Source organism: Amycolatopsis sp. GM8 (genome assembly GCF_021653975.1).
GTDB lineage: Bacteria > Actinomycetota > Actinomycetes > Mycobacteriales > Pseudonocardiaceae > Amycolatopsis_E.
Map to the genome: position 1 here is coordinate 1 of NZ_JAJKFK010000005.1, position 55,938 is coordinate 55,938.

Annotated in this window: 54 protein-coding genes, 1 pseudogene and 1 riboswitch (1 of these 56 only partly in view); of the genes and pseudogenes, 23 read left to right on the forward strand and 32 right to left on the reverse strand. The window is 70.5% G+C overall.

The window, feature by feature from the left end:
* Window positions 1-228: 228 nt before the first annotated feature.
* The 10 genes from LOZ83_RS23410 to LOZ83_RS23455 form a co-directional block, all read right to left on the reverse strand.
* On the reverse strand, window positions 229-1,458 hold the full coding sequence (locus LOZ83_RS23410; protein WP_236793570.1) for a serine hydrolase: 1,230 nt from the start codon (window positions 1,456-1,458) through the stop codon (window positions 229-231).
* An 8-nt stretch (window positions 1,459-1,466) separates the two neighbouring features.
* Window positions 1,467-2,291: a siderophore-interacting protein gene (locus LOZ83_RS23415; RefSeq protein WP_236793572.1), complete on the reverse strand. Its 825-nt coding sequence runs from the start codon at window positions 2,289-2,291 to the stop codon at window positions 1,467-1,469.
* 48 nt (window positions 2,292-2,339) lie between these two features.
* Complete coding sequence (locus tag LOZ83_RS23420) at window positions 2,340-4,145, reverse strand: FtsX-like permease family protein (RefSeq protein WP_236793574.1); 1,806 nt, start codon at window positions 4,143-4,145, stop codon at window positions 2,340-2,342.
* Window positions 4,145-4,894 (reverse strand): ABC transporter ATP-binding protein, encoded by a 750-nt coding sequence (locus LOZ83_RS23425; protein ID WP_236793576.1) that lies wholly within the window; start codon window positions 4,892-4,894, stop codon window positions 4,145-4,147. Before LOZ83_RS23425 ends, LOZ83_RS23420 begins: the two co-directional genes overlap by 1 nt.
* Before the next feature lie 88 nt (window positions 4,895-4,982).
* A complete protein-coding gene (locus tag LOZ83_RS23430) occupies window positions 4,983-6,068 on the reverse strand; it encodes a VWA domain-containing protein (RefSeq protein WP_236793578.1) in 1,086 nt (361 codons plus the stop codon).
* Window positions 6,065-6,922 carry a MoxR family ATPase gene (locus LOZ83_RS23435; protein WP_236793580.1) on the reverse strand — a complete coding sequence of 286 codons (858 nt, stop codon included), beginning with the start codon at window positions 6,920-6,922 and terminating at the stop codon, window positions 6,065-6,067. The genes LOZ83_RS23430 and LOZ83_RS23435 overlap by 4 nt, the downstream gene beginning before the upstream one ends.
* Window positions 6,915-7,778 carry an XdhC family protein gene (locus tag LOZ83_RS23440; protein WP_236793582.1) on the reverse strand — a complete coding sequence of 288 codons (864 nt, stop codon included), beginning with the start codon at window positions 7,776-7,778 and terminating at the stop codon, window positions 6,915-6,917. Before LOZ83_RS23440 ends, LOZ83_RS23435 begins: the two co-directional genes overlap by 8 nt.
* Complete coding sequence (locus tag LOZ83_RS23445) at window positions 7,778-10,126, reverse strand: aerobic carbon-monoxide dehydrogenase large subunit (protein ID WP_236794334.1); 2,349 nt, start codon at window positions 10,124-10,126, stop codon at window positions 7,778-7,780. Before LOZ83_RS23445 ends, LOZ83_RS23440 begins: the two co-directional genes overlap by 1 nt.
* A gap of 20 nt (window positions 10,127-10,146) precedes the next feature.
* Window positions 10,147-10,623: a (2Fe-2S)-binding protein gene (locus tag LOZ83_RS23450; protein WP_236793584.1), complete on the reverse strand. Its 477-nt coding sequence runs from the start codon at window positions 10,621-10,623 to the stop codon at window positions 10,147-10,149.
* A gap of 1 nt (window position 10,624) precedes the next feature.
* Entirely contained in the window at window positions 10,625-11,503 is an 879-nt protein-coding gene (locus tag LOZ83_RS23455) for a xanthine dehydrogenase family protein subunit M (protein ID WP_236793586.1), read from the reverse strand.
* Window positions 11,504-11,603: 100 nt separating this feature from the next.
* On the opposite strand from LOZ83_RS23455, the gene LOZ83_RS23460 reads away from it, so the two are divergent.
* Complete coding sequence (locus LOZ83_RS23460; protein ID WP_308190285.1) at window positions 11,604-12,539, forward strand: LysR family transcriptional regulator; 936 nt, start codon at window positions 11,604-11,606, stop codon at window positions 12,537-12,539.
* 18 nt (window positions 12,540-12,557) lie between these two features.
* Here LOZ83_RS23460 and LOZ83_RS23465 read toward each other — a convergent pair whose 3' ends face one another.
* The 3 genes from LOZ83_RS23465 to hemW are packed head-to-tail and all read right to left on the reverse strand — an operon-like array spanning window position 12,558 to window position 15,153.
* Window positions 12,558-13,463, reverse strand: coding sequence for a hypothetical protein (locus tag LOZ83_RS23465; protein ID WP_236793590.1), 906 nt, complete (start codon window positions 13,461-13,463; stop codon window positions 12,558-12,560).
* Window position 13,464: 1 nt separating this feature from the next.
* Window positions 13,465-13,959 (reverse strand): SigE family RNA polymerase sigma factor, encoded by a 495-nt coding sequence (locus LOZ83_RS23470; RefSeq protein ID WP_236793592.1) that lies wholly within the window; start codon window positions 13,957-13,959, stop codon window positions 13,465-13,467.
* 54 nt (window positions 13,960-14,013) lie between these two features.
* Window positions 14,014-15,153 (reverse strand): radical SAM family heme chaperone HemW, encoded by a 1,140-nt coding sequence (gene hemW / locus LOZ83_RS23475; protein ID WP_374202697.1) that lies wholly within the window; start codon window positions 15,151-15,153, stop codon window positions 14,014-14,016.
* Between the two features lie 27 nt (window positions 15,154-15,180).
* Here hemW and LOZ83_RS40830 point away from each other — a divergent pair, with 27 nt between their 5' ends.
* From LOZ83_RS40830 to LOZ83_RS23535, 13 genes are all read left to right on the forward strand, one after another.
* On the forward strand, window positions 15,181-15,315 hold the full coding sequence (locus LOZ83_RS40830; protein WP_374202698.1) for a putative leader peptide: 135 nt from the start codon (window positions 15,181-15,183) through the stop codon (window positions 15,313-15,315).
* Between the two features lie 100 nt (window positions 15,316-15,415).
* Window positions 15,416-17,113 carry a nitrite/sulfite reductase gene (locus LOZ83_RS23480; protein ID WP_236793596.1) on the forward strand — a complete coding sequence of 566 codons (1,698 nt, stop codon included), beginning with the start codon at window positions 15,416-15,418 and terminating at the stop codon, window positions 17,111-17,113.
* Window positions 17,110-17,262, forward strand: a complete 153-nt coding sequence (locus LOZ83_RS23485) for an Insertion element protein (RefSeq protein WP_236793598.1) — start codon at window positions 17,110-17,112, stop codon at window positions 17,260-17,262. Before LOZ83_RS23480 ends, LOZ83_RS23485 begins: the two co-directional genes overlap by 4 nt.
* Window positions 17,259-17,957: a phosphoadenylyl-sulfate reductase gene (locus LOZ83_RS23490; RefSeq protein ID WP_236793600.1), complete on the forward strand. Its 699-nt coding sequence runs from the start codon at window positions 17,259-17,261 to the stop codon at window positions 17,955-17,957. The genes LOZ83_RS23485 and LOZ83_RS23490 overlap by 4 nt, the downstream gene beginning before the upstream one ends.
* An 8-nt stretch (window positions 17,958-17,965) precedes the next feature.
* On the forward strand, window positions 17,966-18,889 hold the full coding sequence (gene cysD / locus LOZ83_RS23495; protein WP_236793602.1) for a sulfate adenylyltransferase subunit CysD: 924 nt from the start codon (window positions 17,966-17,968) through the stop codon (window positions 18,887-18,889).
* Window positions 18,889-20,169: a sulfate adenylyltransferase subunit 1 gene (locus LOZ83_RS23500; protein WP_236793604.1), complete on the forward strand. Its 1,281-nt coding sequence runs from the start codon at window positions 18,889-18,891 to the stop codon at window positions 20,167-20,169. The genes cysD and LOZ83_RS23500 overlap by 1 nt, the downstream gene beginning before the upstream one ends.
* Window positions 20,170-20,186: 17 nt before the next feature.
* Window positions 20,187-21,245: an ABC transporter substrate-binding protein gene (locus LOZ83_RS23505; RefSeq protein ID WP_374202699.1), complete on the forward strand. Its 1,059-nt coding sequence runs from the start codon at window positions 20,187-20,189 to the stop codon at window positions 21,243-21,245.
* A gap of 13 nt (window positions 21,246-21,258) precedes the next feature.
* Window positions 21,259-22,056 (forward strand): ABC transporter ATP-binding protein, encoded by a 798-nt coding sequence (locus tag LOZ83_RS23510; RefSeq protein WP_236793606.1) that lies wholly within the window; start codon window positions 21,259-21,261, stop codon window positions 22,054-22,056.
* Window positions 22,043-22,915, forward strand: coding sequence for an ABC transporter permease (locus LOZ83_RS23515; protein ID WP_236793608.1), 873 nt, complete (start codon window positions 22,043-22,045; stop codon window positions 22,913-22,915). The genes LOZ83_RS23510 and LOZ83_RS23515 overlap by 14 nt, the downstream gene beginning before the upstream one ends.
* Window positions 22,916-23,617 carry a sirohydrochlorin chelatase gene (locus tag LOZ83_RS23520; protein WP_236793610.1) on the forward strand — a complete coding sequence of 234 codons (702 nt, stop codon included), beginning with the start codon at window positions 22,916-22,918 and terminating at the stop codon, window positions 23,615-23,617. It begins immediately after the preceding gene.
* Window positions 23,614-24,492, forward strand: coding sequence for a TIGR03854 family LLM class F420-dependent oxidoreductase (locus LOZ83_RS23525; protein ID WP_236793612.1), 879 nt, complete (start codon window positions 23,614-23,616; stop codon window positions 24,490-24,492). Before LOZ83_RS23520 ends, LOZ83_RS23525 begins: the two co-directional genes overlap by 4 nt.
* A 123-nt stretch (window positions 24,493-24,615) precedes the next feature.
* Window positions 24,616-25,209, forward strand: coding sequence for a Uma2 family endonuclease (locus LOZ83_RS23530; RefSeq protein ID WP_236793614.1), 594 nt, complete (start codon window positions 24,616-24,618; stop codon window positions 25,207-25,209).
* A 24-nt stretch (window positions 25,210-25,233) separates the two neighbouring features.
* A complete protein-coding gene (locus LOZ83_RS23535; protein ID WP_236793616.1) occupies window positions 25,234-26,007 on the forward strand; it encodes an enoyl-CoA hydratase family protein in 774 nt (257 codons plus the stop codon).
* On the opposite strand, the gene LOZ83_RS23540 is transcribed toward LOZ83_RS23535, so the two are convergent.
* Genes LOZ83_RS23540 through LOZ83_RS23550 form a run of 3 tightly spaced genes read right to left on the reverse strand, consistent with a single transcriptional unit; the run spans window position 26,004 to window position 26,992 of the window.
* Window positions 26,004-26,369 (reverse strand): barstar family protein, encoded by a 366-nt coding sequence (locus LOZ83_RS23540; RefSeq protein ID WP_236793618.1) that lies wholly within the window; start codon window positions 26,367-26,369, stop codon window positions 26,004-26,006. The genes LOZ83_RS23535 and LOZ83_RS23540 overlap by 4 nt on opposite strands.
* 13 nt (window positions 26,370-26,382) lie before the next feature.
* Window positions 26,383-26,781 carry a ribonuclease domain-containing protein gene (locus LOZ83_RS23545; protein ID WP_236793620.1) on the reverse strand — a complete coding sequence of 133 codons (399 nt, stop codon included), beginning with the start codon at window positions 26,779-26,781 and terminating at the stop codon, window positions 26,383-26,385.
* Between the two features lie 10 nt (window positions 26,782-26,791).
* A complete protein-coding gene (locus LOZ83_RS23550; protein WP_236793622.1) occupies window positions 26,792-26,992 on the reverse strand; it encodes a hypothetical protein in 201 nt (66 codons plus the stop codon).
* A 41-nt stretch (window positions 26,993-27,033) separates the two neighbouring features.
* Between LOZ83_RS23550 and LOZ83_RS23555 the strand changes: the two genes are divergently transcribed.
* From LOZ83_RS23555 to LOZ83_RS23565, 3 genes are all read left to right on the forward strand, one after another.
* Entirely contained in the window at window positions 27,034-27,999 is a 966-nt protein-coding gene (locus LOZ83_RS23555) for a zinc-binding dehydrogenase (RefSeq protein ID WP_236793624.1), read from the forward strand.
* A 114-nt stretch (window positions 28,000-28,113) separates the two neighbouring features.
* A complete protein-coding gene (locus LOZ83_RS23560) occupies window positions 28,114-29,076 on the forward strand; it encodes an alpha/beta hydrolase (protein WP_236793625.1) in 963 nt (320 codons plus the stop codon).
* Between the two features lie 22 nt (window positions 29,077-29,098).
* Complete coding sequence (locus LOZ83_RS23565; RefSeq protein ID WP_236793627.1) at window positions 29,099-29,539, forward strand: pyridoxamine 5'-phosphate oxidase; 441 nt, start codon at window positions 29,099-29,101, stop codon at window positions 29,537-29,539.
* A gap of 1 nt (window position 29,540) precedes the next feature.
* Here the strand turns inward: LOZ83_RS23565 and lepA are convergent, their stop codons facing one another.
* The gene (gene lepA, locus LOZ83_RS23570) at window positions 29,541-31,385 is read right to left on the reverse strand and encodes a translation elongation factor 4 (protein ID WP_236793629.1); all 1,845 of its coding nucleotides are present in this window, start codon (window positions 31,383-31,385) and stop codon (window positions 29,541-29,543) included.
* 110 nt (window positions 31,386-31,495) lie between these two features.
* Between lepA and LOZ83_RS23575 the strand changes: the two genes are divergently transcribed.
* Together LOZ83_RS23575 and rpsT are read left to right on the forward strand one after the other, a co-directional pair.
* Complete coding sequence (locus LOZ83_RS23575) at window positions 31,496-32,071, forward strand: class I SAM-dependent methyltransferase (RefSeq protein ID WP_236793631.1); 576 nt, start codon at window positions 31,496-31,498, stop codon at window positions 32,069-32,071.
* Window positions 32,072-32,215: 144 nt separating this feature from the next.
* Window positions 32,216-32,476 carry a 30S ribosomal protein S20 gene (gene rpsT / locus LOZ83_RS23580; protein WP_236793633.1) on the forward strand — a complete coding sequence of 87 codons (261 nt, stop codon included), beginning with the start codon at window positions 32,216-32,218 and terminating at the stop codon, window positions 32,474-32,476.
* Between the two features lie 392 nt (window positions 32,477-32,868).
* On the opposite strand, the gene holA is transcribed toward rpsT, so the two are convergent.
* Window positions 32,869-33,849, reverse strand: coding sequence for a DNA polymerase III subunit delta (holA, locus tag LOZ83_RS23585; RefSeq protein ID WP_236793635.1), 981 nt, complete (start codon window positions 33,847-33,849; stop codon window positions 32,869-32,871).
* 113 nt (window positions 33,850-33,962) lie between these two features.
* Window positions 33,963-34,095: riboswitch (SAM riboswitch) on the forward strand.
* A gap of 12 nt (window positions 34,096-34,107) precedes the next feature.
* Here holA and thrC point away from each other — a divergent pair.
* Entirely contained in the window at window positions 34,108-35,367 is a 1,260-nt protein-coding gene (gene thrC, locus LOZ83_RS23590; RefSeq protein ID WP_236793637.1) for a threonine synthase, read from the forward strand.
* A gap of 1 nt (window position 35,368) precedes the next feature.
* Here thrC and LOZ83_RS23595 read toward each other — a convergent pair whose 3' ends face one another.
* The 7 genes from LOZ83_RS23595 to nadD all read right to left on the reverse strand — a co-directional run bounded on the left by LOZ83_RS23595 (window position 35,369) and on the right by nadD (window position 41,820).
* Window positions 35,369-37,735 carry a ComEC/Rec2 family competence protein gene (locus LOZ83_RS23595; RefSeq protein ID WP_236793639.1) on the reverse strand — a complete coding sequence of 789 codons (2,367 nt, stop codon included), beginning with the start codon at window positions 37,733-37,735 and terminating at the stop codon, window positions 35,369-35,371.
* Entirely contained in the window at window positions 37,735-38,478 is a 744-nt protein-coding gene (locus LOZ83_RS23600) for a ComEA family DNA-binding protein (RefSeq protein ID WP_236793641.1), read from the reverse strand. The genes LOZ83_RS23595 and LOZ83_RS23600 overlap by 1 nt, the downstream gene beginning before the upstream one ends.
* A 98-nt stretch (window positions 38,479-38,576) precedes the next feature.
* The gene (locus LOZ83_RS23605) at window positions 38,577-39,434 is read right to left on the reverse strand and encodes a DegV family protein (RefSeq protein WP_236793643.1); all 858 of its coding nucleotides are present in this window, start codon (window positions 39,432-39,434) and stop codon (window positions 38,577-38,579) included.
* A 9-nt stretch (window positions 39,435-39,443) separates the two neighbouring features.
* Window positions 39,444-40,181, reverse strand: coding sequence for a diglucosylglycerate octanoyltransferase (octT, locus tag LOZ83_RS23610; RefSeq protein ID WP_236794336.1), 738 nt, complete (start codon window positions 40,179-40,181; stop codon window positions 39,444-39,446).
* A complete protein-coding gene (locus LOZ83_RS23615) occupies window positions 40,181-40,792 on the reverse strand; it encodes a histidine phosphatase family protein (protein ID WP_236793645.1) in 612 nt (203 codons plus the stop codon). Before LOZ83_RS23615 ends, octT begins: the two co-directional genes overlap by 1 nt.
* Window positions 40,789-41,169, reverse strand: coding sequence for a ribosome silencing factor (gene rsfS / locus LOZ83_RS23620; protein ID WP_236793647.1), 381 nt, complete (start codon window positions 41,167-41,169; stop codon window positions 40,789-40,791). The genes LOZ83_RS23615 and rsfS overlap by 4 nt, the downstream gene beginning before the upstream one ends.
* Before the next feature lie 57 nt (window positions 41,170-41,226).
* Window positions 41,227-41,820, reverse strand: a complete 594-nt coding sequence (nadD, locus tag LOZ83_RS23625; protein WP_255824867.1) for a nicotinate-nucleotide adenylyltransferase — start codon at window positions 41,818-41,820, stop codon at window positions 41,227-41,229.
* 230 nt (window positions 41,821-42,050) lie between these two features.
* Between nadD and LOZ83_RS23630 the strand changes: the two genes are divergently transcribed.
* A complete protein-coding gene (locus tag LOZ83_RS23630) occupies window positions 42,051-44,156 on the forward strand; it encodes a RecQ family ATP-dependent DNA helicase (RefSeq protein ID WP_236793648.1) in 2,106 nt (701 codons plus the stop codon).
* 93 nt (window positions 44,157-44,249) lie between these two features.
* Window positions 44,250-45,539, forward strand: a complete 1,290-nt coding sequence (locus LOZ83_RS23635; RefSeq protein WP_236793650.1) for an MFS transporter — start codon at window positions 44,250-44,252, stop codon at window positions 45,537-45,539.
* Here LOZ83_RS23635 and proB read toward each other — a convergent pair.
* The 5 genes and pseudogenes from proB to LOZ83_RS23660 all read right to left on the reverse strand — a co-directional run.
* On the reverse strand, window positions 45,536-46,645 hold the full coding sequence (proB, locus tag LOZ83_RS23640) for a glutamate 5-kinase (RefSeq protein ID WP_236793652.1): 1,110 nt from the start codon (window positions 46,643-46,645) through the stop codon (window positions 45,536-45,538). The two genes, LOZ83_RS23635 and proB, sit on opposite strands and share 4 nt — an antisense overlap.
* A gap of 46 nt (window positions 46,646-46,691) precedes the next feature.
* Window positions 46,692-48,137 (reverse strand): GTPase ObgE, encoded by a 1,446-nt coding sequence (gene obgE, locus LOZ83_RS23645; protein WP_236794338.1) that lies wholly within the window; start codon window positions 48,135-48,137, stop codon window positions 46,692-46,694.
* Window positions 48,138-48,246: 109 nt separating this feature from the next.
* Window positions 48,247-48,504: a 50S ribosomal protein L27 gene (gene rpmA / locus LOZ83_RS23650; protein WP_236793654.1), complete on the reverse strand. Its 258-nt coding sequence runs from the start codon at window positions 48,502-48,504 to the stop codon at window positions 48,247-48,249.
* Between the two features lie 14 nt (window positions 48,505-48,518).
* Window positions 48,519-48,833 carry a 50S ribosomal protein L21 gene (gene rplU, locus LOZ83_RS23655; RefSeq protein WP_091512575.1) on the reverse strand — a complete coding sequence of 105 codons (315 nt, stop codon included), beginning with the start codon at window positions 48,831-48,833 and terminating at the stop codon, window positions 48,519-48,521.
* Window positions 48,834-49,769: 936 nt separating this feature from the next.
* Window positions 49,770-52,535: pseudogene (locus tag LOZ83_RS23660) on the reverse strand (translation initiation factor IF-2 N-terminal domain-containing protein); the annotation flags it as partial.
* Window positions 52,536-52,995: 460 nt separating this feature from the next.
* Here LOZ83_RS23660 and LOZ83_RS23665 point away from each other — a divergent pair.
* Window positions 52,996-54,348, forward strand: coding sequence for a S8 family serine peptidase (locus tag LOZ83_RS23665; RefSeq protein ID WP_236793658.1), 1,353 nt, complete (start codon window positions 52,996-52,998; stop codon window positions 54,346-54,348).
* Here LOZ83_RS23665 and LOZ83_RS23670 read toward each other — a convergent pair.
* Together LOZ83_RS23670 and LOZ83_RS23675 are read right to left on the reverse strand one after the other, a co-directional pair.
* The gene (locus LOZ83_RS23670) at window positions 54,326-55,147 is read right to left on the reverse strand and encodes an ABC transporter permease (RefSeq protein ID WP_236793660.1); all 822 of its coding nucleotides are present in this window, start codon (window positions 55,145-55,147) and stop codon (window positions 54,326-54,328) included. The two genes, LOZ83_RS23665 and LOZ83_RS23670, sit on opposite strands and share 23 nt — an antisense overlap.
* A protein-coding gene (locus tag LOZ83_RS23675; RefSeq protein ID WP_236793662.1) for an ABC transporter permease crosses the window boundary here: on the reverse strand, window positions 55,147-55,938 show its 3' portion. The gene runs 9 nt beyond the window's last position; 792 of the gene's 801 nt are visible here — the last part of the coding sequence; the start codon falls outside the window, past its right edge; it ends in the stop codon at window positions 55,147-55,149. The genes LOZ83_RS23670 and LOZ83_RS23675 overlap by 1 nt, the downstream gene beginning before the upstream one ends.

Here is a 55,938-nt window from a genome sequence, read left to right on the forward strand (position 1 = left end):
ACACGCCGGTTGCATTCAGCGTTGGGATACCGGCCACCACTCGAAGCGCTCGACGAATGGTTCACCAAACACCAAGCAGCATGATACAGTCCGTTTGAGCCGCGTCCGAAATTTTCGGAGCACATCACTTTCCAGCCTTGACAAACCCCGCTTCCCGCGAACACTCACAGATCGGGGCGGGGGAGGGCCCACCACAAAACGAGGGCGCTCCGCGCCCGCCCCCCCGGCCTACGCAGCCACCAAAGCCTGATACACCAGCTGCCGCATGTCCTGCCGGATCGGATGGGTGCTCGACGGCAGCAGCTGCGTGAAGAACATCGCGGTGACTTCCGCTACCGGGTCGACCCAGAACGCCGTCGAAGCCGCACCGCCCCAGGAGTACTCGCCCGCGTTCGCCAGTGTCTTCGCCTTCACCGGGTCACGCAAAACCGCGAAGCCCAGGCCGAAACCGGTGCCGTGGAAGGGCATTCCCGGGAACAGCGGACGGCCGAACTCCTCGAGATCAGCATCGCCGGGGAGATGGTTGCTCGCCATCAAAGCCACGGTCCGCGGGCCCAGCAAACGTACACCGTCCAACTCGCCGCCCCGCACCAGGAACTGCGTGAAACGGTGGTAGTCCGCCGCGGTCGAGACGAGTCCACCACCACCGGAGAAATAGTCCGGCCGCCCGACACCGACCTTGCCGAAAGCCTCGTTGCGCACGGCTTTCCGGGTGCCCGGCCGCGGAACATAGAGCGCCGCCAAGCGATCCAGGTCATCGGTGCCGAACGACGTGTCGACCATGCCCAGCGGCGCGAAGATCCGCTGAGCGAAGAACTCGTCCAGCGGCTGCCCCGAAACGACCTCGACGAGACGGCCGAGGACATCCGTCGAGACCGAATAGTTCCACTCACTGCCCGGCTGGAACAGCAGCGGCAACTGTGCCCACTTCTCGCTGCACCCGGCAAGATCCAGCCCGGGCGGGCTCAACCATTCGAAACCCGCCGCGCGATACATGGCGTCGACCGGGTGCGTGTGATGGAAACCGTAGGTCAAACCCGAAGTATGGCTCAGCAGATGCCAAACGCGGATGGGCTCGGTGGCCGGTTCGGTGACCGCGTTGACCGCAGAGCCCTTGACGTAGACCCGCGGCTCGGCGAATTCGGGCAGCCAGCGGGAAACCGGGTCCGTCAGCTCGAACGCGCCCTCTTCGAACAGGACCATCGCGGCGACCGCCGTGACCGGCTTGGTCATCGAAAAGATCCGCCACAGGGTGTCGGGTTCGACCGGTTTCCCGGCTTCCATGTCCCGCTGCCCGCGTTCCGACACGTGCACGAGCTTTCCCTTGCGGCTGACCACGATCTGCCAGCCGGCCAGCAGGCCGTCGTCGACGAAACGGGCGAAATGCCGGTCGATCCGGGCGAGCCTGCCCGCATCGAAACCGAGTTCGGCGGGATCGGTGTCCGTCTTCAGTGTCATGCGCCGGATTATCCCGCGCGGCCCTCCTCCGCGGCACGTTCCGCGGCCTTCTCCGCCCGCCACTGCTCGTCGGTCGCGCCCCGGCGCCAGTAGCCCGAGATCGACAGCAGGTCCTTGCGCACACCTCGCTCGTCGAGCAGATACCGCCGCAGCTGTCGCACGGAACCGGCCTCGCCGTGCACGAACGCCTGCACGGTCCCGTCGAGGAACTCCAGCTCCCGCACGGCCGCCACCAGATCCGCACCCGCCGAACGGTGGATCCACCGGATCTCCGCGTCCCCCTTGGACACCAGCGGCTGTTCCTCGCCCGCGTCCTCGACCTCGATGAACGCCCGCACCGGAACCCCGGCGGGCATCGCCTCGAGCGTCACCGCGATCGCGGGCAGCGCGCTCTCGTCCCCGACGAGCAGGTGCCAGTCCGCCTCCTCGCCCGGCGCGTAAGCCCCGCCCGGCCCGTTCAACAGCAGCACGTCGCCCGGCTTCACCTGCCGCGCCCACGGTCCGGCCACGCCTTCGTCGCCGTGGTGCACGAAATCGATGGCCAGCTCGCGGGCGTCCGCGTCGTAGTGCCGCACCGTGTAGCTGCGCATCACCGGCCACTGCTCGCGCGGGTACTCGGCCCGGATCTGACCCGTGTCGAACGAGTCCGGATAGGAGACACCCGGCACCGGGAACAAAACCTTCACATACGGATCGGTGAACTCATTCGGCGCGAACGCCGCGAAACCGTCACCGCCGGCGACGATCCGGATCATGTGCGGTGTCAGCTGCTGGGTGCGCAGCACCTCCAGCCGGACCGCGGGCCGGCTCTTGCGTGCGGGCTTGTCCGCCATTCGCTACTCCTCACCTCGTCCCGCACTTAGGTTACCCTAAACTCACTCCTATTCGCGCGCCCCGATCAACGTCACCGGCGCGGGCCGCGTCGCGGAGAGGCTGGTCCACACGCTCGTCACGCCGACGACCAGGAAAGATCCCGCTGTGACCACGCCGACCATCCCCCACGGCACCGACACCAGGCCCACCGCGGAGGCGATCCCGGCGACCGTCCCCGCCGCGGCCACCGCACCCAGCAGCAGCCCGACCGCGACGACCACCCAGGACTCCAGCAGCGCCATCCACACGACCTGCCGGCGGCGCAGCCCGGTGACCCGCGCGGCGGCGAACTCCGCCTTGCGCTCGGCCGCCGCGATGACCACCGCGTTGATCACGGCGATCAGCGCGTACAGCCCGGCCAGGCCCATCAGGACGGTCATGATGCCCGAGTTGGTGGAATCCTGTTCCGTGGCACTGGCCGCGACCCATTCGTCCACAGTGGACACGGGTTGCGGCAGCGCGGCGGCCACGGCAGCGGGATCGGCACCCGGCTGTACCCGCACGATGGTCCGAGCCGGTCCGAGCGCCGCGGGCGGCACGATCTCGCGCGGCAGCAACAGGCTCGGCGCGCCATTGACGCTGTCCGGCAGCACGGCGACCACCCGCGGCCGCAGATCCTGGCCGCCGACCGACAACCGCATCGTGTCGCCGAGCGAGGCCCCGGCGGCCGCGACAGTCATCCCGTGCAGATCGGCGAGCGATCCGCTGACCGGCGCGATCCGGTGCGCCTGCTGGTAATCCGCCTCATTGACGGCCAGGGCGTCGCTGTTGTCATGGTCCTCGTCCTCGCCCGAACCGGTCGTCACCGTGACCGGCAGCAGGTACTCCGTCGACGCCGACGCGACCCCGGGCACCGGCTGGGTCACGGGCGCGTTCACCACGAGATCGCCACGCACGTCCTCGGCCAGTTCCCGGTGCCCGGCCGCGGAAAGCGTCGAGAGCGCACCCGCCATCCCCAGCACCAGCGCGACCAGCACGAGCAGCGGCGCCGCGGTCGACGCGCTGCGGCGGACGCCGTCGCGCAGGTTGGCGTGCGCGAGCCCGCCGAGTGTCGTGCGGCCGAACACGCCCCCGAACAGCCGGCCGACCAGCGGGACCACGAGCGGGCTCAGCGCGCTGAGCGCGACGGCGCCGCAGAGCGACACGTTGATCGCCGTCGGGATCGCGCCGTCCACGTTGACGGACTGCGAAACGATGGCGAGCGCGATCGCGCCGCCGAGGAACAGCAACCCGAAGAACCACCGGGCGCCGGTCATCACGCGGGCCGCGTTTCCGTTGTCCCGCAACGCTTCCAGCGGCCGCACACGCGAACCCCGGCGCGACGCGGCGAGCACCCCGAGCTGCGACACGCCGATGCCGATGCCCGCCGACACGGCGAGGATCCAGTCGTGCCACGCGACGGGGAACGGGCTCGGCACGAACCCGAGATCGGTGAGCAGCCAGGACTGGACGCGCATCGTGACGAGCCCCGTCGGCACGCCGAGCGCGGTACCGATCAGGCCGAGCAGGAAGGCCTCCGACAGCAACAGCCGCCGTAGCTGCCCGCGGCTGCCGCCGACGAGCCGGAGCAACGCGAGATCGCGCCGCCGTTGCGCGATGGTGAACGCGAACGTCGAGCTGACGATGAAGATCGCGAGGAACGCGGCGATCCCGAGGGTCATCGCCACCAGCACGATCGCTTCGGCATGGGAGGTCGCCGCGAGCAGCACCAGCAACGAGGACTGCACGAGCGCCACCCCGAGCAGCACCGTGACGATGGCGCCGATGAACAGCTGCCACCGCTCGCGGAACGTCGACAACGAGAGCGCGAACATCACGCCTCCAGGGCCGCGAGCCGGTCGGCGACCTCACGCGCCGAGGGACGGCTGGCGCGGTCCACGATCCGGCCGTCGGACAGGAAGACCACCGAGTCCGCGCGGGCCGCGGCGGCCGGGTCGTGCGTGACCATCACGATGGTCTGGCCCGCCTCGTCGACCATGCCGCGCAGCAGGCCGAGAACCGAGCGTGCGGACGCCGAGTCCAGCGCGCCGGTCGGCTCGTCGGCGAACAGCACCGAAGGGCGGGTCACCATGGCGCGCGCGATCGCGACGCGCTGCTGCTGGCCGCCGGACAGCTCGCGGGGGCGGTGGCGCATCCGGTCGGCGAGGCCGACACTGGCCAGCACCGCGCGAACCTCCTTTTTGGACACTCGACGGCCGGACAGGCGCAGCGGCAGCGCGACGTTCTGCTCGGCCGTCAGGGAGCCGATGAGGTTGAAGCTCTGGAACACGAACCCGATCTGGCGGCGGCGCACCCGGGTCAGCTCGTCGTCCTTGGCCGCCGTGATGTCCTGGCCCGCCAGCAGGACCTGGCCGCTGCTCACCCGTTCCAGCCCCGCCGCGCAGTGCAGCAGGGTCGACTTGCCCGACCCCGACGGTCCCATCACCGCCGTCCAGGTTCCCTCGGGAAACGCGAGGCTGACACCGTCGAGCGCCCGCACGCGGGCCTGCTTGCCGCCGTATTCCCGGGTCACGTCGCGCAGCTCGCCCGCCGTGCCCCGCTGGAGCTCGATCGCATTCGTCATGGCCTCAGACAACCAGCGTGGCGGCCCGATTCCATTGCCGCGCACACCCGGGTTGAAGGTGGGGTTGGCCCTACCCGTGGGACTCGCGTCAGTGCAGGGCGTCCAGGAACTCGTCCAGTGCGTCGAGGCGGTGCGCGCTGACGACGAACTCACAGTACTGCCAGACCGCAGCCATCCCGCCGACCAGCGGCCGGTAGCCGGGCTGGGCGGTGCGCGGGTTCGCCCAGACGATCCGGTGGGCGAGCCGCGCGAGCCGGGCCATCTGCGCGGCGAGCAGTTCGGTGCCACCGGTTTCCCAGCCGTCGGAGATGATCACCACGACCGCGCCGCGGGCCATCCCGCGCGCACCGTAGGAATCCAGGAACTCCTTGAGCGCGGCGCCGATCCGGGTGCCACCCGACCAGTCCGGGGCCACCTCCCCCGCCTGCCGCATCGCCTTCGCCGGGTCCGCGGTAAGCGCTTTCGTCAGCCGGGTCAGCCGGGTCGCGAACGTGAACACTTCCGCCTTCACGCCCAGATTCGCACACACCAGCAGTTGCAGCATCGCGCGCGCGTGCGCCTCCATCGAACCGGAGATATCGCACAGCACCACGAGTTTCCGCGGCTTCTCACGCGGGACCCACCGGCTCAGCACGGCCGGTTCGCCACCGCTGCGACGCGCCCGGCGCAGGGTTTCGCGCATGTCGACGCGCCGCCCGCGCGGCGCGACGCGTTTCCGCCGGGAAAGCCGCCGCGGTGTCGCGATCCGGAAGCGCCGCATGAGATCCCGCAGCTGCGCCAGCTCGCCGGGGTCGAGATCGGCGAAATCGCGGGCGGCCAGGCGTTCTGCCGCACTGCCGAGCACAGGCTTCTCGACCTTGCGGCCGTTCTGGCCGTTGCTCGCGGTCACCTGCCGGTTCTCCGCCGTCGACACCGTCTCGTTTGGACGGTCACCACGGAACTCGGCCGGATCACCCTCACCGAACACCACCGCGAAAACCCGTTCCAGCACGGCGATCTGGTCCGGTGTGGACACCAGCGTGGCGAGCGCGCACCGGTACAGCTCGTCGGTCGTCTGCGGCCGGACCAGCAGCACGGCCTGGGTGAACCGCGCCGACCGGTCGGCCCCGACGGCGACGCCCTGTGCCCGCAGCGCCTCGCCGAACCGCGCGGCGAGCACAGCCAGATCGGTCACCACCACCGCCCGGCCGACTCGACGACCGCTCTGTCCTCTTCGTACTTCACCACGGCGCTCATCGTGTGCCCGACAGCGTTTTCGTCGAGCACTTCGATGCCGAGCACGTGCAATGCCGAAGCCCAGTTGATCGCCTCCGCCACACCCGGCGGCTTGTACAGCCCGAATCCACGCAGGCGCTGCACCGACGTCGCGACCTGCTCGGCGAGCCACCCGGCGACGCCGGGCACCCGCAGCCGGATGATCGCGGCCACCCGGTCCGGATCGGGATGCGCGATCCACTGGTACAGGCACCGCCGTTTGAGCGCGTCGTGCAGCTCGCGGGTCCGGTTGGAGGTCAGCACCGCGATCGGCGGCAGCACGGCCCGGCGGGTGCCGAGTTCGGGGATCGTCACCGCCGCCTCGGCGAGCAGCTCCAGCAGGAACGCCTCGAACTCGTCGTCGGCGCGGTCGACCTCGTCGATGAGCAGCACGGCGGGCCGCGGCCCCGGATGCTCGATCGCGGCCAGCAGCGGACGTGCCAGCAAATAGTCGTTGCTGAACAAGTCCGCTTCGGACAGTGCCTCCCCACGGGCTTCGGCGAGCCGGATCCCCAGCAGCTGCCGGGGATAGTTCCACTCGTACAGAGCGTCCGAAGAGGACAGTCCTTCGTAGCACTGCAACCGGATCAACTTCGTGTCCAGCGCCCGGGAAAGCGCTTTCGCCGCTTCGGTCTTGCCGACTCCCGGTTCGCCTTCCAGCAGGATCGGCTGCGGCATCCGCACCGCGAGGAACAGCGCGGTCGCCAATGCCTCGTCGGTGAGATAGCCCGCCGCCGCGAGGTCGGCGGCGAGCTCCTGGACGGTCTCACCCATCGGCGAACGCCTGCCGGCAGCCCGGTCCGCAGAAGTAGAAGACCTCGCCGTCCCGGGTCAGCCGGAGGGTGTCCCCGGTGATCGCGACGGTCATGCCGCACACCGGATCCGTGGACGTCGCGGGCTCCTCGGGTTTCGCCACCCGCACCCGCGGCCGCACGGCGATCAGCTCGGCATACACCGAAACCGCGATCTCCTCCGGCGTGCGCGCACCGATGTCCAGCCCGGCCGGCGTGTGCACGACGTCCGCGCCCAGGCCCAGCGCGCCGAGCACCGCGGTGCCCCGGCGCCGGCTCGCGATCAGCCCGATGTACGAAACGCCGGCCGCCACCGCCGCCCGCAGCACCCGCTCCTCGTCGTGGCCGTGTGACGCGACGATCACGGCGTCCGCGTCCTCGGCCACCGGATCCGAGCTGGCGCGCACGTCGTAGCCGAGCGCCTTCCCGACCGAGACGAGCGCCCGCGCCACCGGCGCGTCACCGTGCACCACGACGAGCGCCGGCGGCAACTGCGCTTCCAGAAAGATCTCCAGCGCGCCACCGGAAAGGCAGGGATTGCCCACGGTGACAACGCCTTCCTCGCTGCCTTCCCCGGTCTTCTCCGTGTTCGCCTCGGGCGTGATCCGTAGCAGCGCGGACTGCCCGGTGCCGAGCAGCCTGATCCCCTGCAGCCGCACCGTCGACTCCGCGCAGTCGCCGCCGACGAACCCTTCGATCGTGCCGTCCGGCAGCACCAGCGCGCAGTCGCCGGGTTTCGCGCTCGTGGGCCGCTGGGCCCGGACGACCGTCGCGAGCACGAACGGCCGCCGGTGCTCCCGCAGTGACTCAGCCTGCGCGCGCAGGTCCGATCTGGCCATCACGTGATCGCCAGGTCGGTCCGGAACGGGTGGCCCTGCGCCGCGCACCACACGGCCGCCGGGGTGAGCGGCATGTCCGCGTGCCGCACGCCGCGCGGTTTCAGCGCGTCGAGCACGGCGTTGACGACCGCCGCCGGGGACCCGACGGTCGCGGACTCGCCCACACCCTTGGCGCCGATCGGATGGTGCGGCGAGGGCGTGACCGTCTCGCCGAGCCGCCACGACGGGCATTCCATCGACGTCGGCAGCAGATAGTCCATAAAGGACCCACCGAGGTGGTTGCCGTCCTCGTCGAACGCCATCACCTGCATCAGCGCCATGCCGAGGCCGTCGGCGAGACCGCCGTGCACCTGCCCCTCGACGATCATCGGGTTGATCCGCACCCCGCAGTCGTCGACCGCGACGAAGTCCCGCACCTTCACCTGGCCGGTCTCGGCGTCCACGTCGACGACACAGATGTAGGCGCCGAACGGGTAGGTCAGGTTCGGCGGGTTGTAGACGCACGTCGCGTCCAGGTGACCCTCGACGCCTTCGGGCAGTTCCAGCCCGGAATGCGCGGCCATCGCGATGTCCTGAATGGACTTTCCGGCCGCCGGGTCGCCCTTGACGAACCACCGGCCCTTCTCCCATTCCAGGTCGTCCGGGCTCACCTCGAGCATCGCGGACGCGACGATCTTCGCGCGCTCGCGGACCTTGCGCGCCACCACCGCGGTGGCCGCACCCGACACCGGCGTCGAGCGCGACCCGTAGGTGCCGAGCCCGAACGGGGTCTGGTCGGTGTCGCCGTGCACCACGTCGATGTCATCCGGCGAGATGCCCAGCTCCTCGGCGACGATCTGGGCGAACGTCGTCTCGTGGCCCTGCCCCTGGGTCTGCACCGACAACCGCAGCACGGCTTTGCCGGTGGGGTGCACGCGCAGCTCCGCCCCATCGGCCATGCCCAGGCCGAGGATGTCCATGTGCTTGCGCGGCCCGGCACCGACGGCTTCGGTGAAGAACGCGACCCCGATCCCCATCAGCTCGCCGGCGTCCCGCCGTTTCGCCTGCTCCGCCCGGAGTTCGTCGTAGTGCACCAGGTCGAGCGCCATCCGCAGGGTGCGCGGGTAGTCGCCCGAGTCGTACTCCCAGCCCGTCTTGCTCTGGTACGGGAACTGGTCGGGCTTGAGCAGGTTCTTCATCCGCAACTCGGCCGGGTCCATGTCCAGGTCGTAGGCGAGCACGTCGACCATCCGCTCGACGAGGTACACCGCCTCGGTGATCCGGAACGAGCAGGCGTACGCGACCCCGCCCGGCGCCTTGTTGGTGTAGACCCCGGTGACCTCCGCGTGCGCGGCCTCGATGTCGTAGGAACCGGTGAACACGCCGAAGAACCCGGCCGGGTACTTCGTCGGCTGGGCGGTGCCGTTGAACGCGCCGTGGTCCGCGAGCACCTTGACCCGGATCGCCTGGATCTTTCCGTCCTTTGTGGACGCGATCTCGCCGTGCATGTGGTAGTCGCGGGCGAAGGAGGTGCTCATCAGGTTCTCCGAGCGGTCCTCCACCCACTTGACCGGCTTGCCGGTGAGGATCGACCCGACGACCGAGCACACGTAACCCGGGTAGATGCCCACCTTGTTGCCGAAACCGCCGCCGATATCCGGTGAGATCACCCGGATCTTGTGCTCGGGCAGGCCGGCGACGAGCGCGTACAGCGTGCGGTGCGCGTGCGGGGCCTGGGTGGTGGTCCAGATGGTGAGCTTGCCGGTGATCGGGTCCATGTCCGCGACCGAACCGCACGTCTCCAGCGGGGCCGGGTGCACGCGCGGGTACAGCATGTCCTGCGTGGCAACGACTTCCGCGTTCGCGAACACCTCGTCGGTGCGGGCCTTGTCGCCGGTCTCCCAGTCGAAGATGTGGTTGTCGGTGCGGCCTTCGACGTCGTCGCGGATGACCGGGGCGTCCGGGTCGAGCGCCTTCCGCGCGTCCACGACAGGTGCGAGCGGCTCGTAGTCGACGTCGATCAACTCCAGCGCGTCCCGGGCGGAGTACCGGTCTTCGGCGACGACGAACGCGACTTCCTGGCCCTGGAAGCGGACCTTGTCGGTGGCGAGCACCGCCTGCACGTCGTTCGACAACGTCGGCATCCACGCGAGGTTCAGCCCGGCCAGTGCTTCACCGGTGATGACGGCCCGCACCTTCGGATGGGCCTCGGCGGCGCTGGTGTCGATCGAGAGGATCTTCGCGTGCGCGTAGGGACTGCGCAGCACGGCGCCGTGCAGCATGCCGGGCAGCGTGACGTCGTCGACGTAGTTGCCGTGCCCGCGCACGAACCGCACGTCTTCCTTGCGGTGCATCCGGCCGAAGCCCATCGGCGTCTCTTCCGTGGTGGTCACGACTGCACCTCCGCCGCCTCGTGCTCGGCCGCCCAGCGGACCGAGCGCACGATGTTCTCGTAGCCGGTGCACCGGCACAGCTGGCCGGAGATCGCCTCGCGAATGTCCTCTTCGGACGGATCCGGATCGTGGTCCAGCAGCCACCGCGAGGTCATCATCATGCCCGGCGTGCAGAACCCGCACTGCAGCCCGTGGCACTGCCGGAAGCCCTCCTGCACCGGGTCGAGCCCGCCGCCGTTCGCCAGGCCCTCCACCGTGCGCACCCGGTGCCCGTCGGCCATCACCGCGAGCACGGTGCACGACTTGACCGGCACCTCGTCCAGCCACACCACGCAGGCGCCGCAGTTCGACGTGTCGCAGCCCCAGTGCGTCCCGGTCAGGCGCAGCTCGTCCCGCAGGAAGTGCACGAGCAGCAACCTGGGCTCGACGTCACGCGCGTGCACCTCGCCGTTGACGGTCACGCTGATTTCCATCTCATGCCTCCTGATGCCGGCCGTGCCAACGGGACAGTGCCGCGCCGAGCGCGCGGGCGGTGAGGGTCGCGGCGAGATGCCGCTTGTAGTCGGCGGGGCCGCGCTGATCGGCGACCGGTTCGCAGTGCTCGGCCGCGATCTCGCCGGCGCGGGCGAACCGCTCGGCGGTCGCGGGACCGCCGACGAGGAACTCCTCGGCCTCGGGCGCGTGGAAGTTGGTGGCACCCACCGCGGTCAGGCCGATCCCGGCCTCGGCCACGGTGTCACCCTCGAGCCGCAGCTCCGCGCCGGCCGCGGCGACCGCCCAGTCCCCCGCGCGGCGCTCGACCTTCTGGTACGCCGAGGCCGAGGACCGGATCGGCACCCGGACCCCGACCAGCAACTCGGCGTCACCGACCGCGGTTTCGTAGGGTCCGGCGAAGAATTCGCGAATCGGAACTATTCGCCGTCCTTCTCCGTATTCGATGACCGCTTCCCCGCGTACCGCCGCAAATGCGGCGGAAAGGTCTTCCGAGGGATCGGCCTGGCACAGCGAACCGCCGACCGTGCCGCGATTCCGCACGACCGGATCGGCAATGAGTTTCTCGGCGTCGTGGAAGATCGGGAAATGCTCGCCGGCGAGTGCCGAGGCGAGCAGCTCGGCGTGCCGGACCATCGCGCCGATGTACAGCATGTGCTCCTCGACGCTGATTTTGTTCAGCTCGGTGATTTCGTTGATGTCGATGAGCGCCTGCGGCTGGGCGAGCCGCAGCTTCATCATCGGGATCAGGCTGTGGCCACCGGCCACGATCCTCGATTCCGGACCGTATTTCCCCAGCAAACTCAGCGCGTGCGCCACGCTGGTCGCTTTCTCGTACTGGAACTGGGCGGGTACCTGCATGCCGTGAGGTTTCCCCCGGCGGCCAATCGGCGCAACGGCCGGATAATGGTTCGGTTATGAAGGCAGATCAACTGCCTCCGATCGATCTAGAATGGTAAACGTGACGCTCGGTCAGCTCAGCGCGTTCGTCCTGGTCGCCCGCCTCGGTTCGGTCACCGACGCCGCCCGGGCGATGGGGGTGAGTGAGCCGGCGGTCTCGCAGGCGCTCGCCGCGCTGCGCAGCCACCACGGGGACAAGCTGATCGTGCGCACCGGCACCGGGATGACGCTGACGGCGGGCGGGTCCCGGCTGCTGCCGATCGCGTCGCAGATGGTCGCGCTGGGCGCGGACGCCGACGCCGCGGTCCGCGAGGCCAAGGGGATGGCCGAACGGCTGCAGGTCGCGGTCACCAGCACGCTCGCCGAGTTCGTCGCGAACCCGCTGCTGGAGGCGTTCGGCGAACGGTCGGGGCTGCCGGTGGACGCGTCCGCCGGGCTCGCCCGCACCGCCGAGATGGGGGTGCTGGTGGGCAGCCGCCTCGCCGACGCGGCGCTCGGGCCGCAGCTGAACGGCGGCCTGGACAGCACGCCGATCTTCCGCTGCTCGCTGGTCGCGGTCGCGTCGCCGAAGTCGCGTCACCGGGGCAGCCCGGCGAAGTGGCCGTGGCTGCTCGACCCGTCGGGCGCAGATCCGGACAGCGAGACCGCGCAACTGCTGAAGCGGCTCGGCGTGCCGGACGAGGAGATCAGCGTGTTCCCGAACCAGACCGCGGCCTGGTCCGCGGCGGCGAGCGGAACCGGCGTCTCGGTGGCGATCGAGCATCTCGTCGCGCCCCAGCTGCGCCGCGGCGAGCTGACGATCGTGCCGACCCCCGCGACGCCGGCGACCCTTTGCTGGCACCTGACCACGCTGCCCCGCGACCGCCTCTCCGCCGCGGCCGCCTCGCTGCGGCATTTCCTGACCACCCCGGCGGCGATGCAGGTCATGCGCTCCCCCGGCGCCGGCGTCCCGCCGTCCCGCTTCAAACCCCCGGTCTACGTCACCATCTGGAGCTAGGCCGCGCGAGTCCGACGCTCAGTCCACCGCCACCGAGTCGGCGATCGACACCGCCAGGGCCTGGTCGCCGGCCGCGGTTCGGACGGTGAGCGTGTGGGTCGCGTCGAGTTGTCTCGCCATCGACTCGCGCGGGTCCACCGGGAAGGGCCTCCGGGTCACCGCCTCGGGCGGCGCCTTCGTCATGGTGGTCTGTGGCGTCGCGGTGGCCGGGGCGGGCGGCAGCGGTGTCCCCAGGGTCCGCGTGACCTGCACGGTCACACAGCGGTCGTCCCCGGCCTGCCCACCGGGGCACAGCTCGACGACGTCGTTCGACGCATCGCCCTGCCACGAGACGAGGCCGAACCCTGGCGGCACCCGTAGCGATCGCAGCGGAGAGGTCGGCGGCGCCGGGATCGTCGCCAGCCCACCGGCGACGGCCTGCAACTGCTCCGCGCTCACGCTCCTCGACCGCACGGTGATCCACCGGCCGGGCACGTCGAGCCAGGACACCGAATGCGCACTCACGGTCACCACCCTCCCGTCGAGAGCGGTGGTGCGCTGCGCGGGATCCGGCGCCGGCTCGCTGTCCTGCGCCGTGATGTCCAGGAGCCGCCCGGCGTTGTCGGCATACTGCGCCGTGATCTGGTGCGTGTCCGAGGTCCAGGACAGAAGCCGGTAACCGGCGGGCGTGAACGGCACGACCGGCGCGGACAGGGTGGCCGTCACCGGCGCGGCCACCGGCAGCCGGTCCGGGTCGCCGCCCGCCTGGCGCAGCGCGACGACACCCGCGGTCACCCCCACGATCATCGCCGCGACCACCACGGACACGCCCGCGACGCGGCGCCGGCGGATCCGGCGGCCGGCACCCGCGAGCACCACGTCGAGTTCGGGGGCCATCGATTCGCGGGCACGCAACGCGTCGCGCAGGTCTTCCAGCTCTGTCATGTCAGGCCACCTCCTGTTCGTCGTTGATCCGCAGCCGCAGCACCGACAGGCCGCGTGAGATGTGGCTGCGCACGGTCCCGGTCGCGCAGCCGAGCACTTCGGCGATCTCGTCGTCGTCGCGGTCCTCATAGAACCGGAGCACGATCGCGGCCTGCTGGGCCCGGCTGAGCTCGCCCAGCAACTGGCCGAGCTGGTCGTGATCGGCGACGCGCGTCGCCGGATCGGGTGTCTGCGGCTCGCGGAACCGGGTGATGTCGGCCGTCGGGCGCACCACCCGCTGATACCAGCGGCGGCGCCACGACAGGTAGCCGTTGACGACCATCTTCCGCAGGTACAGGTCGGGCCGGTCGGTCGAGGACACGCGCCGCCACCGCTCGTGCGCGCGCACGAGCGCGTCCTGCACCACATCCTGGGCGAGCTCGCGGTCCCCGGTCAGCACGGCCGCGAACCGCACCAGCCCGGGCAGCTGTTCCCGGGCGAAGTCCTCGAAGTGCACACCGTAGTAATGCCGCCGCGCCCCGTCCGGTTGCAGTGCGCGGGAAAAAGATCGTTAGGCGGCCAGGCGGCGGACCACGGCGTCCGCCAGCAGGCGGCCCTGATCGGTCAGCACCACGCGGTCTTCCCGCAGCTCCAGCAGCCCTTCGCCGGCCGCGGCCGCGGATTCCCGCCGCCCGTCGTCGTCCAGCGCGTCGAGCGGCAGTCCTTCGGCGAGGCGCAGTTCGAGCATGATCCGCTCCAGGTGCCGGTCCGCGTCGGTCAGCACCTCACGCCCGTCTTCCGGCGACTCGCCCTCGGCCAGCAGCGCCGCGTACCGCGCCGGGTGCTTGACGTTCCACCACCGCACGCCGTCGACGTGACTGTGCGCGCCCGGGCCGGCGCCCCACCAGTCCCCGCCCCGCCAGTAGCCGAGGTTGTGCCGGCAGCGCGCGTCGCCGGACGCGGCCCAGTTCGACACCTCGTACCAGGTCAGGCCCGCCGCGGCCAGCTTCGCGTCGATCAGCTCGTAGTACTCGGCCAGTACGTCCTCGTCGGGCATAGGCAGCTCGCCGCGCCGCACCCGCCGGGCCATCGCAGTGCCGTCCTCGACGATCAGCGAGTACGCGGACACGTGGTCCACCCCGGCCGAGAGCACCGCGTCCAGCGACGCTTGGAGATCCTCGACGCGCTCGCCGGGCGTGCCGTAGATGACGTCGAGGTTCACGTGCTCGAACCCGGCCGCCCGCGCCTCCTTCGCCGCCTCGACCGGCCGGCCCGGCGTGTGCACCCGGTCGAGCACCCGCAGGACGTGCCGCGCGGCGGACTGCATGCCCAGCGATACCCGGGTGAACCCGGCGTCGCGGATTCCGGCGAAGAACTCGGGCGACGTGGACTCGGGGTTCGACTCGGTCGTCACCTCCGCGCCCGGTGCGAGCCCGAAGCTGCCCCGGACCGCGTCGAGCACCGACGCCAAGCCGTCCGCACCGAGCAGCGAAGGCGTACCGCCGCCGACGAAGACGGTCTCGGCCGGGCGCGCGCCGATCCGCCGCACGCCTAGGTCGAGTTCACGCTTCAGTCCCTCCAGCCACGAAGCGGGCGACGCGGCCGAGCCGAGCTCCCCCGCCGTATAGGTGTTGAAATCGCAGTAGCCGCACCTCGTGGCGCAGAAGGGCACATGGACATAGACACCGAACACACCCCCAGTCTCCCCCATGTCAAGAGGCGTGATCCTGCTCCCAGCATGCGGACGCGGCTGGACCACCATCTGGGCTCGTGGCACGCTGAAAAGGTGACTTATGCCGGTGTGCTCCTCGTGGCGCGTCGCCACGTCGACCTCCGGCGTGTCGCCAGCGCGCTGTGCCGCACGTCCGACTGACACCACCCACCACGTATGGACACCGGGTGTCGGACGCTTCCCGCCGCTCACTCGCGGGGTTGCCGCGCGCCGACGCCCTCCGATGACCGGAGGACTCCTCATGGCTTCGCCGACGCGCGAAACTTCCCCCAACCGCGGCCCACGCACCAAGCAGCGGCGCGGCGAGGGCCAGTGGGCGCTCGGCTACCGAGAGCCGCTCAACCCCAACGAGCGTTCGAAGAAGGACGACCACCCGCTCAACGTGCGGGCGCGGATCGAGAACATCTACTCCCGCGGCGGTTTCGACTCGATCGACCCCGGTGATCTGCGCGGACGTTTCCGCTGGTACGGCCTGTACACGCAGCGCAAGCCCGGGATCGACGGCGGCCGCACAGCCACCCTCGAACCGGAGGAGCTGGACGACGAGTTCTTCATGCTGCGCGTCCGGATCGACGGCGGCGACCTGACCACCGAGCAGCTCACGGTGATCGGCGAGGTCTCCCAGACCTACGCGCGCGACACCGCGGACATCACCGACCGGCAGAACGTCCAGTACCACTGGATCCGGATCGAGGACATGCCCACGATCTGGGAAAAGCTCGAAGGCGCCGGCCTGACCACGATGACCGCGTGCGGGGACAGCCCGCGCGTCATCCTCGGCTCACCGCTGGCCGGGATCGCCGAGGACGAGGTCGTCGACGGCCGGCCCGCGATCGACGAGATCAAACGCCGCTACCTGGGTAAGCCCGAGTACGCCAACCTGCCGCGCAAGTTCAAGACCGCGGTGTCCGGCCTGCAGGACGTGGCGCACGAGATCCACGACGTCGCGTTCGTCGGCGTGGTGCATCCCGAACACGGCCCCGGGTTCGACGTGTGGGTCGGCGGCGGGCTGTCCACGAACCCGATGATCGGGCAGCGGCTCGGCGCGTGGGTGCCCCGCGACGAGGTGCCGGACGTGTGGGAGGGCGTCATCTCCGTCTTCCGCGACTACGGCTACCGGCGGCTTCGCTCGCGGGCGCGCATCAAGTTCCTCGTGAAGGACTGGGGCGCGGCAAAGTTCCGCGAGGTGCTGGAAGAGAAGTACTTGCACCGCAAGCTGATCGACGGTCCGGCGCCCGAGGTGCCCGAGGTGCAGCGGGACCACGTCGGCGTGCACCGGCAGAAGGACGGCAACTTCTACGTCGGCGCGGCGCCGATCGCCGGGCGGGTGTCCGGTTCGCTGCTGATCGCGACCGCGAAGGCCGCCGAGCGCGCCGGGTCGAACCGGGTCCGGCTGACGCCGCAGCAGAAGCTCGTCGTGCTCGACGTGCCCGAGGCGGAAGTCTCGGGCCTGCAAGCGGAACTCACCGAACTGGGCCTGCCCACCGAGCCGAGCCCGTGGCGGCGCGGGGTGATGGCGTGCACCGGGATCGAGTTCTGCAAGCTCGCGATCGTGGAGACCAAGGCCCGCGCCCGCGAGCTGGTGGCAGCGCTCGAGGACCTGCTGGCCGATATCCAGTCCGATGTGGACACTCCGGTCACGGTGCACCTCAACGGCTGCCCCAACTCGTGCGCCCGGATCCAGACCGCCGACATCGGGCTGAAGGGCCAGATCGTCACCGACGCCGACGGCAACCAGGTCGAGGGCTTCCAGGTGCACCTGGGCGGTGGGCTCGGCCTCGACGCCGGGTTCGGCCGGAAGCTGCGCGGGCACAAGGTCACCGGCGACGAGCTGATCGGCTATGTGGAACGGATCGTGCGCAAGTTCCACGGGCAGCGCACCGACGGCGAACGCTTCGCCCAGTGGGTCGCGCGCGCCGACGAGGACGACTTGCGATGACTGAACGCGCAACGCCGTTCTACTGCCCGTTCTGTGGTGATGAAGACCTTCGTCCGGTCGAGGAGGAGCACGGCTGGCTGTGCGGTGCCTGCCGGCGGGTCTTCACTGTGAGTTTCCTGGGAATCCGGCTACCCGAAGGAGCGAAATGACGGCGGTCACCGAGGACCTGAAAGCGTTGGCGGACAAGGCATCCGAGGAACTGGCCGAGGCGAGCGCGCGCGAGGCGCTGGAATGGACCGTGGGAACCTTCGGCGACGATTTCATCGTTGCCTCGAACATGCAGGACGCGGTGCTGATCGACCTGGCCACCCAGGTCAAGTCCGATGTGGACGTTCTGTTCCTGGAGACCGGGTACCATTTCGCCGAGACCATCGGCACCCGGGACGCGGTCGCGACGGTGTACCCGGACGTGCGGATCGTCAACGCCCAGGCCGAACAGTCGGTCGCCCAGCAGGACGCCGAGTACGGGCCGAAACTGCACGATCGCGACCCGAGCCTGTGCTGCAACCTGCGCAAGGTGGTGCCGCTGCGCAAGACGCTCGGGAACTACTCCGCGTGGGTCACCGGCGTGCGCCGGGTGGATGCGCCCACCCGCGCGAACACCCCGATCGTCACCTGGGACGAGCGCAACGGCCTGGTCAAGATCAATCCGATCGCGGCATGGACCGATGACGAGTTCCGCGCCTACATCACCGAGCACGGCATCCTGGAGAACCCTTTGGTGTCGGTGGGCTATCTGTCCATCGGCTGCGCCCCGTGCACCGCGAAGGTCGCGCCCGGCGCCGACCCGCGCAGCGGCCGCTGGGCCGGCCAGGCCAAGACCGAATGCGGATTGCACGGCTGAGGAGAGAGATGACCACGCTGGAAGTCCCCGCGAGTGACGCCGCCACCGATCATCTGGCGGCCCTGGAATCCGAGGCCATCCACATCTTCCGTGAGGTGGCGGGTGAGTTCGACCGGCCGGTGATCCTGTTCTCCGGCGGCAAGGACTCGACCCTGCTGCTGCACCTGGCGATCAAGGCGTTCTGGCCGGCGCCGGTGCCGTTCCCACTGCTGCACGTGGACACCGGGCACAACTTCGACGAGGTGATCGCGTTCCGCGACGCGGTCGTCGAGAAGTACGGCCTGCGCCTGATCGTGGCGAACGTGCAGGACTGGATCGACGACGGGCGGCTCACCGAGCGCCCGGACGGCACCCGCAACCCGCTGCAGACCCAGCCGCTGCTGGACTCGATCACCGGGCACAAGTTCGACGCGGTGTTCGGCGGCGGCCGCCGGGACGAGGAGCGCGCGCGGGCCAAGGAACGGATCTTCAGCCTGCGCAACGCGTTCGGCCAGTGGGAGCCGCGCCGCCAGCGTCCCGAATTGTGGAACCTCTACAACGGAAGGCACCGGCCGGGGGAACATGTGCGCGTGTTCCCGCTGTCGAACTGGACCGAAGCCGACGTGTGGAACTACATCGCGCGCGAAAACGTCGAGCTGCCTTCGATCTACTACGCGCACCGCCGCAAGGTCTACCGGCGCGACGGGATGTGGCTGACCGAAGGCCCGTGGGGTGGCCCGCGCGAGAGCGAAGAGGTGAAGGACCTTTCGGTGCGCTACCGCACGGTCGGCGACGGCTCGTGCACCGGCGCGGTGGAATCCGAAGCCACCACGGTGGACCAGGTCATCGCCGAAGTGCTCGCGAGCCGGCTCACCGAGCGCGGTGCGACCCGCGCCGACGACCGGTTGTCCGAGGCCGCCATGGAGGACCGCAAGCGAGAGGGCTACTTCTGATGAGTTCTCTGCTGAGGCTCGCCACCGCGGGCAGCGTGGACGACGGGAAGTCCACGCTCGTCGGGCGGCTGCTGTACGACACCAAGTCCGTGCTGGCCGACCAGCTCGACGCGGTGACCCGCGCGAGTGTCGATCGTGGACTGTCCACTCCGGACCTTTCGCTGCTCGTGGACGGGTTGCGCTCGGAACGCGAACAGGGCATCACGATCGACGTGGCGTACCGGTATTTCGCGACCCCCAAGCGTTCCTTCGTGCTCGCCGACACCCCCGGTCACGTCCAGTACACCCGCAACACCGTCACCGGCGCCTCCACGGCGCAGCTGGCGATCCTGCTGGTGGACGCGCGTAACGGCGTCGTCGAGCAGACCCGCCGCCACGCCGCGGTGCTGGCGCTGCTGGGCGTGCCCCGGCTCGTCCTGGCGGTCAACAAGATCGACCTCGTCGACTACGACGAGGAGACGTTCACCGTGATCGCCAAGGAGTTCAGCGACCACGCCGCGTCGCTCGGCTACCGGCCCGGCTCGGTGCTGACGATCCCGGTGTCCGCGCTCGTCGGGGACAACGTGGTGGACCGCTCGGCGAAAACCCCTTGGTACGACGGGCCGACGCTGCTCGAGCACCTGGAAGAGGTGCCCGCCGCACCGGATCCGCACGACGCGGCGTTCCGGTTCCCGGTGCAGTACGTGATCCGCCCGCGTACCCCCGAATACCCGGACTATCGCGGTTATGCGGGACAGGTCGCGGCCGGCACCGTGCGCCGCGGGGACGAGGTCGTGGTGCTGCCCGCCGGGCTGCGCACCACGGTCGAACGCATCGACACCGCCGACGGCCCGCTCGACGAGGCGGCCGCCGGGCGCTCGGTGACGTTGCTACTGGCCGATGATCTCGACATCTCCCGCGGTGACATCATCGCGGCGGCACAAGAGGCGCCGGTACCGGCGGACGAGTTCGGCGCGACCATCGCCTGGTTGTCGGAAAAGCCGCTGCAGCCCGGCGCCCGGGTGCTCGTCAAGCACGGCACCCGCACCGTGCAGGCTTTCGTCGAAGAGCTGCCCACCCGCTTCGACGAACAGAAGCTGTCCACTGTGGACAATCCAGGATCGTTGCAGCTCAACGAGATCGGACAGGTCCGCATCCGCACCGCGGAACCGGTGCCGATCGACGACTACGCCGTCAACCGCCGCACCGGGTCGTTCCTGGTGATCGACGCGGGCGACGGCAGCACGCTCGCCGCCGGCCTCGTCGGCGCTCCCCTGCCCATGCTCTCCCCGAGTCCCTGAGAACGAAAGGCCCGTCCGTGAAAACTGTGCGCGTCCTGGCGGTCACACTGTCGTTACTGGCAGTGGTGACCGGCTGCTCCCGAGCGGCCACCAGCGACAGCTCGTCGCCGGCGACCACCGGTGGCGGTACGCCCGCGACCGAGGTGCGGCTGGCCTATTTCCCGAACGTCACGCACGCGTCGGCACTGATCGGGCTGGACAAGGGCTACTTCACCCAGGAGCTGGGCAGCGGCACCAAGCTCACGCCGACCAAGTTCAACGCGGGCCCGGACGAGGTCTCCGCGCTGCTGGGCGGTTCCGTCGACATCGGTTTCATCGGTTCGGGCCCGGCGATCAACGCGTTCTCCAAGTCCGACGGCGAGACCGTCCGGCTGGTCGCCGGCGCCACCTCCGGCGGCGCGCAGCTCGTCGTGAAGCCGGAGATCAACACCCCGCAGGACCTGCAGGGCAAGATCGTCGCCGACCCCCAGACCGGCAACACCCAGGACGTGTCGCTCAAGAAGTGGATTTCGGACCAGAAGCTGACCGGGGTCAACATCCAGAGCGAGGACAACGCGGTCACCCTGGACCAGTTCCGCAAGGGCGCGATCGCCGGCGCGTGGCTGCCCGAGCCGTGGTCCTCGCGGCTGGTCTCCGAAGCCGGCGCCAAGGTTCTGGTGGACGAGAAGTCCCTGTGGCCCAACGGGAAGTTCCCGACAACAGTCATCATCGTGCGCAAGGACTTCCTCACCCAGCACCCGCAGACCGTGCAGGCGGTGCTCAAGGCGGTGCTCGACGCGAACAACCTCGCCGCGACCGACCCGAACGAGGCGAAGGCCGCGGTGAACCGGCAACTGAAGTCGCTCACCGGCTCGGCGCTCGCACAGCCGGTGCTGGACAGCTCGTTCGCGAACATCGAACTGACCACCGACCCGCTGGCCTCGGAGTTCCCGCAGCTGTCGCAGGACCAGGTGACCGCGGGCATCGCGAAGAGCCCCGCGAAACTCAACGGGTTCTTCGACCTGGCCGCGCTCAACACCGTGCTCACCGCGGCCGGCAAGCCGACTGTTTCGGCGGCCGGGCTCGACCAGAAGTAGAGGAGTGAAACGGATGACCGCGACGCTGGACGAGTCGACCGTGCGGCCCGCGACGGACAGTGCCGTGCGGCTTTCCGGGGTGCACAAGACCTTCGGCCAGGGCGAGCGTGGCGTGACCGCGCTCGCCGGCGTCGACCTCGACGTCGCACCGGGCGAGTTCGTGTGCCTGCTCGGCGCGTCCGGCTGCGGCAAGACGACGCTGCTGAACCTGGTGGCGGGACTGGAGAAGCCGACGGCGGGCGAGATCGAGCGCAACAGCTCGCGCCCCGCGGTGATGTTCCAGGAGGCCGCGCTGATGCCGTGGCTCACCGCCGCCGCGAACGTCGAACTTCCCTTGCGCCTGGCCGGAATCTCACGGTCCGAACGCAAGAACCGGACCATCGAGCTGCTGGATCTGGTGCGGTTGTCGGGTGTCGGCGGCAAGCGCCCGCACGAGCTGTCCGGCGGGATGCGGCAGCGTGTGGCGCTGGCTCGCGCGCTCGCCTCGGCACTGCACACGTCGGACGGTTCGCTGCCGTCGCTGCTGCTGATGGACGAGCCGTTCTCCGCGCTCGACGCGATCACCCGCGACGTGCTGCAGGCCGAGCTGGTGCGGGTGTGGCGCTCGACCGGTGCGGCCGCCGTGTTCGTGACACACGACGTGCGCGAGGCCGTGCGGCTGGGGCAGCGTGTCGTGCTGCTGTCCTCGCGGCCGGGCCGCGTCGTGCAGGAGTGGCAGGTGGCCGACCTGTCGCCCGCGGACGAAGCCGAGACCGTCACCGTCATCAACCAGCGCCTGCGCGAGGTGATCTCCAGTCATGCCGCGGCTTGACGACCTCGACGCGGCGGTCGAAGCGGGCCTCGACGCCCTCGACGCCCCGCGGGAGCGGGCGGCGCACGGCCGCCTGCGCCGGGTGCTGTGGGCGGTGCTGCCGCCCGTCGCGTTCCTCGTGGTCGTCATCGCGATCTGGCAAGCCTTGTGGGCGGCGGCTTTCTGGCCCGAATACCAGCTTCCCGCGCCGATCGCGGTGTGGAACGAGCTGTGGGCGCGGATCGCCGACGGGCAGGCCTTCGGGTTCATCTGGACGTCGGTGCACCGCGCGGTGCTCGGCTTCCTCATCGCGATCGTCATCGCGACGCCGCTCGGCCTCGCGGTGGCGAAGATCCGGCTGATCCGCTCGGCGATCGGGCCGTTCCTGTCCGGGCTGCAGAGCCTGCCGTCGGTGGCCTGGGTGCCGGCCGCGGTGCTGTGGTTCGGCATCACCCCGACGACCATGTACGCCGTGCTGCTGCTGGGCAGCGTGCCGTCGATCGCGAACGGCCTGGTCGCCGGGATCGACCAGGTCCCGCCGATCCTGCCGCGGGTGGGCAAGGTGCTGGGCGCGGGACGGCTGCAGGCGTCGTGGCACATCCTGCTGCCCGCCGCGCTGCCCGGGTATCTCGCGGGACTCAAGCAGGGCTGGGCCTTCTCGTGGCGTTCGCTGATGGCGGCGGAGATCATCGCGGCGTCCCCGTTGCTGGGCAAGGGACTCGGCGCGTACCTCGACGACGGGCGGACGCTGTCGGACATCCCGACGGTGATCTCGGCGATCATCCTGATCCTGCTGGTGGGCGTGGGGATCGAGCTGCTGGTGTTCCGCCCGCTGGAGCGGCAGGTGCTGCGCACGCGCGGGCTGAGCGGGACGGCGTAGGTGCGCGCGCCGCTCGTGGTGGTCGCGCACGGCAGCCGGGATCCCCGTTCCGCCGAGGCGATTCGCGCGCTGCCACTGGACGCGCGGGTGTCCTTTTTGGACCTGTCCGAACCGTTGCTGACCGATGTGCTGCGGTCGCTGTACGCCGAGGGGCACCGCGACGCCGTGGTGGTGCCGTTGTTGCTCGGCCGCGCCTATCACGCCCGGGTGGACCTACCCGCGCTGGTGCGCGAGGTGCCGCGACTGCGAGTGTCCATTGCGGACGTTCTCGGGCAGGATCCGCTGCTGGAGACCGTGGCGCTGGACCACTTGCGCGACGCCGGCGCGGATCCCGATGATCCCTCGCTCGGTGTCGTGCTGGCAGCAGTCGGTTCCTCGCAGGCGCCCGCGAACGAGGCGGTCACGGCGCTCGCCCGGCGGTGGAACTCGCGGTACCCGATGCTCGTCGCGCCCGCGTTCGCGACGGCCAAGCCGGATGTCGCCGCCGCCATCGCGAAACTCCGCGCCCGCGGCGCGCGGCGGTTCGCGGTCGCTTCCTGGTTCCTGGCACCGGGTTTGCTGCCGGACCGGATCGCGGCCGCGGCGCGCGTGGCGGAACCTTCCGTGCTACTGGCGGATTCCCTGGCACCGGACTCGCGGGTGGCGGACCTGGTGCTGGCGCGGTACCACGCGGCGCTCGGCTGCGTATCGTGGGCGGTATGAAAATCCGCATCGGTATCGGTCTGGGCGCGGAAACCGCACCGGCGGACTTCACCGGAATCGTCGACCGGCTCGAGGCGGCCGGGGTCGACTCGCTGTGGTTGTCGGAACTGGTGTACTCGGACGCGGTCGACCCGTTCATCGGGATGGCGCACGCGCTGGCGCGCACCACACACCTGAAGGTCGGCACGTCGGTCGCGGTCCTGCCGGGGCGGCAGCCGGTGCTGGTGGCCAAACAGCTGGCGTCCTTGGCCGCGCTGGCGCCGAAACGGGTGCTGCCGGCCTTCGGGCTGCGTCCGGCGAGGCGTTCGGAATGGGACCTGTTCGAGGTCCCCGACGGCCGCCGGGCGGACGTGTTCGACGAGTCGCTGCGGCTGCTGCGCGCGACCCTGCACGGCGGCGGCGATTTCGCGGGCGAGTTCTTCAAACTCGACGGCGTGCGGGTCGGGCCTGTGCCGAGCGCTCCCTTGGACATCTGGCTCGGCGGTGCGGCACCGGCCGCGTTCCGCCGCATCGGCCGCTACGCCGACGGCTGGCTCGGCAGTTTCCTGCCCGCCGCCGACGCCCGCGCGGCCCGGCTCGCGATCGAGTCCGCGGCGGCCGAGGCGGGTCGGGAGATCGAGCCGGACCACTACGGGCTGAGCCTGAGCCTCGTCGAGGGCGGCATCACCCCGGAACTCGCTGCGGCCGCCCGCACTCGCCGCCCCGGCGCCGATCCCGCGGAGATGCTGGCCGGCAGCTGGCCGGACCTGCACCGCCTGCTCGACGGCTACATCGAGGCGGGGCTGACGAAGTTCGTGGTCCACCACCGCGGCCCGCAGCCGTTCGGCGAATTCCTGGACGCCTTCGTGCGGGAGCTGGTACCCCGGCAGACCTGACGCGGCTGGCAACGAGGCATTTCCTGGGCGATGATGGGCGATGACTGGCTCGAACAGACGCGGAAGAGCGCGGTTTCGGCTGGCAGAACGCCTGCAAGACTGGTGGCGACGTAAGGAGAAGTTGTGACTGCGCTTCCACAGCCCCAGGTGGATGGAGAGCCCCATCTGCTGACGGTCACGGAGTATGCGGCGCTCGGTGAGACCGAGCCTGGTTACACAGAGCTTCAGGACGGCCACCTCTTGATGTCGCCGAGCCCGCGACCCGCGCACAATCGCGCATCAAAAAGACTTGCGTATCAACTCGATGCCCAGATACCCGAACGATACGAAGTCTTTCAAGACATCGACATCGATCTCGAACTCACTTCGCCGGACGAACCGGGGTTCTCGCGCCGCCCCGATCTCATCGTGGTCGAGCGCGAAGCAGTCGAACACGCCGAGCGAGACGGAACACTCATCCGGGCCGCCAACGTGCTGATCGTCATCGAGATCGTCTCGCCCAGCTCGCACCGGATGGACACGGTCGTCAAGCACGGCGAGTACGCCGACGCGGGCATCCCGCATTACTGGATCGTCGACCTCGATGACCCGATTTCCCTTGTCGCCGGCCATCTTGCCGGCGAGTTCGGCTATCAGGACGCTCCCGCCGCCACCCGCACCTTCAGCACGAAGGAACCGTTCCCGATCGAACTCGACCTGAACCGGCTTCGCGCCTGACACCGCGTCGTTAGAGTGACGGCCATGGCTGACGAACTGGTGCACTACTCGATGTCGAGCGGTACCGCGACGATCACCTTGGACTCGCCGCACAACCGCAACGCGCTGTCCGCCCAGCTGCGCCGCGAGCTGCGCGCGTCCCTGGCGAAGGCCCATGGCGACCACACCGTGCGGGTCATCGTGCTCACCCACACGGGGCCGGTGTTCTGCGCCGGTATGGACCTGAAGGAGGCCCGCGGCGCGGGCGCGGGTGACCAGGGTGTCAACGAGTTTCCCGAGATCCTGCAACAGATCTGGAACAGCCCCAAGCCGGTGGTCGCGCGGCTCACCGGCCCGGCGCGGGCCGGTGGCGTCGGGATGGTCGCCGCGTGCGACATCGTGGTCGCCGCGAAGGAAGCCACGTTCGCGTTCTCCGAGGTCCGGATCGGCGTCGTCCCCGCGGTGATCTCGCTCGTCGTGCTCCCCCGCATCACCCCGCGCGCCGCGCAGGAACTGTTCCTCACCGGCGAGACGTTCGACTCCGCCCGCGCCGCCGAGATCGGCCTGATCACCGCCGCGGTGGACGTCGAGAAGCTCGATGACGAGGTGGCTCACTACGTCCGCGCGCTCGCACTCGGCGGCCCGAACGCGCTGGCCGCGACGAAGGAACTGCTGGCGAGCCCGAAGCCGCCCACCCCGTCGGCCGGGTTCAACGCGATGAACGCCCTGTCCGCCCAGTTCTTCGCGAGCGAAGAAGGCCAGGAGGGCATCGTCGCCTTCGCGCAGAAGCGCACACCGAACTGGGTGCCGGCCGACTAGTCGGCGTCGGAAAGCGCCAGTGTCAGGCGGCGGCTGTCAGCACGGTCGCCGCCCGGCGCCAGGGCGCGCTCGGCGTCCGACAGCACGCTCCGGATCGCCAGGTACGCCCGCGGGTCCGCCGCCTTCAGCTCGTCCGAGCCGCTCCAGATGAGCACGTGTTCCCCGCTGGGCAGCCAGGACAGGTCGGTGAGACCGTCGTAGAGCGCGTCGAGGTTCCGGCCGAACCACTCCGGGAACGACAGCGCCGCCGCGATGGCGTCCAATGTGGACAGTTTGTCGACCGGGTGGCCCGCGATCACGTGCGAGTAGGCGCCGCGGGCGCGCGCCTGGTCGGCGATGGTCTTGTTGCTGATGTGCTCCATGGCCTTCAACTTGCTATCTGGAGGGATCGACGACGACGAAGGACGCGTAATGGTCACCGGTGTAGTACAGCTCGTGTCCCCCGCCGGTGATCAGCCGCCGCGGGCCACGGTCCGCGCTGCCGGGCGTGGGCACCGTGTACTCATGGTAGTAACCGCGTTGCTCGTCCGGCAGCCGTTTCTCACGATTGTCGAACACGACCCCGTCATTGCGCGGATAGGGAAACGGACCGTCGCGCTGGATCAGCCGCCAGGTCTGACTCGCCTCGGCCGGCAACGTGGACAGCGCCTTCGTCGCCATCCCGGAACCGGCGCTGCTGCTGCCACCGCTGCCGAGATCCTTGATCAGCCAGCCGCCCGCCACGAGCACCAGGAGCCCGATCAGCGCAACCGTGATCCGCCGTCTGCTTGACACCCGCGCAACTCTAGGACTGGCGTGGACAGTCCTCGTCACGGGACGGTCGCAACCAGGCCGCGACGCGGTCCACGATCCGGTCGATCAGCCACGCCGCGCCCACGCACAGCGGCGCCAGGACCACGATGGCCAGGACGAACTGCAGCGGGAACCACAGCTGCGCCAGCCACAGCTCCGCCTGGTCCCACCAGTTGCCCAGTCCTGCGAACACAGTCACAGCCTACGCGGGATGCCGCGAGGTAGTTTGCTGGCATGTTCGCCGTGTATGCCAAAGAAGCCAACTACGACAACCCCCTGGACTCCCTCGTCGTCGGCGAGCGCCCCGAGCCCGAGGTGCCGGACGGTTGGGTGAAGGTCACGGTCCGCGCGGCCAGCCTCAACATGCACGACATCTGGACCCTGCGCGGAGTGGGCATCAAGGCCGAGCAGTTCCCGATGATCCTGGGCTGCGACGGCGCCGGGGTGCTCGAAGACGGCACCGAGGTCGTGCTGCACTCCGTGGTCAACGCGCCTGGCTGGCAGGGCGACGACACGCTCGACCCGAAGCGCACCCTGCTGACCGAGAAGTACCAGGGCACCTTCGCCGACCAGGTGGTCGTGCCCGCGCGCAACGCCGTCCCCAAGCCCGCCGGCCTGTCTTTCACCGAAGCCGCGACGATGGGCACCGCGTGGCTGACCGCGTACCGGATGCTGTTCGTGAAATCGGGCCTTCGCCCCGGCCAGACGATGCTCGTGCAGGGCGCCTCCGGCGGCGTGTCGACGGCGCTCGTGCAGCTCGGCCGCGCGGCCGGGTTCCGCGTGTGGGTGACCGGCCGCAGTGAGGAAAAGCGAGCGCTGGCGGAGCAGCTCGGCGCCCACCAGACGTTCGAGTCGGGCGCGCGGCTCCCCGAACGGGTGGACGCGGTGTTCGAGACGGTCGGCAAGGCGACCTGGGGTCATTCCCTGAAGTCGCTCAAGCCGGGCGGGATCGTCGTCGTGTCCGGCTCGACCAGCGGCCCCGACCCGAGCGCAGACCTGCAGCGGGTGTTCTTCCTGCAGCTGCGTGTCGTCGGGTCGACCATGGGCACCCGCGACGAGCTGGCGAGCCTGCTGGAGTACGTCGACCTGGCCGGGATCAAGCCCCAGATCGGCGCCGAACTGCCGCTCACCGATGCCGAAAAAGGCATCCGGGACATGGCGGCCGGACACACCGCGGGAAAAATCGTTTTCACTCGCTAACACCACGAATTCATGCCCTGAGCTGCACAGACGCGGTGCCGACATCAGGCCGACACGTGTTTGTGACCCACGGTTTGACCGAAGAACATGAGATCTCTTCGCTAATCTGGAGACATGACCGCAATGGAGCGGGCGCGGCCCGAGACCCCGGCGTTGTTCGCCGGCCCGGAGCTGATCCGGGCCGGCGAACGCAGCTACGCCGGCGTCCGCACGCGCGTGCTCGAAGTCGGCCCGAAGCGGCTCACCCGCGGTGCTCCCAGGCTGGTCCTCCTCCACGGTTACTGCGACAGCGCCGACACCTGGCGCCCGGTCCTCGAACAGCTCGCCGAATCCGGGATCTCCGCGGTCGCGGTCGACCTGCCGGGCTTCGGGGAGGCCGACCCGCTGCGCGCCGGCCCGATGCTCCCCCAGCTCGACCTGTTCGTCGACGCGGTGCTCGAAGAGCAGACGAAACACGGCAAGGTCGTGCTGGCCGGCAACTCGCTCGGCGGCACGATGGGCCTGCGCGCCGCGCACACCGCCCGGCGCCCGATCGCCGGCGTCGTCTCGATCGCCGCGCCCGGCTTCGTCGACTCGTGGCTCATCCGCGCGATCGGCACGTACCCGTTGCGACTGTGGGCTTCGCTGCCCCTGCCGGTACCGGACTTCGTCGTGCGCGGCGTCGCCGAGTACGTCGTGCCGCGCCTGCTGTACGCCGACCGCGCTGTCGCGGCCGACGAACACGTGCGCCGCTTCATCGACCTCTTTCCCGACTACCGCTCGGCCACGACACGTCTGGACCAGGCGCGGCAGCTCGTCGAGGAGCTCTCCCAGGCGTATGACGGGATCGACGACATCACGACCCCGCTGCTCGTCGTGGCGTGCGGCAAGGACCGGCTGGTCACCGCGAACTCGGGGCGGCGCCTGCATTCCCTGGTGCCGCACAGCCGCCTGCTCATCCGCGAGGACTGGGGGCACTGCCCGCAGCTGGACGACCCGTCGACGCTCGCCGAGCTGATCGGCTACTTCACCACCGACGTGACGCGCAAGCGCAAGGCCCGGCGCACGAAGGCCGCGGCGCTGCCGATCGCCGGTTGAGTTTTCGCGCTACGGTCGGGGCATGGCAGATCTTTCCCGCGTGGGCAAGCTCGCCCTCGCCGAACACGGGCTCGCCACCATCTCCGTCGCACGCGCCGACGGCACCGTGCACTCGTCGGTCGTGAACGCCGGGCTCATCGACGATCCGGTGACCGGCACCCCGGGCGTCGGCTTCGTCGCCCGCGGCGGCACGCGCAAGCTGGCCCTGCTGCGCGAGCGCGCCAACGGCACGATCGTGTTCCGCCGCGGCTGGGAATGGGCTTCGGTCCAGGGCCCGGTGCGGCTGATCGGGCCCGACGACCCGGATCCGGCCTTCGACCCGGCCGGTCTCCCCCGCCTGCTGCGCGACGTGTTCATCGCCGCGACGGGCACGCACGACGACTGGGCCGAATACGACCGGGTGATGGCCGCCGAACGCCGCTGCGCGGTTTTCCTTGCCGCGCAACGGGTTTACGGCAACTGAGCTACTTCTTCTTGCCCTTGTCGGCGGGCTCGGTGGTGGACAGCGCCGCGACGAAGGCCTCCTGCGGGACCTCGACCCGCCCGATGTTCTTCATCCGCTTCTTGCCTTCCTTCTGCTTCTCCAGCAGCTTCCGCTTCCGCGAGATGTCACCGCCGTAGCACTTGGCGAGGACGTCCTTGCGGATGGCGCGGATCGTCTCGCGCGCGATGATCCGCGAGCCGACGGCGGCCTGGATCGGCACCTCGAACTGCTGGCGCGGGATCAGCTCCCGCAGCCGGGTGGTCATCCTGTTGCCGTAGGCGGACGCCGCGTCCTTGTGCACGATCGCGGAGAACGCGTCGACCGGCTCGCCCTGCAGCAGGATGTCCACCTTGACCAGGTCGGCGATCTGGTCGCCGGCATCCTCGTAGTCGAGTGAGGCGTAGCCACGGGTGCGGGACTTCAGCGAGTCGAAGAAATCGAAGATGATCTCCGCGAGCGGCAGGTGGTAGCGCAGTTCCACCCGGTCCTCGGACAGGTAGTCCATGCCCAGCAGCTGACCGCGCTTGCCCTGGCACAGCTCCATGATCGCCCCGATGAACTCGGCCGGCGCGATCACCGTGACCTTCGAGAGCGGCTCGTGCACGTCGGCGATCTTGTACCCGGTCGGCCAGTCCGACGGGTTGGTCACGGTGTGCTCGCTGTGGTCTTCGAGCACCACCCGGTACACCACGTTCGGCGCGGTCGAGATCAGGTCCAGCCCGAACTCGCGTTCCAGCCGGTCCCGGGTGATCTCCAGGTGCAGCAGCCCGAGGAAGCCACAGCGGAAGCCGAAGCCCAGCGCCACCGACGTTTCCGGCTCGAACGTCAGCGCGGCGTCGTTGAGCTGCAACTTCTCCAGCGCCTCACGCAGTTCCGGGTAGTCCGAACCGTCCACCGGGTACAGCCCCGAGTAGACCATCGGCTTCGGCTCGCGGTACCCCGTCAGCGGCTCGGTCGCGCCCTTGCGTTCGGACGTCACCGTGTCACCGACCCTGGACTGCCGGACGTCCTTCACGCCGGTGATCAGGTAACCCACCTCGCCGACGCCGAGTCCCTTGCTGGGCTTGGGTTCCGGCGAGATGATGCCGACCTCGAGCAGCTCGTGGGTGGCGCCGGTGGACATCATCCGGATCCGCTCGCGCGGGGTGATCTGCCCGTCCACGACGCGGATGTAGGTGACGACGCCGCGGTAGGTGTCGTACACGGAGTCGAAGATCATCGCCCGGGCCGGCGCGTTCGCCTCCCCCTGCGGCGGCGGCACCTGCCGGACGACCTCGTCGAGCAGCTCACGCACGCCCTGCCCGGTCTTCGCCGACACGCGCAGCACGTCGGTCGGCTCGCAGCCGATGATGTGCGCGAGCTCCGCCGCGTACTTGTCCGGGTCGGCCGCGGGCAGGTCGATCTTGTTCAGGACCGGGATGACGTGCAGGTCCTTGTCGAGCGCGAGGTACAGGTTGGCCAGGGTCTGCGCCTCGATCCCCTGCGCGGCGTCGACCAGCAGGATCGCGCCCTCGCACGCCTCGAGCGCCCGCGAGACCTCGTAGGTGAAGTCCACGTGGCCGGGCGTGTCGATCAGGTGCAGCACATGGTCCTGCCCCCCGGACTGCCACGGCAGGCGCACGTTCTGCGCCTTGATCGTGATGCCGCGCTCACGCTCGATGTCCATCCGGTCGAGGTACTGCGCGCGCATGGCCCGTTCCTCGACCACGCCGGTGAGCTGCAGCATGCGGTCGGCCAGGGTGGACTTGCCGTGGTCGATGTGCGCGATGATGCAGAAGTTCCGGATCAGCTCCGGTGGCGTGAACGTGGTGTCGGCGAACGTCACTGAACTCTTGGCTCCTTCTCGGGGTCCCCTCCAGTGTCCCATGCGCGCGGCCGGGTGATTTCCGGGTCATCCCCGATGCCGGATCACCGTGCCCGTGCTGATCTGGAGGTATGAGCAGTGCATATACCCAGGTGCTGGACCGGACCTTCGGCCATCCGCGCGGGCTGCTCGGCAGAATCGGCGGCGCCGTGATGGCGGCGGGCAACGCCGCGACCGAGCGGCATGTGGTGCACGTGGCGCGGCTCACTCCGGGTGAGACCGTGCTAGTGATCGGCCCTGGTCCCGGGGTCGGGCTGGCGACGGCGGCAGGCGAGGGACGCACGGTCATCGGTGTCGACCCGTCGGAGGAGATGCTCGCGCTGTCGCACGGCCGTTGTCCCGAGGCCGAGCTGCGGCTCGGCACCGCCGAGCGGACCGGGCAGCCGGACGAGTCGGTCGATGTCGTGCTGAGCGTGAACAACGTGCAACTGTGGGAAGACCGGGCCGCCGGCTTCGCCGAGCTGCGCCGCGTACTTCGCCCCGGCGGCCGGCTGGTGTTGTCGGCGCACGAACGATGGCTTCCGGTGCCGAGACACGAGCTGGCCGCCGAGGTCACCGCGGCCGGGTTCACGGATCTGCAGACGTGGACCTGGGATCCGCCGGGTTTCGGCTCGACCGCGGCGGAGTTGCGTGCCGTGCGTCCCTGAGGCCGGGCGCCGCGCGGGGCCGGAATCGCGACTGGTAGCCTTTTTGGTCGTTGCCGTGTGGCATTCCGCCAGGGAGGAAGCCCGGTCCGCCGGGGCCACCGAAACGCGGCAGCGAACCCGCCGAAACGATCAAGGAGCGCCCGCGTGGCCAACATCAAGTCCCAGATCAAGCGCATCAAGACGAACGAGAAGGCTCGCCAGCGCAACCAGTCGATCAAGTCCTCGGTGAAGACCGCGATCCGCAAGTTCCGCGAGGCCGCCGAGGCCGGCGACAAGGACCAGGCGATCGAGCTGCAGCGCGCCGCCGCGAAGAAGCTGGACAAGGCCGCCAGCAAGGGTGTCATCCACGCGAACCAGGCCGCCAACAAGAAGTCCGCGATGGCGAAGCGCGCGAACGAGCTCTGAGCTCGCTCGTAGTTCCCCGGAAACCCGCCGCACCCGCGGCGGGTTTCTTTTTTGTGCCCGGCCTGATCCCTTTATGTGCTCCGGCCTGCTCCTTTTGTGGCTCGACCTGCCCCGAAGCGCTTTTTGTGCCTGGCCTGCTCCTTTTGTGCGCCGGCCTGCTCCGAAGCCGCTTTTGCGCTCCGGCCTGTTTCCCTTCTTGTCTCCGGCCTGCTCCCGTCCCTGTCGCGCCCCCGCCTGCTCCCGAGGCCGCGTTGACGGCCCGGCGCGCGGCCACGACCGCCACCGACGGCGTCAGCGAGGGTCACGAGCGTCGGCGCGGGTCCCAATCGCCGACAGCGACGTCAGCGAGGGGCACTGCCGTCGGCGAGGGGCCGCAAACGCCGGCGGCGGCGTCAGCGGAGGTCGCGGGCGTCGGCGAGGTCGAGGATCGCTCGTTCCAGCGCGTACGAAGGGTCGGCGGCCGCACCTTTGACCTCGGCGTTCACCCGGGCCACGATCGCCATCGCCTTGTTCAGGCCGGCCGCGCCCCAGCCGCGCGCCTGGCCCTGTGCCTTGCGGATCTTCCATGGCGGCATCCCCAGCTCGCCCGCCATCTGGTTCGGGTTGCCGCGGCCGGCCGCCGACACCCGCGCGATGGTCCGGACGGCATCGGCGAGCGCGTCGGCCACCAGCACGTGCGGGACGCCGATCTGCTCGGCCCAGCGCATCGATTCGAGCGCGGCGGAGCGATCGCCGGCGACGGCATTCTCGGCCACCGCGAAGCCGGTCACGTCGGCCCGCCCGCGGTGGTAGCGGCGCACGGCGTCCTGGTCGACCTTGCCGCCGGAGTCGGCGACGAGCTGTGCCGCGGCGGACGCCAGCTCGCGCAGGTTCGAGCCGACCGCGTCGATGAGCGCGGCGACCGCGGCCGCGTCGATCCGGCCGCCGGCCTGCCGGATCTCGTTGCGCACGAACGCTTCCCGCTCGGCGAGCTTGGTGATCTTGGGGCAGTCGGTGATCTGGGCGCCGGCCTTGCGCAGCGCGGCCGGCAGTGCTTTGGCCGCCTTGCTCCGGCCGCCACCGGTGTGCACGACGACCAGCACGACCCCGTCGGCGGGCGACTTCACGTAAGACATCACCGCATCCGCGAGCTCCTGCGAGATGTCCTGTGCGGCGTCGAGCACGACGACCCGCCCCTCGCTGAACAGTGAGGGGCTCACCAGCTCGGCCAGGGCAGGCGGGGTCAAATCGGACACGCGGACGCGGGTCATGTCGGCGGCCGGGTCGACCAGCCGCGCCGAGTCCAGCGCGGCCCGGACGGCCCGCTCGACGAGCAGCTCTTCCTCGCCCAGGACGAGGTGCAGCGGCGACGTGGTGGTGGCTGGCGCGGTCACCCCACGATCCTGCCACGGTGACGAAGCCCGCAGGGGCATGGCGTGGACCACGACCCGTGTCGTATGTTTGTTACAGCTGCGTTGCTCTCAGTGGCACGCCGACAACCGAATACCGCTCATCCAGAGGGGCAGAGGGAACGGCCCGTTGAAGCCCCGGCAACCGGCGTCAGCCTGTCATCTCGATTCCGCGAGGTAGCTGGCGATCACGGTGCCAATTCCGGCCCGCGCCAGCGGGACAGATGAGGAAAGGACCTCGCGATGACTGCAGCCCTCCGTCCCACCAAGCACACCCTGGACCTGGGTCCCGCCGTGGAGCTGGTCTCCAAGGAGGAGGGGCACCGCCAGCCGCTGGCCCCCGAGTTCGTCTCCGCCGAGGACTTCTCGCCGCTCGAGGTCGCCTACGACTTCGGCCGTGTCCGCCGCGAGGACATCGAGGCCGGGCCGCGCAGCATCTGGCGCTACAAGAAGCTGCTGCCGGTGCCCTCGAACGTCGAAGAGATCCCGAACACCGAGCCCGGCGGCACCCGCCTGGTGCGCGCCGACCGGCTCGCCAAGGCGCTGGGCCTCAAGCGGGTCTGGGTCAAGGACGACACCGGCAACCCCACCCACTCGTTCAAGGACCGCGTGGTCGCCGTCGCGCTCGCCGCGGCCCGCGAGTTCGGCTTCGACACGCTCGCCTGTCCCTCGACGGGCAACCTCGCCAACGCCGTCGCCGCGGCCGCCGCCCGGGCGGGCTGGCAGTCGGTCGTGCTCATTCCCTCCTCTCTCGAACGCGCGAAGATCCTCACCACCGCCGTGTACGACGGCAACCTGATCGCCGTCGACGGCAACTACGACGACGTCAACCGGCTTGCGACCCAGCTCGCCGCCGAGCACGAGACGTGGGCGTTCGTGAACGTCAACGTCCGGCCGTACTACTCCGAGGGCTCGAAAACGCTCGGTTTCGAGGTCGCCGAGCAGCTGGGCTGGCGGCTGCCGGAGCAGATCGTGGTGCCGATCGCCTCCGGTTCGCAGCTGACCAAGGTGGACAAGGGCTTCCGCGAGTTCGGCAAGCTCGGCCTGGTCGAAGAGACCCCGTACAAGGTGTTCGGCGCGCAGGCCACCGGCTGTTCCCCCGTGTCCACCGCGTTCCGCAACGGCCATGACGTGGTCCAGCCGGTAAAGCCAGACACCATCGCCCGCTCGCTCGCCATCGGAAACCCGGCGGACGGCCCCTACGTGCTGGATGTCGTCAACCGCACCGGCGGCGCCATCGAGGACGTCTCCGACGAGGAGATCGTCGAGGGCATCCGGCTGCTGGCCCGCACCGAGGGCATCTTCACCGAGACCGCCGGCGGCGTCACCGTGGCGACGGCGAAGAAGCTCATCGAGACCGGCAAGCTGGACCCGGATGCCGAGACCGTCCTGCTCATCACCGGTGACGGCCTGAAGACGCTCGACGCGGTCGAAGGCCGGATCGGTCCGAAGGCGACGGTCCCGCCGTCGGTCGACGCGGTGCGCCAGGCGCTCGAGGGCTGAGTCACTTTCCCTTACGCACCACCGCCGGTTCTCCCTTGTCGGTGGTGACCGCCACGTCGCCGTCGGTGTCGGTGCGGGTGACCAGCGCACCATCGGCCGTGAGCGCGTCCACAGTGGACTTGCTCGGATGGCCGTAGCTGTTGCCCGCGCCGACGCTGATGAGTGCGAGCCGGGGAGCCACCTCGGCCAGGAACCGCGGGTTGGAGAAGCGGCTTCCGTGGTGTGGCACTTTCAATACCTCCGCGTGCAGATCGGTTCCGCTGTCGAGCAGATCGGCCTGTGCGAGTAGTTCGACGTCGCCGGTGAGCAGGACACGCCCGGCCGGCGTGAACGCGCGCAGCACGATCGAGGCGTTGTTGATGTTCGTGCCATCCGCGTCGTCGTCATCCTGCCGTGGGCTGACGTAGCGCGGTCCGATCACCTCCAGGGTTAGTCCCGGCCAGTCGAGTCGCTGGCCGAGTTCCAGTTCCAGCAGCGGCACGCCGTGTCGTGCCGCGACCTGCGCCACCTGCTGCCACGCCCACGCCGGCATGCGCCCGGGCCCGACGCCCACCGCACCGACGGAACGACCGTCGAACACGGAGTCGAGGCCGCTGATGTGGTCGGCGTGCAGGTGGCTCAGCACGACCAGCGGCACCCGATCGACACCCAGCCGTGCCAGGCATTCGTCGACCGGCCCGGGCTCGGGCCCGGTGTCCACGACGATCGCCCGCCCGGGTTCGGTCATGGACAGCACTTCCGCGTCACCCTGGCCGACGTCGCACGCGACCATCGCCCACCCGGCAGGCGGCCAGCCCGGCGCGATCACCCGGGCCGGCACCACGACCAGCAGCACGCACACCAGCGCGAGTGCGACCCCCATCCGCAACCGGGGCCGCCGGAGCACGACGATCAGCACGATCACCGCCGCGAGCGCCAGCAGCCCGCCCCACCAGCCGTCCGGCCACGGCAGTACCGCGCCCGGGACACGCGACGCATGCCGGGCGACGATCAGCAGCCAATGCGCCTCGGGTCCCGCCGCGAGCGCGGGCACGTGGGCCGCGGCAGGCCAGAACGTGGCCAGCACGGCGGTCACCACCCCCAGTACCGTTGCCGGGGCGACCACCGGTGCGGCCAGCACGTTGGCCGCGATCGACACCACGCTGACCTGGCCCGCCATCCCGGCGATGACCGGCGCGGTCACCAGGAAGGCGGCCAGCGGGATGGCCAGCCCCTCGGCGAGCCCCGGCGGCACGCCCCGCCTGGTCATCGCGTCGACCCAGCGCGGTGCCAGCAGCACGAGCCCGGCCGTGGCGACCACCGACAACGCGAAGCCGAAGTTCACCGCCATCGCCGGGTCGTAGACCACCAGGACGCACACCGCCGCCGCCAAGGCGGGTAGCACGGACCGTTTCCGCCCCAGCGCCAGAGCCAGGAGAGCGACCGCACCCATCACCCCGGCCCTGAGCACACTCGGCTCGCCCCCGGTGAGGATCACGAAACCGACGAGGGCCAGCCCGGCCACCGCCGCGGACAGTCTCGGTCCGAGCCGCAGTGCCCGGAGGAGCAGCAGGACCGCTCCAGCGACGACCGCGAGATTGCTGCCACTGACCGCCATCAGGTGCGACAACCCGGCGTCCTTGAACTCACGCTGAACCTGTGGCGATACACCGCTGGTGTCACCGACGACCAGCCCGGGCAAGAGCCCCGCCGCGTCCGGAGACAGCACCGAACAGGCCTGCCGAAGCGCCTCTCGGGTGGAGGCGGCCGCTCGCTGCCACCACGGCGGCTTCGTGGCGGCGACCGGCGGCCCACGGACGTAGACGACCGCGACTGTCAGGTCGGCGTCACGAGGCAGCGCAAGGGAACCGGTCGCGGTCACGTCCTGCGCGGGCAACAGACTCGACCACGACTGGAACGGCGCGAGCAGCACCACACGCCCTCGGGTGGCGACGGGTTTTCCCGCCGCCTCGGCCTGGTCGACCGTCGCCGCGATGACGACCGAGCGGGCGCCCGCCTGCTGACCGGCGTAGCCGGCGGACTCGATCGGCTTCGGACGCTCGTCCACCGTGACCCGCACGGTGACCGTCGCGCCCCGAGCGGCCAAAGTGGACAGTGGATCGTGCTGGGCCTGGGCCAGCCGGATGGTCAGCGGACCGGCAAGAACGAGGCCGGCGATCAGCAACGCACCCGCTCCTGCGAACCATCGCGGCCGGGTCACTCGCCAGCGCCACAGCAAGAAGGACGCCACGCCCACCGACACCAGCCCGGCTCCCAGCGCGACCCACCAGCTCCACAGCAGTCCGGTCAGTACGCCGAGCCACAGCACGAGCGCCGGCGGAACCAGCCGGAAGTCTTGCCACGCCGGGGTTTCGGGGTCGGCGAGCATCAGACCGTCACCTGGTCACGCAGCTTCGCGAACTTCGCCGGGCCGATGCCGTCGATCTCCTGCAACTGGTCGATCGAGTCGAACGACCCGTGCTGGGTGCGCCAGTCGATGATGCGTTTCGCGGTGACCTCGCCGACGCCCGGCAGCGAGTCGAGCTGCTCGGCCGACGCCGTGTTCAGGTTGAGTTTTCCCGGTGCGGTGGGGACGTCGGCTCGCTGCGGTGCCCCGTCGGGCGGCGGGGCGACCCCGACGTAGAGCTGCTCTCCGTCGGTCAGCTTCCTGGCGAGGTTGAGCGCGGTGATGTCGGTGCCGTCGAGGGCTCCGCCGGCCGCGCTCAGGGCGTCGGTGACACGGGCTCCACTCGGGACGGTCACGAGGCCGGGCGACCGGACTTTCCCGACCACGCTGACCACAAGGGAGCTGTCGGCCGCCTTCGACGGTGCCGCGACGGTCGGCGGGTGATCACGCGCGGCCGGGAGCAGCGGGGCCTGCTCCGCGGGTGGGCCGCCGCCGAGCAGCAGGATGGAGCCGCCGACCAGGGCCACCACGACGGCCAGCACCGCGAGCACCGCGGTGAGCCGGCGGCGGGCCGGACTGCGAGTGAGTGCGGGCGGCACCCAGCGCTCGACGAGCTTGCCCACGAGTGGTGGCTCGCGGGCCGCTGTCAGCGCCTGGGCGGCGAGCTGCTGGAGCCGGTCGCGGGCCTGGGGTGCCGGTGTCTGGGGGAAGGTTTGTTCGAACACGCGATCGACGTTATGGAGGGTGGGCCCGGGTTGGCCAGTGGGAGTCGAGTCGGGTGTGGACAACTGGGGGTCTGTGGATAACCTGGCGCCGAACCCGCTCAGGAACGATCAGCCGGTTCCCGCTGCACGACCACACCGATCACACCCGGTCCGGTGTGCGCGCCGATGACCGCGCCCAGTTCCGACACCAGGCAGCCCCCGGGGATGCACAGCCGCTCCTCCAGGCTGTTCGCCAGTTCCGCGGCGCGTTCGGCCGAGGCGAGATGGTGCACGGCGACCTCCACCGCTTCGCCCCGCGCGGCCTCCTCCGCCAGGTCCACGAGCCGCGCCACCGCGCGATGCATGGTCCGGACCTTCTCCAGCGGCTCGATCCGCCCGTCGTCGATGTGCAGCAACGGTTTCACCGCCAGCGCCGTCCCGAGCAAGGCCGCCGCCGCACCGATCCGCCCGCCCCGCCGCAGGTATTCGAGCGTCTCCACCACGAACACCGTCTTCGAGGAGCGCACCGCCGCCGTCGCCACCTGCTCGACCTCCTCGGGCTTCGCACCGGACGCGGCGGCCGCGGCGGCATGCAGCGCGGCGAAACCGAGCCCCATCGCCGTGCCGCGCGAGTCGACCACCCGCACGACATCCGGCCCGACCTCCTGGGCCGCCAGTACCGCCGATTCCCAGGTGCCCGAGATCTCGCTCGACAGGTTCAACGAAACGACCGCGTCGGCGCCGTCGTCCAGCGCGGCACGGAACGCCGTCGCGAACTCCCCCGGCGTCGGCCGCGACGTCGTCACGATTCGCCGCTGCCCCAAGGCTTCCGCGAGCGCCGCCGGCCCGACGTCAACGCCGTCGAGCGCCGCCTCGCCGTCGATCAGAACGTGTAGTGGGACCACCCGGATGGCGAACCGCTCCGCGAAGCCCTCGGGCAGATGAGCGGTGGAGTCGGTGATGACGGCGACCGGCACGCCGCAAGCCTACGTGTCGCCCGGCGCGGCGTCGGGCCTGAGGAGCGGACCGAGCAACGCGGCCATCCCCTTGCCTACCGACGCGTGCCCTTCCCAGCCCCAGTGCATCCCGTCGGGATTGCCGCGGCCGCTGAGCACGTGCTCGCCGACGAGCGCGGGCAGGTCGAGCAGCGGCACCTCGACCCGCGCCGCCCACGCCGCCATCGCCGCCGCGGCACCGTCGCGGGCCGTGTGCACGCGCCCGTACGAATCAGCCCGGTGAACGCTGGGCAGGACGCCGACGATCGGCAGCGTCGGCCGGAGGATCCGCAGCGCCCGCACAGCGGTGTCGAGATAGTGCACGGTCAGTTTCGCCGGAAGCACGGTCGGGCGGCCGCGCAGCGCCACGGCCAGCCGCGGCTGCGCGGCGAGATACGCCTTGCGGGCGGCCCTGCGCAGGCCGTCGGGCCGCAGGTAGCGCAGTCCTTCGCGCAGGTAGGTGGGCAGCGGCGAGGGCAGCGTGTCCATGCTGCCGATCGCCAGCAGCACCGCGTCGACATGGTGCAGGTCCGCCCAGACCCGCGGGTCGCCGATCAGGGACCACCACACGTCACGCGCCGTCCACCCGAAGCCGGCGACCAGGTCCGCATTACCGCCGAGGGCGGCGGCCGCGACGTTGGGCCACAGGCGCGGCTCGTCGGCGGCACAGGGGCCGTCCGGGCCGTGAAAGCTCAGCGAATCGCCGAAGACGAGCAGCCGGGGCACGATCAGCCGTACATACCCGCGTTGTAGGCGTACAGCCGCCACTTGCCGGTCCGCAGGGCGAGCTCGACCCAGTGGCAGTTGCGGATCCCGCCCAGTTGCGGCCACGCTTCGACCGGCAGCCCGAGCAGGCCCGCCGTCAACGCCGTGATGAGGCCGCCGTGGGCGGCGAGCAGGACGGTCTCCCGCTGGTCGGCTTCGGACAGCAGGTCGGCTACGACCTCACCGGCCCGTTCGGCGACCTCCACCCGCGACTCACCGCCGGGCGGCGCCCAGGTCGCGTCGACCCGCCAGCGGTCGCGCTCCCCCGGCCACCCTTCGTCGACCTCGGGCCCGGTTTTGCCCTGCCAGTCGCCCAGATGGGTCTCGCGCAAACGCTTGTCGATACGCAGCGGCACGCCGATCGCGTCGGTGAGCACGGTCGCGGTATCCGTCGCGCGGCGTAGGTCGGACGCGATGACCAGGTCCGGCTCGAACCGCGCGAGAGCCGGGACTGCGAACCGCGCCTGGTTCCAGCCGACCTCTGTGAGCGCCGAGTCGAGATGCCCCTGCATCCGGCCCGCGGCGTTGTAGTCGGTCTCCCCGTGCCGCCACAGCACGAGGCGCCGGAAGGTCACCGGGCTTCTCCGGCTTCGGACAGGTCCGGGATCTCGACGCGCGGGCAGTCCTTCCACAACCGTTCGAGGCCGTAGAACGAGCGCTCCTCGTCGTGCTGGACATGCACCACGACATCGACGTAGTCGAGCAGCACCCAGCGGCCTTCGCGCGCGCCCTCGCGGCGCACGGCCTTGTGGCCGGCCTGCCGCAGCTTCTCCTCGACCTCGTCGACGATGGCGCCCACCTGGCGCTCGTTCGGGGCCGAGGCGATCACGAAGATGTCGGTGATCACGAGTTGCTCGGAGACGTCCAGCACCACGACATCGGTGGCCTTCTTGTCGGCCGCCGCGTGGGCGGCCACGGTTGCCATCTCATGTGCTTGGGACGTCGCTGCCACTCCTGCTCCCTTACGGCTGGGCATCTGTCGGCTCACCGAGGGTACCTGGCGGACGGCTCATTCCGGCTTGCGGTAGAGCTTCCGCTTGTCGATGTACCGCACGACGCCGTCCGGCACCAGGTACCAGATCGGCTCGCAGTTCTCGACGCGCTCGCGGCACGCGGTGGACGAGATCGCCATCGCGGTCACCTCGACCAGGCTCACCTTGCCGCTGGGCAGATGGTGGTCGTTGAGCCGGTAGCCGGGCCGCGTGACGCCGATGAAGTGCGCGTAGGTGAACAGCTCGTCGGCGTTGTGCCAGGTCAGGATCTGTTCCAGCGCGTCGGCGCCGGTGATGAAGAACAGGTGGTCCTCGGGGTACTCCCGCTGCAGGTCCCGCAGGGTGTCGACGGTGAACGTCTCGCCGCCGCGGTCGATGTCCACGCGGCTGACGGAGAACACCGGGTTCGACGCGGTCGCGATGACCGTCATCAGGTAGCGGTCCTCGGCGCGGGTGACCACGCGGCCGGTCTTCTGCCACGGCTGCCCGGTCGGCACGAAGATCACTTCGTCGAGCCCGAACCGGGACTGGACCTCGCTGGCGGCGACGAGGTGGCCGTGATGAATGGGATCGAAGGTACCGCCCATGACCCCGATACGCCGTGGTGACATAAATGCAGCGTATAGACCGATCGAGGGTGGGTGGGCCGCCTGAAAGGCGACCCACACCCGTTGGCGCCGCCGGTGATCCGAGGGGAACCTCCGGTGACACCGGGGTGACCGGGCCGAATCGCCGAGGTGACGCGATCCGGCCTGGTGTTCATCGTCACAAACCGCACGAGTGGGCCAGTCGTGAAGTTTTCGAGCGGCCGTTGTCGGACCCATGCGGTACACGTGGACCCGTGAACATCCAGGAACTCCGCGAACGAGCCGATTCGCTGCTGCACGCGCTGGCCGGCGCGGGCACAACCCTGCGCGACGACCAGTGGACCGCCATCAAGTCGCTGGTCGCCGAACGCAGCCGGGCGCTGGTCGTGCAGCGCACGGGCTGGGGCAAGTCGGCGGTGTACTTCCTGGCGACCGCGCTGCTGCGGGAACAAGGTGCCGGGCCCACGGTGATCATCTCGCCGCTGCTCGCGTTGATGCGCAACCAGATCGCGGCCGCCGCCAAGGCCGGGATCGCGGCGGCGACGATGAACTCCGCGAACGCGCAGGAGTGGGACGAGGTGCAGGCGCGCATCGCCGGCGGCGAGATCGACGTGCTGCTGGTGAGCCCGGAACGGCTCAACAACCCGGATTTCCGGGACTCGGTGCTGCCCAAGCTCACCGCGACCGCGGGGCTGCTCGTGGTCGACGAGGCGCACTGCATCTCCGACTGGGGGCACGACTTCCGGCCGGACTACCGGCGGCTGCGCACGCTGCTCGCGGACCTGCCGGAAGGAGTGCCGGTTCTCGCCACCACGGCCACCGCGAACGACCGGGTGGTGACCGACGTGGCCGAGCAACTGGGCCTCGGCAACGGCGCGGACACCGTGGTGCTGCGCGGTCCGCTCGACCGGGAAAGCCTGCACCTGTCGGTCGCGCGGTTGCCGACGCCGGAGGCGCGCCTCGCCTGGCTCACCGAGCAACTGGCCGCGCTGCCGGGTTCGGGGATCATCTACACGCTCACCGTCGCCGCGGCGCACGACGTGGCGGGGCTGCTGCGCGAACACGGGTACGAGGTCACGGCGTACACGGGCAAGACGGATCCGGCGGAACGGGAGGCGGCGGAGGACGACCTGCTGGCCAACCGGGTCAAGGCGCTCGTCGCCACGTCCGCGCTGGGCATGGGGTTCGACAAGCCCGATCTCGGTTTCGTCGTGCATCTGGGCGCTCCGTCGTCGCCGATCGCGTACTACCAGCAGGTCGGTCGTGCCGGGCGCGGCGTGCGCCGCGCGGAGGTGATCCTGTTGCCCGGCACGGAAGATCGCGAGATCTGGAACTACTTCAGCTCGCTCGCGTTCCCCGACGAGCGGCGGGTGACGCAGGTGCTGGACGCGCTCGCGCCGGCCGACCGTCCACTTTCGACAGCCGCGCTCGAGCCGATGGTCGAGCTGTCCCGCACGCGGCTGGAGATGGTGCTCAAGGTGCTCGACGTCGACGGCGCGGTCCGGCGGGTCCGCGGTGGCTGGGAGTCGACGGGTGAAAGCTGGGAGTACGACTCGGGCCGCTACGGCCGGGTGAGCGAGGCGCGAGGCGCGGAGCAGCGGGCGATGCTGGAGTACCAGGCGACCGAGGGTTGCCGGATGGAGTTCTTGTTGCGCCAGCTGGACGATCCCTACGCGCAGCCGTGCGGCAGGTGTGACAACTGCACCGGTGAACATCGGGCGACCGCGGTCTCGGCCGAGGTCGTCGAGGAGACCGGCACCCGCTTGCAGCGGCCGGGTGTCGAGCTGAGCCCGCGACGGCAGTGGCCGACCGGGCTCGGCACCCTCGATGTGCCGCTGTCCGGCCGGATCGCGAAAGGCGAGCAGGCCGAACCGGGCCGGGCGCTCGGGCGGCTCACGGATATCGGCTGGGGCAACCGGTTGCGCGAACTGGTCGGCCCGGCGGCATCCGACGGCGAGGTGCCCGACTCCGTGTTCCAGGCGTGCATCTCGGTGCTCGCCGCCTGGGACTGGGCGCAGCGGCCGGTGGCGGTCGTGGCGATGCCGTCGAGCGCGCGGCCACGGCTCACGCACGGTCTCGCCACGCGTCTGGCCGAGGTCGGGCGCCTGAAGTTCGCCGGCACCCTGGCGGCGCAGGGTCCGGCGCCACGACGGGCGAACAGCGCGCAGCGGGTGGCGGATCTGTGGCAACGCCTTGTCCTGCCCGAGGAACTGGCCCGCGAATTGTCCACTGTGGAGGGACCGATACTCCTGGTGGACGATCTCGTGGACTCGGGCTGGACAATGACGCTGGCCACCCGCCTGCTGCGGAAGGGAGGTGTGCCCGCGGTCCTCCCGTTCGCGCTCGCGGCTACGACTTAGGGCATTTGCCGGGGCTCACTCTCGCCAGAGACCTTCCAAAACGGCCGACGGTATGGCAATCTCCACCAATCCGGCGATTCCGTGGAGGCAGCCATGGTCGAACCGAAGGTCGAGTCCCCGCTGAGGCACCGCCTGCCCGTCCGCAAGCTGTTCGCGGCGAGCGTCGGGAACGCCCTGGAGTGGTTCGACTGGACCATCTACGCGACGTTCAGCATCTACTTCGCGACCGCGTTCTTTCCCTCCGGTAACGACGCACTGGCACAGATCAACACCTTCGCCACCTATGCGCTCGCGTTCTTCTTCCGGCCGCTCGGCGGGCTCCTGCTCGGCCGGTTCGCGGACGTGCGCGGGCGGAAACCCGCGATGATCCTGACCATCAGCCTGATGGCCGGGGGGTCGGTGGTGATCGGCATCCTGCCGACCTTCTCCCTGGTCGGCTGGCTCGCGCCGGTCCTGCTGTTGCTCGCCCGCATCGCGCAGGGGCTGTCCCTGGGTGGCGAGGTGTCGAACGCGTCGGCGTACCTCGGGGAGATCGCGCCGCCGAAGTGGCGGGGCCGCTACTCGTCGTTCTTCTACATCTCGACGGGCTCGGCGGTGCTGGTGGCCTCGGTGCTCGGGTTCGTCCTGGCACGCACCATGGACAAGGCGGACCTGAACGCCTACGGCTGGCGGATCCCGTTCCTGCTGGGCGGGGTGCTGGGCGCGATCGGGCTGTGGCTGCGCCGGAGCCTGAGCGAAACGGAGCAGTTCGAGCAGAACAAGACCGCGGCACGGCGGGTGCGGCGGCCGCTGCTGGCGACGCTGCGCCATCATCCGAAGGCGGTGGGGCAGCTCGTAGGCATCACGATGCTGTCGACGCTGTGCTACTACACGTTCTTCAGCGCGCTGGCGCCGTTCGCGGTGAAGACGCGGCATGCGAGCGACGTCGACGTGTTCCTGGCGCTGTCGATCGGCACCGCGCTGTTCGTCGTGCTGCAATACCCGTTCGGCATGCTGGCGGACCGGGTCGGCCGCAAACCGCAGCTGTACGTCTGGTCGGCGGCAATGGCGATCCTGGTCGTGCCACTGTCCACTTTGGTGCGACCGGGACTCGGCGGGCTGGCGGTGGTGTTCTGCGTCGGGCTCGGCCTGTACGCGGCATCGTCGTCACTGGCGCCGGCGATCATGAGCGAGCTGTTCCCGACGTCGCTGCGCGGGCTCGGCATCGGCGCCTGGTACAACCTGACGGTCGCGGTGTTCGGCGGCACGGCGCCGCTGGTGATCAGTGCGCTCGCGGCGGCGAACGCGTCGATGGCGTTCTTCTGGTACGTCGCCGTGGGCGCGCTGATCACGTTCCTCGTGGTCCTGACGTTGCCGGAGACGCGCGGGAGCGAGCTGCGCTAACGGTGCAGCGGCACCAGGTCGTCGGCGTGCACGACCTCGCGGCGCTGCTCCGGTGGCAGCTCGTGGCTGGAGCGGCCGATCAGCTCGGGCAGCTCACCGGCGTCGAACGCGACCACCCCACGGGCCACCACTCGCTGGGCGGGATCCACGAGCTCGACGACGTCGCCCGCCTGGAAGTCGCCGCTCACGCCGGTGACCCCCGCGGCGAGCAGCGAACGGCGGCGCCGGACGACGGCCGCGACGGCGCCGTCGTCGAGCTGCAGCCGGCCGGTCGGGCCGGCCGCGTAGCCGAGCCAGAACCGCCGGGCGGAAAGCCGGGAGCCGGCGGCGGCGAACGCGGTGCCGACCTCGGCGGTGGTCAGTGCGCTCGCGGCTTCGGCGGCCGCGGCCAGCAGCACGGGGATTCCCGCGGCCGCGGCCGTGCGGGCGGCGGCGAGCTTCGAGACCATGCCACCGGTGCCCAGCCCCGAGCTGGACATGCCGACGGTGATGTCCCGCACGTCGGCGTCGTCCGCGACCTCGGAGATCCTGCGTGTCGCACCGTCGCGGGGATCGCCGTCGTACAGACCGTCCACATCGGACAACAGGACGAGCGCGTCGGCGCCGATGAGGTGCGCGACGAGTGCGGCTAGCCGGTCGTTGTCGCCGAACCGGATTTCCTCAGTGGCGACGGTGTCGTTCTCGTTCACCACCGGCACGGCGCCCAGCGCGAGCAATCGGGAGAAAGTGCGCTGCGCGTTGCGATAGTGCGCGCGGCGCACGACGTCATCGGAGGTCAGCAGCACCTGACCGACGGTGAGCGAGTACCGGCCGAACGACTCGGCATACGCGTGCGCGAGCTGAAGCTGGCCGACGCTCGCCGCGGCCTGCTGCGTCGCGAGGTCGCGCGGGCGCTTGCCCAGCGCGAGCGGCGCGAGCCCGGCGCCGATCGCGCCCGAGGACACCAGGACGAGCTGACTGCCCCGGCCGATGCGGCCGGCGACAGCGTCCACCAGCGCGTTGAGCCGCTCGACATCCAGGCCACTGCCGGCCGTGGTGAGCGCCGACGAACCGACCTTGACGACCAGCCGCTCGGCATCGGACACGGCCTTCCGCGTGACGCTCACGCCGCCTCGCCGACGTTCATCGCCGCGCCGGCGACGCTGCCGCTCACTAGTCTTCGTCCAGCTCGTCGGGCACGCCGTCCCGGCGGATGCGACGGGCTTCCTTGCGCTGTGCGGCGCCGACCCGGCTGTGGTCCTCGAGCCGGATGTCCGTGCCCCGCCCGGACAGGTGCTGCACGACGCCCGGTGTGGACGGCTGCCAGTCGAAGGTGACACCGCCGATCGTGACCGGGCAGCCCGCCTCGGCGCCCATGCGCGCGAGCTCCTCCTCGACCCCGAGCCGGTTCAGCCGGTCCGCGAGGTAGCCGACGGCCTCGTCGTTGCCGAAGTCGGTCTGGCGGATCCACCGCTCCGGACGGCCACCCCGGACGATGAAGCCACCCGGCTCCTCCGGATCGGCCTCGACGGAGAAGCCGGCGTCGTCGACCGCCTGCGGCCGCAGCACGATGCGCTCGGCCTCGGGAGCCGGTTGCTCCGCCCAGAATTTCTCCACAATGGCGCCGAGCGCGTAGGTCAGCTCTCGCAGGCCAGCCCGGGTCGCCGTGGAGATCTCGAAGACGGGCAGGCCACGCTTCTCGAACTCGGGGCGCACCAGCTCGGCCAGGTCGGCGGCGTCCGGCACGTCGATCTTGTTCAGCACCACGACGCGTGGCCGCTTGCCGAGCTCACCACCCAATCCCGGGGTATAGCGGGCAAGTTCGGCTTCGAGAGCGTCCACATCGGACACCGGGTCACGGCCGGGCTCGAAGGTGGCGCAGTCGACGACGTGCACCAGCACGGCACATCGCTCGATGTGGCGGAGAAAATCGAGGCCCAGCCCCTTGCCTTCGCTCGCACCGGGGATCAGGCCGGGCACATCGGCCATCGTGAAGACGGTGTCCCCTGCGGTCACAACACCGAGGTTCGGCACCAGCGTGGTGAACGGGTAGTCCGCGATCTTCGGTTTGGCCGCCGACAGCACCGAGATCAGCGACGACTTGCCCGCAGACGGGAACCCGACCAGCCCGACGTCCGCGACCGAGCGCAGCTCCAGCACGAGCGAGCGAGCCTCCCCCGGGTCGCCGAGGAGCGCGAAACCCGGCGCCTTGCGTGCCCTCGACGCGAGCGACGCGTTGCCCAGGCCGCCGCGCCCGCCTTGGGCCGCGACGAACGTGGTGCCGAGGCCGGTCAGGTCCGCCAGGACTTCGCCGCTCTCGCTCAGCACGACGGTGCCGGCCGGGACCTTCAGCTCCAGCGTCTCGCCGGCCGCGCCGGCGCGGTGGCTGCCCTGGCCCTGCTTGCCGCTGCCGGCGTTCGCGTGCGGGCGGAAGTGGAAGTCGAGCAGGGTGTGCACGTTCTGGTCGACGACCAGCAGCACGTCCCCGCCGTCACCGCCGTTGCCGCCGTCGGGACCGCCGAGCGGTTTGAACTTCTCGCGGTGCACCGAGGCGCAACCGTTCCCGCCGTTGCCGGCGGCCACCTGGATCACCGCACGGTCAACGAACCGGGACGCCATCTCGGGCCTTTCTGTCTGTTCAGGATTGCTCACGAAAACACGAGGGGCGGACCCCGATTTGTTCCGGGCCCGCCCCTCGTGGGAGGTGCTAAATGTCTCGGCGGGCCGCTCAGACCCCGGCCGGGACGATGTTGATCGTCTTGCGGCCACGCTTGACGCCGAACTCGACCGCACCGGCGGCGAGGGCGAACAGCGTGTCGTCACCGCCACGGCCGACGTTCACGCCGGGGTGGAACTTGGTGCCCCGCTGGCGGATGATGATCTCGCCCGCCTTCACGACCTGGCCCCCGTAACGCTTGACGCCGAGGTACTGCGCGTTGGAGTCACGACCGTTGCGGGAGCTGGAAGCACCCTTCTTGTGTGCCATAAGTGCTCAGCCCCTTACTTGCTGATTCCGGTGACCTCGACGCGGGTCAGCTTCTGCCGGTGACCCTGCCGCTTGTGGTAGCCGGTCTTGTTCTTGAACTTGTGGATGCGGATCTTGGGACCCTTGGTCTGCTCGACGACCTTGCCGGTGACCGAGACCTTCGCCAACGCGTCGGCGTCCGTGGTGACCTCGCCGCCGTCGACGTACAGCACGGCGGGGAAGGTGTGCTCGGTGCCCGGCTCTCCCTCGAGCTTCTCGACCTCGACGACGTCGCCGACGGCCACCTTGTACTGCTTGCCGCCGGTCTTGACGATCGCGTACGCCGACACGGAAGTCTCCTGCTAACTCGACAATGGGTGGGGGCTTGCGACCTGGCCCGCTCGGGGCGGTCCGGTGATCGCGCCATGGCCCGCATGCGGCGGGCCGCTCTATAGGTTACGTGGCACCCCGGTGCTCGTGCGCACCGGGGTGCTCTTCGCTGGTCAGCTGTTGTCGGCGTGCACCGGCGGACCGGCCGGGCGCGACGCCGTCCGGCGCGGCCGGCGGTGGGTGGTGCGCACCGCCGGGGTCGGCACGTCGACCCCGGGATCGGTTTCCGCGGTCTCCCCCTGCTCCGGTGCGGCCCGCTCGGGCTCGGGCTCGGCCGTGGCGGCCTCGGCGGCCGCCTCCGGCTCGGTGGCTTCCGGGGCCTCGGCGGACTCGGTCAGGGCGGCAGCGGCCTGCAGGGGCTCGACGTCCTCAGGCTGGGTTGCCTGGGATTGGGTTGCCGGAGACTCGGTTGCCTCGAACTGGGCCGCCGCGGACTGCGTTGTCGGGAACTCGGTCGCCGGGGGTTCGGTTGCCTCGGGCTGCGTTGCCGGGGGCTGCGTTGCCGCGGGCTCAGCAGCTGCCTGGACCGGGGCCGCCTCCACGGATCCGGTCGGGATCGGCTCGGTGGGCTGCGCCGTCTCGGGCTCGTCCGCTGGCTGGGCCGGGGCGGTTTCGCCCTCGGCGGCCGGCGGTTCCGTGGGCTGGGTCGCCGTCGGGTTGTGCCAGCTCCACGGGTTCACCTTGGGCTGCGCGGGTTCCGGTTGAGCCTGCGCGACTTCGGCCGGTTCCGGCTCCGGCGCGGAGGCCTCGGTCTCAGCGACCTCGGTGGCCTCCGGTGTCGGCTCGGCCGGGGTCTCGCCCGTGGCCTCGGCGGCTTCGGTGACCTCGGTGGCCTCCGGTGTGGGCTCGGCTGGGCTTTCGCCCGCGGCCTCGGTCGCCTCGGTGGATTCCGGGGTGGCTGCCGCCCCATCAGCATCCGCTGGGGTGGCGAGGGGCTCCGCGGCGGTGTCGGCTGGTGCTGTCACGCCGGCCGCCTCGGCCCAGCGGGCGGCGGTTTCCGCGCCCGGGTTGGGCTCCGGTGCGGCGGCGGGGACCGTTTCGACCTCAGCCACCGGTGCCTCGGCCGCGGGTGTCGCGGCAGCAGGTGCCTCAGCCACAGGGGCCTCAGCCACAGGTGTCGCGACCGCTGGTGCCTCGACCACGGGGGCCTCAGCCGCCGGTGACTCAGCCACAGGGGCCTCCGCGGCATCGCGGCCGCTTGGCACCGGCGTGTCCTCGGCCTCGTCGGCCTTGCCGCCGGAGGCTAGTTTCGCGGCATTCGCCATCGCCTGGACGGCGGACACCACCGACTCCCGCTGCTCGGGTGTCCGTGCGGCCTCCTGCTGCGGCTCCTCGGCCTTGCCGCGGCCACGCGAGCGACGCGACGAGCCACCACCGCCGTGCTGGTGACCGCCGCCGTTGCCGTTGGAACCGTTGGACGCGCGCTGCAGCTCGGTCGACACGATCACGCCCCGGCCCTTGCAGTGCTCGCACGGCACCGAGAACGCCTCCAGCAGACCGGTGCCGACCTTCTTCCGGGTCATCTGCACCAGCCCCAGCGAAGTCACCTCCGCCACCTGGTGCCGGGTGCGGTCCCGGCCGAGACACTCGGTGAGCCGCCGCAGGACCAGCTCGCGGTTGGACTCCAGCACCATGTCGATGAAGTCGATCACGATGATGCCGCCGACGTCACGCAGCCGCAACTGGCGCACGATCTCTTCGGCCGACTCCAGGTTGTTCCGGGTCACCGTCTCTTCGAGGTTGCCACCCGAACCGGTGAACTTGCCGGTGTTGACGTCGATGACGGTCATCGCCTCGGTGCGGTCGATCACCAGGTAACCACCGGAGGGCAGCCACACCTTGCGGTCCAGCGCCTTGGTGATCTGCTCGTCGATCCGGTAGTCGGTGAAGACGTCACCGGTGCCGACATAGCGCCTGAGCCGCGCGGCCAGGTCGGGCGCGACATGGCCGACGTAGGCGTTGATCGTGTCCCACGCGATGTCGCCCTGCACCTCGAGCTTCGCGAAATCCTCGGTGAACAGGTCGCGCACGACCTTCACCAGCAGGTCCGGCTCCTCGTACAGCATGGTCGGCGCGGCCGACTTCTTGCCGCCCGACACCGAGTCCGCCTTCTCCTTGATGACCTCCCACTGGGCCTTCAGGCGGCGGACGTCACGCTCGAGCTCCTCCTCGCTGATGCCCTCCGACGCGGTGCGGATGATCACGCCCGCGTCCTCCGGCACGATCCGCTTGAGGATGTCCTTGAGCCGGCGCCGCTCGTTCTCGGGCAGCTTCCGCGAGATCCCGGTGGCGCCACCGGCGGGCACGTACACCAGGAACCGGCCTGGCAGCGAGATCTGTGTGGTCAGCCGGGCGCCCTTGTGCCCGACCGGGTCCTTCGTGACCTGCACCAGCACGTTGTCACCGGTGGACAGCGCCTGCTCGATCTTGCGGGACTTGCCCTCCAGCCCGGCGGCGTCCCAGTCCACCTCACCGGCGTAGAGCACCGCGTTGCGGCCGCGGCCGATGTCGACGAACGCCGCCTCCATCGAGGGCAGCACGTTCTGCACGCGGCCGAGGTACACGTTCCCGACGATCGAACCGCTGCCCGCGGCGGTCACGAAATGCTCGACCAGCACGCCGTCCTCCAGCACGCCGATCTGGGTGTGCTCGCCGCGCTCGGACACGACCATGGTGCGCTCGACGGCCTCGCGCCGGGCCAGGAACTCGGCCTCGGACAGGATCGGCGCACGGCGGCGGCCCGCTTCGCGACCGTCCCGGCGGCGCTGGCGCTTGGCCTCCAGCCGGGTGGAGCCGCGCACGCTGCGGACGCCGTCGCCCTTGTCGGGCTTGGCTTCCTTGCCGTTCTTCTCGTCGCCCTTGCTCTCTCGGACGTGCACGACTGTGTTCGGCGGGTCGTCGCCCGTGGTGGCCTCGGCCGCCTCGTCCTCGGCGCTCTTGCGGCGACGACGGCGGCGCCGGCGACGGCTGCCCCCCTCGTCGTCGGAGTCTTCGTCCTCGCCGTCGGCTTCCGCCTTCTCCTGCGGCTGGGACTCGTCGGCCTGGTCGGCGTTCTCGTCCTCGCCCGCTGGGCCCTCGTCGCCGCCCTTGCCACGGCCCCGGCCACGACGGCCACGACGGCGGCGGCGGCGACCGTTCACGTCGTCGCCGTCGTCGTCCTTGTCGTCGCGCTCGTCCCGGTCGCGCTCGTCCTTGTCCCGCTCGACGGGCTCGGGCCGTTCCTCCTCGACCGGCTCCTCTTCCCGCTGCTGCGGCGCGGGCCGCGCGGCGGGCGGCTCCGGCGGCAGGAACACCGGCGAAGGCGCCGCGAAGACCGGCATCCGTACGGACGGCCGCACGGGCTCGGGCTCCGGTTCCGGCTCAGGCACGACGGCGACAGGCTCGGGCACCGACACGGCGGGCTCAGGCACTGCGGGTTCGGGCTCGTCGGCCGGGGCGAACGCCTCGGCCACCTTGATCGCCACATCCCGGGGCACGCTCGACTGCACGCTGCGCACGGGCTCGCCGAGGTCGGTCAGTTTCGCCAGCACGTCCCTGCTGTTCAAGCCGAGCAGCTTCGCCAGGGCGTGCACCCGGACGCGCTCGGGCAGTTCGCCCAGCGGGTTGTTGGGTGCGGCGGTGTCCCCGCCGGTCTGCTCGGCGGGTGTTTCCGCGTTCGTCATCTGTCTCCTCCGCCCCCGGGCGCGTCTACCAGCGCAAACGCTGGAAGGACGCGGCCGCGCAGGGGCCCCTTCCTGTCTGTTCCGCCGCGGTGGTCACCGCTGACGGGAATCCTTGCCTCTTCGCCACGACGACGCCGGAACCCCGGCGGCCGTCGACGGCAGGTCTGCTCGGTCACGTGCCGGCCGAGCCGGCGGCTTCCCGCTCCGCCTGCCATGTCGTCGAGCCACCCGCGGGGGGCGGCGACGACGTGGCGCTCTTCCCGCACGTCACCGGGCCATCGGTGCCGGTTCGCACCTCGTTCGACGGGCGTCCCGGCCCAGCGGCCACCCCGAGTATCCCACACGGGCCCGGCCGGGAGGCGCGCACGCACCTTCGGGGCGAGCCCGGCCGTTCCGCTTGTCGGTACTCCGGCGGTGCCCTAGCGTGCGCCTGTACCGCTGGTCCCTGGAGGTTCGTGCCGTGTCCGGGTTGGGACGGTCACTCGCGCTCAGCATGGGTGCGCTGCTGCTGACCCCCGTGCCCGTACCGGCCTTCGCCGACGCGGCGTGCGGGGACGCCGGGCGTGTCGTGCGGTACCTCGTCGTGCTGGATCGCGGCACTTCCGAGCAGGAGGCCGGCAGCCAGGTCCGGGCGGCCTGCGGGGAAACCGCGATCTACTATCCCCAGGTCAGTATAGGTGTGGTGAAGTCCGCCGATCCGCGTTTCGCGGCGAACTTCGGCCCCGCTCGCGTGTTCAGCGCGCAGCAGCTCCGGCACACCCAGCGGCGCCCGGAACTCCCGGCCCGGCGAGGGACTCCGGTCGCGGACCGGACCGATCAGCAGTGGAACCTGACCATGATCGACGCCAACGGGTACCGCGGCAGCCCGGACGTCGTGGTGGGCGTGCTGGACTCCGGAGTCGACGCGGATCATCCCGACCTGGCGGGCGCGGTCGACCGCGCGGATTCCGCCGGCTGCCTGACCGGCGTGCCGGATACTTCGCCCAGCGCGTGGGCGCCGACGACGTCCGCGCACGGCACGCACGTCGCGGGGATCATCGCCGCCGCGGACGACGGCAAGGGCATCACCGGGGTCGCGCCCGGGGTGCGGGTCGCGTCGGTGAAGGTGATCGACGACAGCGGGTACGTGACGCCCGAGGCCGCGGTGTGCGGGCTGATGTGGGCGGCCGCGCGGCACTTGCCGATCGTCAACACCAGCTTCTCGATCGACCCGTGGAACGTGCCGTGCTCGCGACGCGCGGGCTACCAGGTCGTGCACGAGGCGATCGCCCGCGCGGTCGAATACGCGACGGCGCAAGGAACGCTGGACATCGCGGCGGCCACGAACGAAGCGGTCAACCTGACGCCTTCGCCGGGTGCCGGCGCGCCGGCGTCATCGGGGTGCGAGGAACTGCCCGCGGGGCTGCGGGATCCGGTGACCGTGTCCGCGGTCGGCCCCGACGGGACGAAGGCGGGCTACAGCTCCTACGGGCTGGGGGTCGTGGACCTCGCCGCGCCCGGCGGGGCGGGCGACGACTGCGTGCTGTCCACGGTGCCCGGCGGCTACGCGAAGATGTGCGGCACGTCGATGGCCGCGCCGCATGCCGCGGGGGTGGCCGCGCTGGTCGCCTCGGCCCACCCCGGGTTCACCGCCGGGCAGCTGCGAAACGCGCTGTACCAGGGCGCCCGGCCGATGCCGTGCCCGGACGACTACGACCTCACCGGTGACGGGCGGCAGGACGCGTTCTGCGCCGGATACACCGGGTACAACGGTTTCTACGGCCGCGGCATGGTGGACGCGGCCAGCGCGCTCAGCGCAGCAGCAGGTGGCTGATCCGCCGCGCCGCACCCCAGACCCCGACCGCCGCCAGCACGACCAGGTACGCCAGGTGGCCGAGCATGCCCCAGCTCAGCGCGCCGACCGACAGCTGCCGCATCAGCTCGATGCCGTGGTACAGCGGGAAGACCTGCACCACGATCCGTAGCGCCTCCGGGTACACGGTCAGCGGGTAGAACGTCGTGGAGAACAGGAACAGCGGCATCAGCGCGAGGTTGATGAGATCGAACTGCGAGGGCGAGCGCAGGAAGGTCACGCACGCCATGCCGATCGCCGCGAACGCGAACGCCACCAGCACCGCGACCGGGATCAGCAGTACCGCCCACGGCGAGGTGACCAGCCCCATCGCGAGCATCACGCCGAAGAACGCCACCGCGTACAGCCCGCCGCGCAGCACCGCCCAGCCGATCTCGCCGATCGCGATGTCCAGCGGGCCGATCGGCGTCGCGAGCATCGCGTCGTACGTCCGCGCGTACCGGAACTTGAAGAACACGTTGAAGGTGCTGTCGAAGATCGCGCCGTTCATGGCGGACGAAGCGAGCAGCGCGGGCGCGACGAACGCGACGTAGCTCATCGGCCTGCCGTCGGGGCCCGCGACCTCACCGACGAGCTTGCCGAAGCCGACCTGGAACGCCAACAGGTAGAACAGCGGCTCCAGCACACCCGAGACGAAGACCAGCCACATCCGGGAGTAGGCGAGCATCGAGCGTTCGACGAGCTTGCTCGCCCGGCCCGCGTAGAGGCCCGGCGGCAGGATGCGCAGCAGCAGCCCGCGCCGCTGGTCGAGGACCGTCATCAGAGCACCAGCCGGCGATAGAAGTACTTGCGGGCGAAGAACACGCCGACGGCCAGCAGGGCGGCGAGGAACGCGACGTGCCCGGCCATCGCCAGCGGGCCGACGCCGCCGAGGGTGACCCCGCGGGCGAGCTCGTTTCCGTGCCACAGCGGGGAAATCCAGGCGAGCCAGCGCAGCGCGATGGGGATCTGTCCGATCGGGAAGAAGGTGCCGGCGAACAGCGACATCGGGATCACCACGAACCGGAACAGCGCGTTGAACCGAACACCCTCGTCGTAGGTGGTCGCCGCGAACGCCGTGACCGGTGCGGCACAGGCCAGTCCGGTGAGGATCCCGACCAGGATCACCAGCAGCGCGCCGGCGTTGAGCCACGCACCGAAGGCCAGCGCGATCAGCGCGTACACCGATGCCGACAACAGCAGCCGCAACGCGACCCACAGCAAATGCCCGCCCAGCAGCTGGCCCGGCGTCACCGGGGTGGCCGTCACGGCGAGATAGTCCTTCTGCCACTTGAATCCCGACAGCACGGGATACGTCGACTCCCCCACCGCGCTCTGCATCGCCGCCGAAACCAGCAACGCGGGCGCGATGTACTCCAGGTACGACACCCCGCCGGTCGCCGGCCCGGCCTGAACCTGCGAGCCGAAGCCCAGCCCCAGCGCGACAAGGAAAAGCAGCGGCTGCAGGCCCGAGGAGTACAGATTGGACTTCCAGTACCGCCGGTACCACGCCCAGCTGCCCTCGACGCGCAGCCAGGCCGCGCGCCAGGAACCGACCACCTGCCCCGTGGA

What these genes read in the sequence shown, in the direction of transcription:
- LOZ83_RS23500 (WP_236793604.1), top strand. Translation starts at nt 18,889, where the DNA reads ATGAGTTCTCTGCTGAGGCTCGCCACCGCGGGCAGCGTGGACGACGGG.
- LOZ83_RS23565 (WP_236793627.1), top strand. Translation starts at nt 29,099, where the DNA reads ATGGCAGATCTTTCCCGCGTGGGCAAGCTCGCCCTCGCCGAACACGGG.
- LOZ83_RS23485 (WP_236793598.1), top strand. Translation starts at nt 17,110, where the DNA reads ATGACTGAACGCGCAACGCCGTTCTACTGCCCGTTCTGTGGTGATGAA.
- LOZ83_RS23425 (WP_236793576.1), bottom strand. Translation starts at nt 4,894, where the DNA reads ATGACGAATGCGATCGAGCTCCAGCGGGGCACGGCGGGCGAGCTGCGC.
- cysD (WP_236793602.1), top strand. Translation starts at nt 17,966, where the DNA reads ATGACCACGCTGGAAGTCCCCGCGAGTGACGCCGCCACCGATCATCTG.
- LOZ83_RS23415 (WP_236793572.1), bottom strand. Translation starts at nt 2,291, where the DNA reads ATGGCGGACAAGCCCGCACGCAAGAGCCGGCCCGCGGTCCGGCTGGAG.
- LOZ83_RS23420 (WP_236793574.1), bottom strand. Translation starts at nt 4,145, where the DNA reads ATGTTCGCGCTCTCGTTGTCGACGTTCCGCGAGCGGTGGCAGCTGTTC.
- LOZ83_RS23410 (WP_236793570.1), bottom strand. Translation starts at nt 1,458, where the DNA reads ATGACACTGAAGACGGACACCGATCCCGCCGAACTCGGTTTCGATGCG.
- LOZ83_RS23595 (WP_236793639.1), bottom strand. Translation starts at nt 37,735, where the DNA reads ATGCTCGCCGACCCCGAAACCCCGGCGTGGCAAGACTTCCGGCTGGTT.
- LOZ83_RS23440 (WP_236793582.1), bottom strand. Translation starts at nt 7,778, where the DNA reads ATGGCCAGATCGGACCTGCGCGCGCAGGCTGAGTCACTGCGGGAGCAC.
- LOZ83_RS23445 (WP_236794334.1), bottom strand. Translation starts at nt 10,126, where the DNA reads ATGGGCTTCGGCCGGATGCACCGCAAGGAAGACGTGCGGTTCGTGCGC.
- LOZ83_RS23575 (WP_236793631.1), top strand. Translation starts at nt 31,496, where the DNA reads ATGAGCAGTGCATATACCCAGGTGCTGGACCGGACCTTCGGCCATCCG.
- LOZ83_RS23635 (WP_236793650.1), top strand. Translation starts at nt 44,250, where the DNA reads ATGGTCGAACCGAAGGTCGAGTCCCCGCTGAGGCACCGCCTGCCCGTC.
- LOZ83_RS23555 (WP_236793624.1), top strand. Translation starts at nt 27,034, where the DNA reads ATGTTCGCCGTGTATGCCAAAGAAGCCAACTACGACAACCCCCTGGAC.
- rpmA (WP_236793654.1), bottom strand. Translation starts at nt 48,504, where the DNA reads ATGGCACACAAGAAGGGTGCTTCCAGCTCCCGCAACGGTCGTGACTCC.
- LOZ83_RS23540 (WP_236793618.1), bottom strand. Translation starts at nt 26,369, where the DNA reads ATGGAGCACATCAGCAACAAGACCATCGCCGACCAGGCGCGCGCCCGC.
- nadD (WP_255824867.1), bottom strand. Translation starts at nt 41,820, where the DNA reads ATGTCACCACGGCGTATCGGGGTCATGGGCGGTACCTTCGATCCCATT.
- hemW (WP_374202697.1), bottom strand. Translation starts at nt 15,153, where the DNA reads ATGGGGGAGACTGGGGGTGTGTTCGGTGTCTATGTCCATGTGCCCTTC.
- LOZ83_RS23535 (WP_236793616.1), top strand. Translation starts at nt 25,234, where the DNA reads ATGGCTGACGAACTGGTGCACTACTCGATGTCGAGCGGTACCGCGACG.
- LOZ83_RS23450 (WP_236793584.1), bottom strand. Translation starts at nt 10,623, where the DNA reads ATGGAAATCAGCGTGACCGTCAACGGCGAGGTGCACGCGCGTGACGTC.
- LOZ83_RS40830 (WP_374202698.1), top strand. Translation starts at nt 15,181, where the DNA reads ATGCGGACGCGGCTGGACCACCATCTGGGCTCGTGGCACGCTGAAAAG.
- LOZ83_RS23480 (WP_236793596.1), top strand. Translation starts at nt 15,416, where the DNA reads ATGGCTTCGCCGACGCGCGAAACTTCCCCCAACCGCGGCCCACGCACC.
- thrC (WP_236793637.1), top strand. Translation starts at nt 34,108, where the DNA reads ATGACTGCAGCCCTCCGTCCCACCAAGCACACCCTGGACCTGGGTCCC.
- LOZ83_RS23560 (WP_236793625.1), top strand. Translation starts at nt 28,114, where the DNA reads ATGACCGCAATGGAGCGGGCGCGGCCCGAGACCCCGGCGTTGTTCGCC.
- LOZ83_RS23510 (WP_236793606.1), top strand. Translation starts at nt 21,259, where the DNA reads ATGACCGCGACGCTGGACGAGTCGACCGTGCGGCCCGCGACGGACAGT.
- LOZ83_RS23670 (WP_236793660.1), bottom strand. Translation starts at nt 55,147, where the DNA reads ATGACGGTCCTCGACCAGCGGCGCGGGCTGCTGCTGCGCATCCTGCCG.
- LOZ83_RS23525 (WP_236793612.1), top strand. Translation starts at nt 23,614, where the DNA reads ATGAAAATCCGCATCGGTATCGGTCTGGGCGCGGAAACCGCACCGGCG.
- LOZ83_RS23435 (WP_236793580.1), bottom strand. Translation starts at nt 6,922, where the DNA reads ATGGGTGAGACCGTCCAGGAGCTCGCCGCCGACCTCGCGGCGGCGGGC.
- LOZ83_RS23515 (WP_236793608.1), top strand. Translation starts at nt 22,043, where the DNA reads ATGCCGCGGCTTGACGACCTCGACGCGGCGGTCGAAGCGGGCCTCGAC.
- obgE (WP_236794338.1), bottom strand. Translation starts at nt 48,137, where the DNA reads ATGGCGTCCCGGTTCGTTGACCGTGCGGTGATCCAGGTGGCCGCCGGC.
- LOZ83_RS23455 (WP_236793586.1), bottom strand. Translation starts at nt 11,503, where the DNA reads ATGCAGGTACCCGCCCAGTTCCAGTACGAGAAAGCGACCAGCGTGGCG.
- LOZ83_RS23465 (WP_236793590.1), bottom strand. Translation starts at nt 13,463, where the DNA reads ATGACAGAGCTGGAAGACCTGCGCGACGCGTTGCGTGCCCGCGAATCG.
- LOZ83_RS23490 (WP_236793600.1), top strand. Translation starts at nt 17,259, where the DNA reads ATGACGGCGGTCACCGAGGACCTGAAAGCGTTGGCGGACAAGGCATCC.